Here is a 53,940-nt window from a genome sequence, read left to right as displayed (position 1 = left end):
CACCGTCTACGGCGGCGTCGCGGCGGTCGTGCCCGCCAACAAGATCGCTGATGTGCTGAAGATCCCGGGCGTGTCCGCGGTGCAGAAGGACGAGCTGCGCAAGCCGCTCACCGACGCCAGCGCCCCGTTCATCGGCGCGACCTCGCTCTACCCGGGCCTGGGCGGCACCGCCAACGCGGGCAAGGGCGTCATCATCGGTGTCATCGACACCGGTGCGTGGCCGGAGCACCCGTCCTTCGCCGACCAGGGCAACCTGGGCGCGCCGCCGGCCAAGGCCGACGGCACGCCGCGCGAGTGCGACTTCGGCGACAACCCGCTGACCCCCGCCACGGACGTCTTCGTCTGCAACCACAAGCTCATCGGCGGTGGCAAGTTCCTCGACACCTACGACGCGCAGACCGGTGACGACGTCTACCACTCGGCGCGTGACAGCGGCGGCCACGGCACCCACACCGCGTCCACCTCGGCCGGCAACAAGCTCGCCTCCGCGAAGGTGTTCGGCGTCGAGCGCGGTCCCTTGAACGGCGTCGCCCCGGGTGCGTGGGTGTCGGTGTACAAGGCGCTCGGCCCGCAGGGCGGCTACAGCTCCGACCTGGCCGCCGCCGCGCAGCAGGCGATCCTCGACGGCGTGTCGGTGATCAACTACTCGATCTCGGGTGGCAGCAACCCGTTCACCGACCCGGTGGAGCTCACGTTCCTCGACGCGTACGCCGCAGGCGTGTTCGTGTCGGCCTCGGCCGGCAACTCCGGGCCCGGCTCGGCGACCACCGACCACGTGTCCCCGTGGGTCACCACCGTCGCGGCGTCGACCCAGACCCGCGAGTTCGTGTCCACGCTGACCCTCAAGTCGGGTGCGGACACGCTGGTGCTGACCGGTGCGTCGATCACCGCCGGGGTCGGCGAGCTGCCCGTCGTGATGGCGTCGTCGTACGGCGACCCGCTCTGCCAGACGGCCGCCCCGGCCTCGGTGTCCGGCAAGATCGTGGCCTGCCAGCGCGGCGTCAACGCCCGCGTCGAGAAGGGTCACAACGTCAAGGCGGGCGGCGCGGCAGGCATGATCCTGTTCAACGCCAGCCTGGCGGACATCGAGACCGACAACCACTTCCTGCCGACGGTGCACCTGGCCGACGGCACGCAGTTCAACGCGTTCGTCGCGGCGCACCCCGCCGGCCTGACCGCGTCCTTCACCGCCGGCCAGAAGCAGAACGGCCAGGGCGACGTGATGGCGGCGTTCTCGTCGCGCGGCCCGGGCGGGCTGGGCATCAAGCCCGACATCACCGCCCCGGGTGTGCAGATCCTGGCCGGCAACACGCCCACCCCGGACGCCGTCGACGGCGGCCCGGCGGGCGAGTACTTCCAGGCGATCGCCGGCACGTCCATGTCCGCTCCGCACATCGCGGGCGCGGCCGTGCTGCTCAAGGCCGCGCACCCGACGTGGACGCCCGGTCAGATCAAGTCCGCCATGATGACCACGGCGAAGACGTCGGTCGTCAAGGAGGACACGGTCACCCCCGCCGACCCGTTCGACCAGGGTTCGGGCCGTCTCGACCTGACGAAGGCGTCCAACCCGGGCATCACCTTCGACGAGTCCGCCGAGCGGATGTACTCGCTGGGCAACGACCCGCTCGCGGCCGTGCACCTGAACCTGCCGTCGATCAACGTGCCGACCCTGCCGGGCCGGCTCACCACGTACCGCACCGCGGTCAACGTGAGCAACAAGGCGCAGACCTACAAGGTGACCACGACGGCTCCCGCCGGTAGCAAGATCACCGTCTCGCCGTCGACGTTCACCCTCAACCCGGGCAAGTCGGCCCAGCTGAAGATCACGATCGCGTCCAGCGCGCCGACGGCGCAGTACTTCGGGCAGATCAGCCTCGACCCGAGCCGGTCCGGCATGCCGACCCTGCACCTGCCGGTGGCGTTCATGCCGCAGCAGGGCAGTGTCAGCCTGACCAGCACCTGTGCCGAGGGTTCCATCGCCTGGCTGGGCACCACCAGCTGCACGGTGACCGCGACGAACAACTCGTTCGCCGAGGCCACTGCCGACTTCAAGACCAAGCTCGACCTCAACCTCGCGGCCACCGGTGCGACCGGTGCGACCGTGAACAACCCGTGGCTGGTCACCAAGAACGACGTCACGCTGGCCGGTGCGCAGCCGGGTGTGCCGTCGATCGCGCCCGGTGCGGGACCGGCGGGCTACATCCCCCTCGCGGCGTTCGGCATCACGCCGGACCCGCTGGGCGATGAGTCGATCATCAACTACACCGTGCCGCCGTACGTCTACAACGGACTCACGTACACCTCCATCGGCATCCTGTCCAACGGCTACGCGGTCGTCGGCGGCGCCACCAGCGAGGACAACAACTGCTGCAACCTGACCCAGATCCCGGACACGGCCCGCCCGAACAACGTGCTGGCCCCGTTCTGGAGCGACCTCGACGGCACCAACGACGAGGGCGCGCGGGTGGCGACGCTGACCGACGGCGTCAACACCTGGCTGGTCATCGAGTGGCAGGTGGACGTGTGGGGCACCAACTCCAACCGCCACTTCCAGATCTGGATCGGCGTCAACGGCACCCAGGACATCTCGTACGCGTACGACGCGGCCGCGCTGCCCGCCGACCCGGGTGGTCAGGCGTACATCGTGGGTGCGGAGAGCGCGGACGGCACCGGCGGCGAGCAGCTCCCCGTCGGCACCCTGCCGACCGAGGACCTGGTCGTCACCAGCACCGACCCGGCTCCGGGCGGTTCGGCGTCCTACACCGTCAACCTCCGCGGCATCCTGCCCGGTTCCGGCGTTCTCACCACTGAGATGACCGCCTCGACCGTGCCGGGTGTCACCGTGGTCAACTCCACGGTGGTCGTACGACGCATCGGCGCCTCCGGTCAGCAGCCCTGACCGGAGCTGAACTGAGGCCGGGGTGCGCAGCGATGCGCACCCCGGCCTTTCTCGTGGGTCAGGCCGGGGCCGCCGCCGTGACCCCGCGCTGCCAAGGGTGCGGCACCCGGACCCAGGCCATGCCCGCCGCGGTCGCCGCCTCGATGCCCAGGTCGGCGTCCTCGAACACCACGCAGTGCTCCGGCGCGACCCCGAGCCGCCGCGCGGCCAGCAGGAAAGCCTCAGGGTCCGGCTTGGCCCGGGTGTAGTCCTCCGCGCACACCATCAGGTCGAACCGGTCGAGCAGGCCGAGCGCCGTCAGCGAGCCGGCAACGGAGTCACGGGCCCCGCCGGAGACGATCGCGAACGGGATCCGCCCATGGGCGTGCTCGATGTGCGCCAGCACCTCGGGCACCGCCGTCAGCTGCGGCAGCAGCTCCCGATACAGGCTCTCCCGGCGGCGGTCGACCTCGGCGACCGGCATGGCCAGACCCTGCGCGGTGTTCAGGTCGGCGATGACGTCGGCCACCGTCCGGCCCGCCCACGCGTAGAACAGGTCCTCGGACAGGTCGCAGCCCCACTCGCCGACCGCCTGCGACCACGCGCGGTAGTGCAGCGGCATCGAGTCGGCGACGGTGCCGTCGCAGTCGAACAGGTAGGCCCGGAACTCCCCGGGCGGCAGCGGCAGCATCACCGCAGCAGGTTACCCGCGGGTGAAGACCCGCCACGGCCCCGCGCGACGGTCCTGGCGGCCGGGCCGAGGCGAGACCGTCGTCCGGGTCAAGAACGGCCGCCGGCTGCCCGGGTGGCCCGCCCGGCCGTCTCGCGCAGGTAGGCGACCAGTTCCGGCGGCGAGTGCACCTCGAACTCGCAGCCGAGCATCAACAGCCGCCAGGCCAGCCACTCCAGCGGCTCGGTGTGGCTGGTCAGCCGGCAGCTGTCCGCGTCGATCGGCACCAGGTCGGCGGGGGAGTCGCCGATCCGTCCCGCCACCTGCTCCAGCGGCGCGTGCAGGGTCGCCACCGCCTGGTACACCGGTGCGAGCTCGCTCAGCTTGGCGGTCACGTACGCGGCGGCGTCGGCGGCCGGCAGGGTCCGCGGTGCGGTGCGCTGCCCCGTCGGGCGCAACGCGCTCATCCGGTCCACCCGGAACATGCGCCAGTCGGCGCGGTCGGCGTCGTAGGCGACCAGATACCACCGGCGGCCCGCGGACACCAGCTTGTGCGGCTCGACCAGCCGCTCGCTGTCCGCGCCGCCGCGCCGCCGGTAGCCGAACCGCAGCCGTTCCCGGTTGCCGACGGCGGCGGCCAGCGTGGTCAGGTGCACCGGGTCGACCGTCGGGCCGTCCCAGCCCGTCATCGGCACGGTGGCCCGGCCGAGCACGCCGACCCGGTGGCGCAGCCGCGACGGCAGCACCTGTTCGAGTTTCGCCAGCGCGCGGACCGATGCCTCGCCGATCCCGGTCACCGCGTGCATGGCCGCGGTGCGCAGGCCGACGGCGATCGCCACCGCCTCGTCGTCGTCGAGCAGCAGCGGCGGCATGGCCTTGCCGGCGACCAGGCGGTAGCCGCCCACCGCGCCCATCGTCGCCTGCACCGGGTAGCCGAGGTCGCGCAGGCGGTCCACGTCGCGCCGGATGGTGCGCACGCTGACCTCCAGCCTGGTCGCGAGTTCGCTGCCGGGCCACTCCCGGGGAGTCTGCAGCAAGGACAGCAGGTTCAGCAGCCGAGCGGGGGTGTCGGTCATGTTCTCCATCATCGCGGCCATGTGTGACAGAACCTGACCTATATGGGTTCTAGCGTGGCCCGCATGACGCCCTTTCGGATCGACATCCCCCAAGCCGACCTCGACGACCTGCGCGACCGGCTGGGCCGGACCCGCTGGCCCCGGCAGACGCCCGGCGACGGCTGGAGCCGCGGCGTGCCGGTGGACTACCTGCGGGAGCTGGCCGAACACTGGGCCACCGGCTACGACTGGCGCGTGCACGAGGCGCGGCTGAACGAATTCCCCCAGTTCATCACCGAGATCGACGGTCTGGACGTGCACTTCCTGCATGTGCGCTCGCCGGAGCCGGACGCGCTCCCGCTGATCCTGACCCACGGCTGGCCCAACTCCGTCGTCGAGTTCACCGAGCTCATCGGGCCGCTCACCGACCCGCGCGCGCACGGCGCGGAAACCGGGCAGGCCTTCCACGTGGTGGTGCCGTCCGTGCCGGGGTACGGGTTCTCGCAGGCGCCGCCGCAGGCCGGGTTCACGGTCGGCCGGCTCGCCCGGATGTGGGCCGAACTCATGGCCCGCCTCGGCTACGACCGCTACGGCACGCAGGGCGGCGACCTGGGCGCGTACGTGGCCCCGGCGGTGGCCGAGGTCGCGCCGGAGCACGTGGTCGGCGTGCACATCGACGGCGGCTTCGGGTTCCCGACCGCGGCCGACGTGCCGGGCATGAGCGAGGCCGAACGCGCCGAGTGGGACCTCATGCAGCAGTGGATGAGCGGTGGCGTGGACCATCACGCGCTGCTGCGGGCCGCGCCGCAGACCTTCGCGCACGCCTGGAACGACTCCCCGGCCGGGCTGCTGGCCTGGCTGACCCAGAAGTTCAAGGAGTTCGCCTTCATGGCCGACACCCCGGACCAGGTCATCGACCGGGACCAGCTGCTCACCAACGCGAGCGTCTACTGGTTCACCGGCACGTCGGGATCGTCCTCGTGGCCGATGTACGACCTGCTGACCCTGGCCGCCGACGGCGGATTCGCCTGGCCGAAGGGTCAGCGCCGGGCGCCGTCGGGTGTGTACGGCGGCGGCTCCGCGCTGATGCGGCGGCTCGCGGAGCGCGACAACACCATCGTGCACTGGCCCGAGGGCAACCCCGGCAACCACTTCGTGGCGATGGAGCAGCCGGCGGCGCACGCGGCCGACATCCGCGCCTTCTTCACCAAGGTGCGCGCCCGATCGGACCGCTGACCGGGGCACGGTCGTGCAGACCTGAACGACGCCGAGGGGGCGGTGCCGCCCCCTCGGCGCCGTCAGTGGCGTGACCAGCGCACCGAGGTCCGGCTACTTCCACAGGTCCCGGGGCGGATTCTCGATCAGCCGGTCGTCGGCGTCGTAGGCGAGGAACTGGGCGTAGTGCAGGTTGGTGCCGGTGAAGCTGAACACCCGCTCCCCGTCGCCGAGGTCCCAGATCGGCACGGCGTGCAGCGGCGCGCCGGGCGCGGTGCGCATCGAGAGCCGGGCGACCCGCGGGCCGACCCACCCTTCGACGCTCGACCGCTGCCCGTCCGACCCGACGCTGTAGTTGAGCAGCAGCCGGCCGCCCTGTGAACCGTCCCGGCTGCACTCGCCGGCACCGTCGCCCCAGCAGACGTGCATCTGGGAGAAGACCTGACGGGTCTGGTCGAGGTCGTTGAGCCGCAGGCCGGGGTCGACACTCGGGGGCAGCGGGAGCAGCGCGAACACCGCGATGCCGGCCGCGGCGGAGGTCAGGCCACGAGCCCACACCGACCTCGCCCCGAGCACGACGTCGTTGTCCCTGGCGGCTTGGCGGGCGTTCAGGGCGCCGCCGAGGCCGACGCAGCAGATCACCGCGACGCTGATCCCGCGGACGTTGCTGAACACGAACTGCAGACCGGGTGTCGTGGCCGACTCGATGGTCAGGTTCGCCAGCGACAGCGTCATGACGACCAGGAGGAACGCGCCCGCGGCCCGGCGGGCCGAGCCGGCGGAGGCGACCAGCAGCATGCCGGCGAGCACCGTCCACACCTGGTGGTGGGTCCAGGACACGGGCGACGCGGCGATGGTGGCACAGCCGACCAGCACCGCGGCATGTGCCCGACGGCCCTCGCGGGCGAGGTTGCGAGCCCGCCACAGGGCCAGGGCGCAGATCCCGGCGACGAGTAACAGCCACACCACCGGGCGGTGCTCGGCGCCGATGCCGGCGCGGCCGAGTACGGCGTGCAGCGACTGGTTGCCCAGCGATGCCATGTCGCCGACCCGTGCGGTGCTGAACAGCGACGCGGTCCAGAATTGCAGGCTGTCGGCCGGTAGCAGGACAGCCGCCACGACGGCGCTGCCGGCGAACGCCGCAGCCGCCCGCAGTGCGTCCCGGCGGCGTCCGGCGAGCAGGAAGAACACCACGAACAGCAGCGGCGTGAGCTTGATCGCCGCAGCCAGCCCGACGAGCACGCCGCGCCAGCGCGCGGGGGTGATCTCCAGCGCGTCGAGCAGCGTCAGCACGACGACGAAGATGCTGATCTGACCGAACCGCAGATCGCTCTGCACCGGGGCGGAGGCGATCAGCACGCAGGCCAGGACCCCGGCGAACAGCTGCCGCCGCGGCGCGTGCTCCCAGCGGGCCGCCAGCGCCACGGCGATCACCGCGACGGCCGCGACGATCGCGACCAGCCACAGCACCCGTGTCACCGACTCGGACATCCACCCGAGCGGCCAGAGCACCAGCGCCGCGAACGGCGGGTAGGTGAACGGGTCGCCGTTGTCGGCGGCGTACTCGTACAGCGGGCGGCCCGACTGCGCCTGCCGCACCGCGCCGACGTACACGTGCAGATCGGCGAGCCGGTCGAACTCCGGGCGGCGCAGAGCCAGCGTTCCCGACACCACGGCCACCGTCGCGAACACGAGCCACAGCGCGTTCACCCGCCAGTCTTTGAGCATCGGCGCAGGATAGTCGTCGACGGGCGCGGCGGCTGTCCCCGCCATGGCGGCGCTGGCGCAAGGCCAGGGCGGTGGCCGAGGTTCGTCGACCGCGGGGACGGCAGCGGGGCGCCGCCGTCCCCGTCGCGGGGGCTCAGCGGTCCTGCAGCAGGCCCAGCACGTTGCCGTCGAGATCGGTGACGGTGGCGACCAGGCGGCCGCCGCCGACGTCGTGCGCGGCCTGCCGCACGGTGGCGCCCGCGGCGGTCACCTCGGCGAGCTTCGCCTCGATGTCCGGCACGTGCCAGTACGTCACCGGCGAGGTCAGGCCCTGCGGGCCGCCGGCGGGCACGAGGCCGATCTGCTGTCCGGCGGCGTCGAAGCCGACGTAGTACGACGAGTCGGTCTGCGGCGGCACGCCGAGCAGTGCGGCGTACAGGGCTTTCGCGGCCGCGAGGTCGGACACGGGGTGCAGCACGGTCTTGCCGCCGTGGGTGGAAGAGCCGGTCATGATCACTCCTGAGGTCGTGGGCCGTCGCGGCCCGGTCCGTGCATCCCGCCGTGACCAGCGGGAACTGGGTAGAGCTTGTCGTTTGCGGGGTCCGGCCCGCATCCGTGACGACCACGGAACCGACCACGGATCGGGAGTACGGGGCCACTTACGACAGTTGCTGCGAGGCCGTTGCCGCACCGGCGGCGACCAGCCGGCCTTCCTGCGTGGCGGCCCTGCCGGGGGTCGGTGCGGCTGCCGGGCCGGTGCCCGCCGCGCGCCGGCTGAGCCGCAGCACGGCAGCGACGGACAGGCCCAGCGCGATGGTGAGCAGCGCCGAGATCAGCAGGGTGGGCCTGCCGCCGATCGCGGTGACGACGGGACCGCCTACCAGCGTGCCCAACCCGGTGGCGGGGGCGGTCAGCGCGGCCCGGGCGGCGAGCACGCGGCTGAGCACGTGCGGGGGCGTGCCGCGCTGGAACAGCGCCGTGGAGATGGCGGTGAACGGGCCGTAGATCAGGCCGCCTGCCGCGAACCCGACCAGGCCGGGTGCGACGGCGTCGGTCAGCCCGAGCGGCAGCAGGGCGGCGCCCCAGCCGACGACGATGGCGACCACCACCCGCCAGGGCGTGTGGCGGCGCAGCAGCACCGCCCCCAGCGAGCCGACCGTCGCCCCGATCCCGAACGCGGTCCAGTACAGGCCCAGCAGGCCGGGTGAGCCGTGCAGGCCGTGGGCGACGTGCACCGGCAGGGCGACCTCGACCGGGCCGTACAGGAAGAAGAACGCGCAGGTGACGGCGAGCAGCCCGAGCAGGCGCGGCCGGTCGAGGATGACGCGCCAGCCGCCTGTCGCCGGTGTCTCCGGCACGCCTGCGGCAGTGGCGGCGGTGCTCGCGTGTCGCGCGGCGAGCACCCACGCGGCGACCGCCAGCACGGCGAAGCTCGCCGCGTCGACGCCGATCACCCAGCCCGGCCCGGCCAGCGCGGTCAGGCCGCCGGCCAGCGCCGGGCCGACCACGAACGCCGACTGGGCGAACGTCGACAGCAGGGCGTTCCCGGTGACCTGGTCGTCCTCCGGCAGCACCTCCGCCACCAGCGTGTACACCCCGGCGCTGCCCCACGCGTGCAGCAGCGACGAGACCGCCAGCAGCGCGACGTAGGCGACCGGGTGCAGCAGCCCGGTCACCGCCAGGACGGCGACCGTGCCCAGCGTGACGGCACGCACCGAGGCGTCCGCGGCGACCAGTTGCGCGGCGCGCAGCCGGCGCATCAGCCGGGCGAGCAGGGCCGCGCCGAGCGGGGCCGGCAGCGCGTACGCCGCGACCGCCAGCCCGGTCCAGACCCCGGCCTGCCCGTCCGGCGCGAGCTGCACCGCGAGCCACGCCACCGCGACCATGCTCATGCCGTCGCCGAGGGCGGAGACCAGCTGCGCGGGCAGGATCCAGCGAAGCGCCGGATGCCTGGCCAGCCGGCCGACGGAGCCGAGCCAGGTCCGTGCGCCGTCCCGCGATCGCTTCATGTCGTGCTCCGTTTCCGACGTCCGATGTGCCTGTTCCGAGCGTCGCCGGAGGCCGTCGCGAGGGCATCGGTGCCGAGCACGGAAAGCACCTCGGAAAGGCAGTACGGAGCCGTGCGCCAGAATGGTGCCCATGACGGCGACGACGGTGGAGATCTCAGCCCGGGAGTCCGAAGTGCTGGCGCTGCTGGGCGAGCACCTCAGCAACGCCGAGATCGGGGCGCGGCTGTTCATCTCGGTCCGGACCGTGGAGAGCCACGTCTCCTCGCTGCTGCGCAAGGTCGACGCCCCGGACCGGCGGGCCCTGGCCCAGCGCGCGGCCGAGCTGACCCGCGTCGACCGCACCCACCCGGCGCCGGTCCTGCCGAAGCCGCTGACGTCGTTCGTCGGCAGGTCGCAGGAACGTGCCGAACTCGCTGAGATGATCAAGACGCAGCGGCAGGTGACCGCGCTCGGCCCCGGCGGGGTCGGCAAGACCCGGCTCGCGCTGGCTGTGGCCGCCGACGCGACCGGCGAGTTCGCCGACGGCGTGTGGTTCGTCGACCTGGTCCCGGTCTCCGACCCGGGCGCCGGCGCGGTCGCGGGCGCGATCGCCGCCGCACTCGGCCTCGGCGAGCAGCCCGGCCGCGGCATGGACGAGTCGGTGTTCGCCGCGCTGGCCGACCGGCATGCCCTGCTGGTGCTCGACAACTGCGAACACGTCCGGGACGGTGTGGCCCCGTTCCTCGATCGGCTGCTGGCGACCTGCCCCCGGCTGACGGTCCTGGCGACCAGCCGCGCCCGGCTGATGGTGCCGTTCGAGCGGGTGTACCAGGTCCCGCCGATGTCACTGGCCGGCGACGGCGAGTCCGACGCCGTCGCGCTGTTCCTGGACCGGGTCGCGGAGCTGCGCTGGCCGCCCGACGCGGTGCTGCGCGAGCACATCGCCACCGTCTGCGAACGCCTGGACGGGGTGGCGCTGGCGATCGAGCTGGCCGCCGCCCGGTGGCCCACGCTCGGGCTGGACGGCCTCACCGCCGGGCTGTCCGACCAGCTGCGGATGCTGTCCGGCGGCCCCCGCGCCGACGACCGGCACCGCTCGGTGCGGGCCGCGCTGGACTGGAGCCACGCCCTGCTGGACCCCGCCGACCAGGCGCTGCTGCGCCGCATGTCGGTGTTCGTGGCGCCGTTCACCGTCGAGGCGGCCGCGGAGGTGGCCGGGACCGACCGGGGCGCCGTCCGCGACGGACTGGCCCGGCTGGCCGAGCAGAGCCTGCTGGCGGTGACCGCGTCGGGGACCACGACCGAGTACCGGGCGCTGGAGACCATCCGCCAGTACGGGGCCGAGCGGCTCGCCGAGGCCGGTGAGCTGGACGACGTCCGCCTCCGGCATCTGCGCTGGTGCCTGGCCAAGACGGCCGAGCTGGCCGTGGTGCGCCCGGACTGGCGGGCCCGGTTCGACGCGACGGCCGACGACGTGCGCGCCGCCCTGGCCTGGGCCGCCGACCGGCCCGAGCAGCGCACGGACGCGTACCGGCTCGCCCGGTCGTTCGCGGAGCTGACCTTCACCCGCACCTACGCCGGCGAGTCCCAGCTGCGATACGAGCAGGCCGCCGCGCTCGCCGACGACCCGGCCGACGCCGCCGCGACGCTCCGGCTCGCCGCGGCCGTGGCCGGCTGCCGCATGCGCGGCGACGACATGTACCGCCTGCACCGCGCGGCCGCCGACGCGGCCCGGCGCGCGGGCGACAACGCAGCAGCCGCGTGCGACCTGGCGACCGCCGCGACCAACGCGCACCGGTTCTGGAGCAAGTTCGAGCACCTGCCGACGTACGACGAGACGGTCGTGCTCGTCGACGAGGCACGGGAACTGGCCGGCGACGATCCGGCCGCCCAGGCCGCGGTGGCGCTGGCCGAAGCCGGGGTGCTCGCCGACGCGTTCGGCGCGGCCCAGGGCCCGGCCGACAACGCGGTGGAGGACACGACCGCGCGCACCCACCGCGCGGTCGAGCTCGCCGCCCGCACCGGCGACCCGCTCGCCGAGTCCGCCGCGCTCGACGCGCTCACCGGCGCGCAGAGCTGGGCCGGCGACGCGTTCGCCGCGGCGGCCACCGCCCGCCGCCGGGTCGCGCTGCTGTCGTCCCTGCCGGACACCCCGGCGGCGACCCACGAACTGCTCGACGCCCTGGGCATGGCGACCGAGGCCGCCCTCGGCGCGGGCGACCTGCCGGCGGCCCGGCGGTGGGCCCGGCGACTCGCCGAGCACCCGCTGCTGGCCGAGGTCGGACACCGCGCCACGAGCTGGCTGCTGGTCACCGACGCGCTGGCAGGCGACGTCGACGACGTGCTCACCGCCGGCGACCGCTTCCTCGAGGCGTGGCAGCGGGCCGGCAGCCCCGCCAGGTCCGTGCTGGGCCCCGCCGTGGCGGCCGTTGCGATGATCCACGGACTGCGCGACGACCACGAAGCCCGGCGCGACTGGAACGCCGTCCTGCGGCAGCTCGGCACCCCACCGGAGCACACCTACGGCTACGGCGCGGTCTTCGACGCGCTCGGCCTGCTCCACGAAGGCCAGCCGGACCTGGCGCTGCGGCGGACGGCGCCAGAGCCCGCCGACGTGTGGAAGTGGGTCACCTGGATCTGGCACCACTGGTACGTGGCCCTGCGCGCCGAAGCCGCCGTGCTCGCCGGCCACCCCGACGCCGCCGACCGGCTGGCCGCGGCCCGCACCGCCGTCGCCGGCAACCCGGTCGCCGCCGCCATCGTGGCGCGGGCCCAGGCCCTGCACGACGATGACCGCGAGCGGCTGCTCGCCACGGCGGCCGAGTTCGACGCCGCCGGCTGCCGCTACCAGTCGGCGCGGACCCTGGTGCTCGCCGGGGGCGACGACGCCACCCGGGGCGCCGCCGCCGTCGCCGAACTCGGCCTCGCCCCGATGGTTCCCGCCCCGCATCCGCCACGGCGGTGAGCAGTCGCGGTCAGCTCGACCCGCGGACCCGCGCCGTCGGCCGCTGCCACGACAGCCGCACTCGTCGCCGGGGTGCCGGCATCAGCTGCCGGCCTGGCGGAGCATCGATTCGAGCTCCGGGTCGGGCATGAGGTGCCGGACCTCCTGCGCACAGCGGCAAGCAGCGGCCAACTTGGCCGCCCATGCCAGCGCCTCCTCGCGGGAGGCCACGTCGACGACCACGAACCCGCCGATGACCTCCTTGGTCTCCGGGTAGGGGCCGTCGGTGACCACCCCGTCCGTGGCCACGATGCTCGCCCGCTGCCTCTGCAGTCCGGTGCCGAAAACCCACACGCCGGCATTCATGGCCTCCTGGCACACCGCGTGCGCTGCCTTGCCCACGTCGGGCAGCTCCTCGGCGGTGATGTGGTCCATCGCGCCGTCGTTAAACGAGATCAAGTACTGCGTCATCGCCATCATCCTCTCGCCCGGCGGCCCCTCCGGCCGCATTCCACCTGTACTACGAACGACCCGACCCGGATCCGACACCCTGCCGAAGAATTGTTTCCGCGCGGCCCGACACACCCGCCTGGCCGGCGCGGCAACGCGACGGCCCCGGTGCTCTCGCGCCGGGGCCGTGGTGTGTCGAGCGCGGGCAGCTCAGGAGCGGTTCCAGCGCAGCGACAGGCCCACCCCGGTGCCCGCCAGCAGCGCACCCGCCAGGACGAACCAGACCGTCATCTCGACGTCCTGCTTCTGCGTGACGATCGTGGCGGGCAGGTCCGTCAGCACGCCCACCAGCTGCTCGGCGTCCTGCGCCCGGAAGTACTCGCCACCGGTCAGCTCGGCGACCTCGCCGAGGGTTTCCTCGTCGATCAGCTGCGCGCGCCGGCCGCCGCCCCGCCCCTGCCACTCCGGCCGCGCGCCGGAGCCCGCGGTCATCTGGTCGGCGCTGCAGATCAGCGGCGCGGGCTCGGTGGTGCCGAACCCGATGGTGTACACCCGCAGGCCACGGGCCTTGGCCTCCTGGGCCGCGGTGACCGGGTCGACGCCCTGCGTGTTCGCGCCGTCGGTCAGCACCACGATCGTGTCGGCGACGTACTCCCCGGAGCCGGGGGAGCCCGGTTCGCCGAGTTCCACCCCGGTCGGCGGGACCGCCGGGTTGATCTCGGCGATGGCGTCGATGGAGGTCAGGATCGCCTGCCCGATGGCGGTGCCACGCGACGTGCGCAGACCGTCGATCGCGGTGAGCAGCGCCTGCTTGTCGTCGGTCGGCTCGACCAGCAGGCCGGAGATGCCGGAGAAGGCGACCAGCCCGATGCGGGTCCCGTCCGCCTGTGCCAGCACGAACTCCCGGGCCGCCTCCCGCGCCGCCGTCAGCCGGTTCGGCGGCACGTCGGTGGAGCACATCGACTGCGAGACGTCCATCGCCAGCAGGATCGCCGTGGAATCCTGCGGCACTGCCAGCGAGGCCTGCGGCCGGGCGACGGCCATCCCGAGCGCGAGCAGTCCCAGCACGAACAGGGCCGCCGGGATGCGCCGCTGCCAGCGGGAACGGCCCGGCAGCGCGGCCCGGATCAGCGCGATGCTGGACACCCGCACGGCCACCTTGCGCCGCCGCCGGTTCAGCCACCAGCGCACCACCAGCAGCAACGGGATCACGAGCAGGGCGGCCAGCGCCCACGGCCAGGCGAGCGACATCAGACGATCCTTCCGTACCAGCGGATCATCAGCAGTCCGCCGAGGGTCAGCAGCAGCAGCGCGGAGCCCGCGAACAGCGCGGTGAGCTCGATGTGCTCGGGCTCGGTGGTGATGCGCAGGTCGATGGACCGGTGGATGTCGTCGAGCGCGGCCGCGTCGCGGGCCGGGTGGTACGTCCCGCCGGTGACCGCCGACAGGTCGGTGAGCAGCTGCTCGTCGAGCGCCGTGGCGACCTGGAAGCCCTCGACCTCGACGGTCGTGCCCGTCGGGGTGCCGATGCCGACGGTCTCGAGGCGCACCCCTGCCGCACCGGCCATCGCGGCGGCCGCCAGCGCCTGCTCGGGACTCTCGGTCTCCTGCCCGTCGGAGAACACGATGATGGTCGCCGAGCCCCAGTAGCCGAGGTCCGGCAGGGCGGCGTCCTCCTGCGCCGGCAGCTCGACCGGCTTGCCGACGATGGCCGACAGGGCGGTCAGGATCGCCTGCCGCAGCGAGGTGCTGCCGCTGGTGCTCAGCCGGCTGATGGCGTTCTTCACCGCGGCCCGGTCGGGAGTCGGCGTCTGTGTGAGCAGGCCGCCCTGGCCGAAGATGACCACGCCGATGTCCACGGTGGACGGCTGCTGGTCGACGAAGGACGCGGCGGCGGCCTGCGCGGCGGCGAGCCGGGTCGGCTCGACGTCGGTGGCGGCCATGCTGTTGGACACGTCGAACACCAGCATCACCGTGCCCGACACCCGCGGCACGGGCAGCTCCGCATGCGGGCGGGCCAGGCCCGTCAGCAGCATCGGCAGGGCGGCCAGGAACAGGACGTACGGCAGGTGCCGGCGGACCGAGCCGCGACCGCCCGCCGCGGTCAGGCCGATCCCCGCGCCACGCAGCGCCTCGGCGCGGCGGCGCTGCACCCGCAGGTACGCCAGCACGGCCACGCCGGTGCCCACCACGGCCAGCGCGATCAGGAACGGATACTGCACGGTCATCGAGTTCTCCGCCTCGTCCGGCGCACCATGTCGACCAGGGCGTCGACGAGGTCGGTGTCGGTGGTGACGCGATGAGCCGCCACCCCGGCGCGGCTCATCGTCTCGGCCAGCCCGCTCTCCCGGGCCCGCACCTCGGCCTCCAGCCGGCCGCGCAGCAGCGGATCGCCGCTGTCGACCAGCAGCTGCTCGCCGGTCTCGGCGTCCTCGACGACGATCATGCCCAGGTCGGGCAGTTCGAGCTCGGCCGGGTCGACGATGCGCACGGCGACCACCTCGTGCCGGTGCGACAGCAGCGCCAGCGACCGCTCCCAGCCGGGGTCGCCGATGAAGTCCGACAGCACCAGCACCAGGCTGCGCCGCCGTGCCGTGGCCGCGGCCAGCCGCAGCATCGCCGACAGGTCCGTGGTGGTCCCGGCGTCGGTGCGCGGTGCGGGCGCGTCGAGCTCATGGGTCAGCCGCAGCACCTGGTCCCGGCCGGTGCGCGGCGGGATCACCCGCTGATGCCGGTTGTCGAACAGGATCGCGCCGACCCGGTTGCCGCGGTACGTCAGCAGCCGGGCCAGGCACACGGCCAGCTCGTTGAGGGTCGCGTCCTTGCCGTGGCGGCCGGACCCGCGCATCGACGCGGACCGGTCCAGCACCAGCCACGCCGTGAGGTCGCGGTCCTCGGTGTACTGGCGCACGAACGGCTCGTCCATCCGCGCGGTGACGTTCCAGTCGATGTGCCGGACGTCGTCCTCGGGCGTGTAGGCGCGCACGTCGCTGAAGTCGAGCCCGGCACCGCGCCACACCGTGCGGTGCCCGCCCAGCAGGCGCCCGTCGAGGCGGCGCAGCACCTGCCACTCCAGCCGCCGCAGCAACCGATCGGAGGCTGCGGTCATGCCTGCTCCTCGCTGCGCTCGCTCATGCCCGCTCCTCCCCGCGCCCGCTCATGCCGACTCCGCGCCCGCTCATGGCTCAGCGGCCCTGCATGGCGAGTTCCGGCACGGGCAGCGACGACATGATCCGGTCGAGCACCGCGTCCGCGCTCACCTCGTCCGCCAGCGCCTCGTACGACATCACCAGGCGGTGTCGCAGCACGTCCAGGGCGAGATCGGTGAGGTCCTGGGGCAGCGCGTAGTCCCGGCCGCGCAGGAACGCCAGGGCGCGCCCGGCCAGCACCAGGTTGATCGACGCGCGAGGGCTGGCGCCGTAGGTGATGTAGCGCGCCAGCTGCTGCTGGCCGACGATGGCCGGTTCGCGGGTCGCGGCGGTGAGCCGGACCGCGTACTCGATGAGCGACGGGTCGACGTAGACCCGGTCGGCCTGCTGCTGCAGCTCGATGAGCCGCGCCGGGTCGATGATGCGCTGGATCGCCGCGCCGGGGCTGACCGCCCGCTCGACGATCACGAACTCCTCGGTGCTGCTCGGGTAGCCCACCAGGACCTTCATCATGAACCGGTCGACCTGCGCCTCGGGCAGCGGATAGGTGCCGTCGGACTCGATCGGGTTCTGCGTGGCCAGCACCAGGAACGGCTCCGGGACGCGGTGCGTCTCGCGGCCGATGGTGACCTGGTGCTCCTGCATCACCTCCAGCAGCGCGCTCTGCACCTTCGCGGGCGCGCGGTTGATCTCGTCGGCGAGCAGCAGGTTCGTGAACACCGGTCCGAGCGACACCTGGAACTCGCCGCTGTGCTGGTGGTAGGTGCGGGTGCCGGTGATGTCGGCCGGGACCAGGTCGGGGGTGAACTGCACCCGGTGGAACTGCCCGCCGACGGCCTCGGCCAGGGACTTGACGGCCAGCGTCTTGGCCAGGCCCGGCACACCCTCGACGAGGATGTGCCCGCGCGCCAGCAGCGCGACCATCAGCCGCTCCAGCAGCAGGTCCTGCCCGACGATGACCTTCTTGACCTCGTAGAGCACCTGCTCCACGACGCTCTGGCCGCCCGCCGGACGGGGCGGCTGCCGGTGACCGTTGCCGGATACGGGTGTGTTCATGGGTCCGTCCTCATCGGATCGAGTGCCGTTGCACGTGCTGTCGGGGAGGTCACAGAGGTGGCGGCGGGCCGCCGCCGGCCGCGGCGGTAACGATCGGCACGGCGAACCCGATGCCGATGAACGTGCCGGCTTCCGTCGGGTTGGCCAGGGCCACCACGATGCCGACCGTCTCGCCGCGCATGTTCACCAGCGGGCCGCCGGAACTGCCGGGGTTGACCGCGGCGTCGAACTGGATGAGCCCGCCGAGCTTGCCGACGTCGGCCACGGTGACCGAACGTTCCAGGCCGGACACCACGCCGGTGGTGGCCGAGCCGGTCAGGCCGAGCTGGTCGCCGATCGCGACGACCTGCTCGCCGATGCCCGGCACGCCGCCGAGCACGGCCGGGACGAGCACCTCGGGCAGTTTCTCCGGGGTCAGCGCGGCGATGTCGGTCGCCGGGTCGGCGGCCGCGATCTTCGCCGGGGTGCTGCTCCCGTCGGCGTAGGTGATCTCGATCTTGGCGGCGCCCTTGACCACGTGCAGCGCGGTCAGGATGGTGCCGTCGGCGTTGGCCAGCACACCGGTGCCGGAGGCCGCCGACGGCTCGCGGCCCGCGCCGTTGGTCCGGATCGACACCACCGAGGGCAGCAGGACCTGGTAGACCTCGGCGACGGTGAGCGTGCCGTCGTCGGACGGCGACGGTGAGGGCGACACGACGGCGGGTGCGCCGGACTCGGCCGCGCCCCAGCGGAACGCGACCACCGCGGTGACCGCCAGCGCCACCGCGACACCCGCCGCGACCAGCGCACGGATGCCCACGCGCGACCGCGGACGGGATGTCGCGGCGGGCTCGGCGTCGGCCGGCCCGGCCGCGGGCGGCGGGTCCGGGAGGCGGTCGAGTTTTCCGGCGCGACTCAGCATCCTTTGAGCCTAGGGCCGAAAGCTGAATGTTCAATCAGAGTCGCCGCACCGATCGTGCGGAGCCTTCGTCATCGCGCCGGCCACCGCGTGGGCGCGGCGACCGCCGACACAGTGGCCGGGGGCGGCAGCCGGTGGCGGTCGTGGGTCGGCATCCGGACGCCGCCGTGCCTAGGATCGTCCGGACCGTCCCATCACGACGAACGGGGGACCCCTGTGTCCACACCTCTCTCCCGCCGCGCCGCCCTCGGCGGCCTCGGGCTCGGCGCCGCCGCGGCCACGTTCGCGGCTGCCGCGCCGGCGTCCGCGGCCGACGACGAGCGCGGCACCGGCCCGGGCCACCTGCGCCAGGTGTACGAGCGCCAGAAGACCAAGGCCGGCGGTGTCTGGCACTCCCACGTCGCCGCGGTGAACGCGGCCGGCGTGCTGGAGACCGTCATCGCCGACGACGTCGACGCGATCGTCGACGGCTACAGCGTCCAGAAGGTCGCCGTGGCCGTCGCCGTGATGGACAAGATCGACCGCGGCGAGCTGCAGCTCAACCAGAAGCTCGACCTGCAGGCCGACATCATCCTCGGCGGCAGCGGCATCTACCACCTGCACACGGTGTGGGGTGACGACATCACCGTCGCCAACTTCCTCACCGCGCTGCTGCTGGTCTCGGACAACACCGCGGTGCGCATGTGCGGCCGGGTGGTGCCCGCGCTGGAGATCAACCAGATCCTGGCCGCCAAGGGCTTCGTCAACACCCGGGTCATCCCGGTGGCCAACCCCAACCGGTTCTTCCTCGGCAAGACCACGCCCGCCGAGATGCACGACCTGCTGTGGCGGCTGGCCAACAAGACCCTGCTGTCCGCGAAGTCCTGCGACTTCCTGCTGAGCATCATGCGCTGGGTCAACGGCTACCACGACGGCATCCGGCGCAACATGTCGTCCAACGAGCGCAGCCGGGTGGCGATCAAGTACGGCGCCGACTTCAACACCCTGGGCGCGGGCCGGCACGAGGTCGGCATCATGTTCGACAGCTCGGGCGCGCCCGCGCTGACGTTCGCCTTCTTCGCCGACTCCCTCGACGGGCTGGACAACTACGGCGCCACCCACCCGGCCGTCGAGGCGCACGCGGTGCTGGGCCGCAAACTGTTCGACTCGATTCCGGCCCCGGTCGCCCAGGCGACCGCCCGCACGACCCGGCCGACCGTCGACCTGACACCGTTCCGCCAGGTCAACGGCGGCTGACGGTCCTACTTGTCCGTCAGATCCAGCACGCCGCCACCGGGCAGGTGGCGGCGTGCTTCGGCGCCGTCGTAGGTCGCCAGGTAGGCCCCGCTCCGGCGGGCCAGCATCACCGCGTGACCCATGACGCGACCCAGCTGCGCGGCCTCGATCGCGTCCGCCCCGAGCAGCGGCAGCAGCACCACCACCGAATCGGCGCGGGTGAGCAGGTCGATCAGACGGTCGCGCTCGTCGGAGTCGAGTTGCTGGTGCGCGGCCATGAAGTGCGCCGCCGGCACCCCGACCATGCTGGTGGCGGATTCCTCCTCGACCATGGCCAGCAGCTCGGGCACGGCCATGCCGGTCAGCCGCGCGTACGCGGTCAGCGCGGTGACATCGAGAACCACGCGGACCTGCGGCTCCGTCAGCGGCTGGGTCACTGCGCGGCCGCCCGCTGGGCGTCCAGCGCGGCGACGCGCTCACTCATGCGCTTCACGCCTTCCGGCGTCACCAGGTAGCCGGCTCGGCGGATCGTCTCATGCAGCTGCTTGCGGCGTTTGGCCATCCGCAGGGCCTCGGCGACCAGCGCGGAGGCGTTGTCGGCGGCCTCGACGTCGGCCAGCACGTCGGCGGGGAAGTAGATGCTGATCTTTCGGCCGGGCGTCGTCATGTCTCTATGCTACATCGTTGCGGAATTTGTCGCCTAAGATCAACAAGTGGGCTCACGGCGAGCCGCGTGTCGACGGTGAGCGCGCACGAGGTGCAGGTCAGCCTGCGGCGAGGTCGATGCGTACGGTCAGCGGTCGGGTGGCCATCAGCCGGCCGATGGCGGCGTCCCACTGGTACGGCAGCGACCGCGAGCGGGCCGGCACGTCGTCGCCGGGCAGCACGACGGCCCGGCCCGCGCGCCGGCGCCCGCCCACCTTCACCCGCACCACCGGGTCTGCCATCAGGTTGCGCACGTAGTCGGCCTGCCGCCCGTGCGCGGCGACGAGCCAGAAGACGTCGCCGACCAGCCCGTTGCCGACCGGGGTGTGCCGGGGCAGCCCGGACCGCCGACCGGTCGTCTCCAGCAGCGCGAACGCGTTCGGCGCCAGCCCCCAGCGCAGCGCCCACCGGGTGGGTTGTTGACCCGTTCCAGCCCGGTGATCACCCGGTACTTGCGCGAGCGCGACATGGGCACAGTGTGGCCCGTCCCGGCCGCCGTGCCCATCGTCGACCCGGGCTACTCCGCCCGCAGCCGGCGGCCGGACACCAGGTGGCGTCGGCGGCGCTCGCTGAGCGTGCCGTCGATGCAGGCCCAGTCGGGCTGGGACACGTGCAGCACCTGCTGGCCGCCGCCGGTGCAGACGCCGGTGTGGTAGACGTCGCCGGTCTCGTCGTTCTGGAAGACGGCGAGGTCGCCCGGGGCGAGGTCGGCCACCTCGACGTGCTCGCCGAGCAGGGCCAGGTCGCTGGCGTCGCGCGGGACGGTGTGCCCGAACCGGCGGTAGATGAGATGGGGCAGCCCGGAGCAGTCGAGCATCAGCCCGTGGGTGCCGCCGGCCAGGTACATCAGCCCGAGGAACTGCCGTCCCGCGGCGACCAGCTGCGCGGCGGTCGGCAGCGGGCCGCGGGCGCGGTGGACGTCCAGGTGCTTGTCGGCCAGCCAGCCGGTCCGCCCGCCGGGCAGCGTGACCTCGGTGAACGCGTCCTGGCGCCGGCGCGCGGGCAGCACCGTGGCGTAGCTGACGTCGTCGGCGATGATGCGGCCGTCGGGGCCGTCCCTGAGCTCGGTGACCTGCTCGGTGACGACCACCCGCGCGCCGGTGGGCTCCGCGGGTTCGGCCAGCTGCGCCAGCGGCAGCCAGCCGGGGTAGCCGCGGGGGTCCTTGCGGGAGGGCTGTGCCGGGGCGTTGACGCGGGCCCAGCCGTCGCGGACCTCCTGGATCAGCACGGTCTCGCCGAGCAGCAGCTGGCTGTCGACGCGGCCCCACAGGCCGCGGCGCTCGTCGGGGCCCTGCGCGGCGGCCCAGGCCCGCAGCCCGGCGGGCGTGCTCAGGGCCGGTGCGTCCAGCGGTCGTACGGCGTCGGGGGAGGTCCACAGCCCGGCGGCGGAGACCGCCACGGCCATGGTCTGCGCCGGCTCGTTCATACGCTCCCCCTGTAGGAAATAGATCGTTACATGGGGAGCGTACAAAAGTTTTCTTCATCGGGGGACGGCCGCCCATGCGGTGGGAGCGGCCGACGGGTGGCGCACAATATTGGACCAGTTGGTCCAAGAGACCTAAGATGGGCAGGTGACAGCGACCGCCACCGCCAGACTCACCGCGAAGGGCGCCGCCACCCGGGCCCGGATCGTCGCCGCCGCGGCCGACCTGGTGCTCGCCCGCGGGGTCGGCGGCACCAGCCTCGACGACGTCCGCGCCGGCACGCTGACCAGCAAGAGCCAGCTGTTCCACTACTTCCCCGGCGGCAAGAGCGAACTCGTCCTGGCGATCGCGGAACTGCAGATGCAGCGGGTGCTGCAGGCGCAGCAGCCGCATCTGGAGACCCTCGACACCTGGGCGGCCTGGGACGGCTGGCGCGACGCGCTGGTCGCGCACTACGGCTCGCAGCCGCACTGGGGCTGCCCGATCGGCACCCTGGTCAGCGAACTGGTCGGCACCGATCCGACGGCCGCGGCCGAGGTGGTCGGGCACCTGAACCGCTGGCGCGCGTACCTGCGCGACGGGCTGTCGCGCATGCGCGACACCGGCCTGCTGCGCCCGGACGCCGACCCCGACCGGCTGGCCCTGGCCACCTTCGCCTCGGTGCAGGGCGGCCTGCTGCTCAGCCAGGCACTGCAGTCGGTCGAACCCCTGTCGGCCGCCCTGGAGGCGGCGCTGGCCGCGCTGCATGCCGCCGCACCGGACGGCCAGGCGGGCACGGCCGACTGAGCGCACCGCGTGCCACCCGCCCGGCCCGTGCCGCCGAGCGGGCCCCGTGACAGCGCGGCGTCACACCCCGGTCGAACCGTCGATCCGCTCGCGGAGGAAGTCGGCGTGGCCCGTGTGCTGGGCGTACTCCTCCAGGAGGTGGATGTAGACCCACCGGAGATTGAGCTTGCCGGTCGGGGCCTTGGCGTCGTCGACGGGCTCGTCCAGGTCGCGCCCGGCCACGGCGGCCTCGCATACGGCGGTCTCGGCCAGGAAACGGGCGAGGTCGGCCTCGGCGTCGGCGTCGGCCACCAGGTCGAAGTCGCCGTCGGGGTGCTCGTCGGTGCTGTACAGGTCGGGCACGTCCTCGTGCAGGTACTTGGTCCGGAACCAGAACCGCTCGACCTCGGTCATGTGCCGCAGCAGGCCCAGCAGGGTCAGGTTCGACGGTTCGACGGACGCCGTCTTGAGCTGCTCGGCGGTGAGCCCGGAGCACTTGCGCAGCAGGTAGACCCGGCGCCGCTGCAGCCAGTCCGCCAGCATCTCGCGCTCAGGGCAGGCCATGTCCGTCCGGGGTCCCCGCGCGACGTCGGGTGCAATCCATGCCATGGCGCCATTCTCGCGAGCGGGGCAATCGATTTCCGGCCGCCGAACGATCCGGCTGTGATGCGCCGGGCGGGTCTGTCACCGCGTGCTCAGGGATCACCCGCAGGTGCGCGGCCGGACGGGTCGGGGTCCGGGCAGGGTGTTCACCGGAGGCCCGGCGGCGCGGCCGGGCATACCGTCGAATCATGATCGACAAACGACTTCTCGCCGGGGCGGGCCTGGCCGGCAGCGTGCTGACCGCGCTGCTCGCCGCGATCGGCCAGGTGGACCCGGACCCGCAGCTGAGCCATGTCTCGCTGACTGTCAGCGACTTCGCCGTGCACGACCGCGGCGGGGTCACCGACGCGGCAATGGTCGTCTTCGGACTGTCGGCCTGGTGCCTGCTGCCCGCGCTGCGCCCGGCCGCGCCCCGCTTGCTGCTGGCCGTGTTCGGGGCGGCCATGACGGTGGCGGCGCTGGCGCCCACCGATCTCGGCCCGCTGACCGCGACCGGTTACCTGCACCGCTACGCGTCGATGCTGGCGTTCGTGGCATTGCCGCTGGCCGCGGTGACGCTGCGGCCGGTGAGCCGGGCGGTGCGCCTGACCGCTGCCACCGCGGCCGGCTTCGCCGCACTGATGCTGGCCAGCGCGACGCTCGCGGACCGCTTCCTGATCGGGGCGGCCGAACGGTATCTGCTGCTCGCCGAGGTGCTGCTGCTCGGCCTGCTGGCCGTGCGAGCGCGCAGCGATTGCCCGGCACGGCGCGCGCGGTCTACCGTGAGTCACGCCTGACCACGGGGAGGGAAGTGGCGTGACCGTCCACATCGCAGGGCACGATCCGGATGCACCGCCGGTCTACTGCAGGCGGTGGAACTTCCGCCGCCACGAGCCGGTCGAGCCGCTGACCGCCGACGAGGCCCAGGCCCGCGACGCCGCCGGTGAGCCGTACACCGTCGTGCCGGCGGCCCCGCGCAGCGGCGTGCCTGACGTGGTCATCGAGATCGCCTGGGAGAACGGGCACGCCGGTGTCTGGTTCTTCGACGCCTACGGCCGCCAGTGCCTGCACTACTCCTTCCGGCGCAGCGGCGAGCAGCTCTTCCTCGGCGGCATGACGACATGGGAGTACCCGGACGCCGGGGCCGCGACCCTGTCCGGGGCGACGTGCGTCAGCTGGTTCGAGTTCCGCGAGGACGGCGGCGCCCGCCGCGTCATCAGCGACGACACCGCCCAGCAGCGCACGGTCGAGGACCGGACGGGCGTGGACGTCAGCACGCAGTGGGAGCCGGTGCCGGGTTTCGGCAAGTGGGACTCGCTGGCCCGGTGGAGCCGCAGCTAGGGCACCGGACCCGGTCGCCTAGAGTCTGGAGAGCGCGATCCCGGCAGGTGGGGCGCCGTCATACCGGGTTCCGTTGAGAGCGCTCTCGCGTCTATGGTGCCGACGGGGCGCGCGACGGGGCGCCGCCCGTGCCGAGATTGCGAGTGCCATGACGTACCGGAAGCTGACCATCGAGGACATCGCCCACCAGGCCGGGGTGTCGCGGGCCACCGCCTCGCGGGTGCTCAACAAGGCACCGGGCGTCTCCGCCGAACTGCGGACGCGGGTCGACCGGGTCGTCGCCGATCTCGGCTACCGGCCGAACGCGGCCGCCCGCGCGCTCGCGTCCGGCCGCCGCGACGCGCTCGACCTGGTCGTCATCGCGTGCCATGGCGACATCAGCCTGTTCGGGGCCCAGCCCTACTACAGCCGGGTCATCGCGGGCGTGCTGTCGGCGCTGGCCGGCACCGACACGCAACTGCGGGTCAACGTGGCCGGCGCCGAGGACGCGACCGAGCTGATCGACCGCGTCGCGTCGTCGGTGACGGCCGGGGCGGTGCTGGTCAACGTGTCGCCCGCGCTGGCGGCCCGCTTCCACGCCCGCTGCCGCAAGGCGGTGTCGCTGGGCGCGACCGCGCCACACGTCCCGGCGGTCGAACCCGAGAACAGCCGCGCGGCGTACGACGCGATCAGCTTCCTGCACCGCATCGGCTGCCGCCGGATCGCCGCGATCCACGGCCCCGACTGCAACACCTGCGCGGCCGGCCGCCGCGCGGGGCACCTCGAAGCGGTCCGTGAGCTGGGCCTGGCCGACATCGCCGTCGACGGCGGATTCCGGCGGGAAGGCGGCTACGCGGCCGCGACGCGGCTGCTGGCCGAGCACCCCGACCTCGACGGGATCTTCGCGGCCTGCGACATGATGGCCGCCGGCGCGGTCCAGGCCCTCACGGACGCGGGCCGGCGGGTCCCCGACGACATCGCCGTCGTCGGCTTCGACGACAGCGCCGTGGCCGCCTGCGTGAGCCCGCCGCTGACGACGATGCGCCTGCCGGTCGAGCAGATGGCCGCCACCGCGACCAGGGCGCTGCTGGAGGGCGCCGCGGCGCCGCACTGGCGCCGCTTCTTCCCCGTCGACATGGTCGTGCGCAGCAGCACGGGGCCCGATGCCGCGCTCCTGCTCTCGCCCGCACCCCCGGTGTCCGCGCTCGCCGGACGCCGGTAGCCGGTCCCGCCACCGGACGAACTCGCACCTTGCCACCAGGACGCCGCCCGGTGTCCGCGAAAGGAACCCCGTGTCCTCGCTGCCTTACCTCGACCCCACGCTGCCGACCGATCAGCGGGTCGCCGACCTCATCGGACGGATGACGCTGCCGGAGAAGGTCGGGCAGATGCTCCAGCTCACCGCCCGCGACGGCGTACGCCATCTGGTCGAGGAGTTCCACGTCGGCTCGATCCTGCACGCCTCACCCGAGCGGGTCCGCGAGGCGGCGCAGCTCGCCCGCAACTCCCGGCTGGGCATCCCGCTGCTGATCGCCGAGGACTGCATCCACGGCCACTCGTTCTGGGAGGGCGCGACGATCTTCCCGACGCAGCTCGGCATGGCCGCGGCCTGGGACCCCGAGCTCGTCGAGCGGGTCGCCCGGGTCACCGCCGTCGAGGTCGCCGCCACCGGCGTGCACTGGACCTTCTCCCCGGTGCTGTGCATCGCCCGGGACCTGCGCTGGGGGCGGGTGAGCGAGACGTTCGGCGAGGACCCGTTCCTCATCGGCGAGCTGGCCTCGGCCATGGTGCGCGGCTACCAGGGCGACGGTCTTGCCGACCCGACGGCGATCCTGGCCTGCGCGAAGCACTTCGCCGGCTACTCCGAGACGCAGGGCGGCCGCGACGCCAGCGAGGCCGACATCTCCCGGCGCAAGCTGCGTTCGTGGTTCCTGCCGCCGTTCGAGCGGGTCGCCCGGGAGGGCTGCCGCACCTTCATGCTCGGCTACCAGTCGATGGACGGGGTGCCCGTCACCGTGAACGACTGGCTGCTCAACGAGGTGCTGCGCGGGGAGTGGGGCTACCGCGGCACGCTGGTCACCGACTGGGACAACGTCGGGCGCATGGTCTGGGAGCAGCACATCTTCCCCGACTTCACCGCCGCGTCGGCGGCCGCGGTGAAGGCGGGCAACGACATGGTGATGACCACGCCCGACTTCTTCGAGGGCGCTCAGGACGCCGTCGCCAAGGGGCTGCTGGAGGAGTCGGAGCTGGACGCGGCGGTCACCCGCATCCTCACCCTGAAGTTCGAGCTGGGCCTGTTCGAGAACCCGCGGCACCCCGACCCGGCCCGCCAGGCCGAGGTGATCGGCGTCGCCGCGCACGCCGAGCTCAACCTCGAGGTCGCCCGGCGCTCGCTGGTGCTGCTGCGCAACGACGGCACGCTGCCGCTGGCGGGCGGCCTGACGGTCGGGCCCGACGGGCGCGCCACCGCGCCGGACGCCGCGGCCCGCACCATCGCGATCGTCGGGCCCAACGCCGACGACCCGCACACCCAGCTCGGCGACTGGGCGGGCGCGTCCGGCCAGGCCGAGTGGCTGCCCGACGGCCACCCGCGCGAGATGATCACGACCGTGCTGGACGGTTTCCGGGAGATCGCCCCGGCCGGGTGGACGGTCACCCACGCCCGCGGCGCGGACATCGTCGTCACCGGGCCCGACCCCGAGGGGGAGTTCTTCCCCGACGGGCAGCCGCGTCCCGACGTGGCGCTGCCCGCCGCGCCCGACGAGGCGCTGATCGCGGCGGCGGTCGCCGACGCGAGCTGGGCCGACTACGTGGTCGCGGTGGTCGGCGACCGCATCGAGCTGGTCGGGGAGTACCGCTCGACCGCCACGCTGGAGCTGGTGGGCGGGCAGGTGGCGCTGCTGGACGCGCTGGCCGCGACGGGCAAGCCGCTGATCGTGGTGCTGCTGAGCTCCAAGCCGCTGGTGCTGCCCCCGTCGGTGAGCGAGGCCGCCGCGATCGTGTACGCCGCCAACCCGGGTATGCGCGGCGGGCGGGCCGTCGCCGAGCTGCTGCTCGGGCTGATCGAGCCCAGCGGCCGGCTGCCGATCTCGTTCGCGCGGCACGCCGGGCAGCAGCCGACGTACTACAACCAGGTGCGCGGACAGCACGGCCACCGCTACGCCGACCTGACCCAGGCCCCGGCGTTCGCGTTCGGGCATGGCCTGAGCTACACCACGGTGGAGTACTCCGACCTGCGGGTGCTGACCCCGGCCGTGGGCCCGGCCGACACGGTGCGGGCGCGGGTGCAGCTGCGCAACACCGGGGCGCGCCCGGCGCTGGAGACCGTCCAGGTGTACGTCAGTGACACGGTGACCTCGGTGACCTGGGCTGAGCACGAGCTGAAGGCCTACCGGCAGGTGTCGGTGGCCCCAGGCGAGACCCGCGTGGTCGAGCTGGAGCTGCCGGTGTCGGCGTGCTCCATCGTGGACGCGCGCGGGGCGCGGGTGGTCGAGCCGGGTGAGTTCGAGCTGCGCGTGGGCCCGTCCTCGCGGGCCGAGGAACTGCAGCGCGCCGGGTTCACCGTGGTCGGCTGAGGTCCGGGTCTGATCTGTGCGGCGGCTCCCTCGGGGGCCGCCGTTCGCGTTCGGCCGCCGCACCGGGGAGGTCTCAGGGTGGTCCGGTCCCGGGAAAACCAGATCAAAGCAGTCCGTATCGCAGTAAAGTGATCGTGGCCGCTGGCAGTTCTCACCCCGAGCCGGGCTGTGCAGTCCGGAGGCGGCGGCGAAGCGCACGAGGGGAACGCTGCCATGCAAACTCTTCCGGCATCGATGTTCGTGCCGGTGGCGCTGGGCTTCTTCGGACTCGCCACCGGCTACCTGATCTACGGCCCGCAGGAGCTGTTCGGCTACCCGCCCCGCGACCGCAACGTCGACCGCAGCAACGGGGTGTGGGGCATCTGGATGCCCGGTTTCTGCCAGTTCCTGGTCGGCCTCTACCTCTTCGTCGGGCTGACCTGGTTCGAGGTCTTCACCACCAACAAGACGCTGTACATGGCGGCCCTGGCATTCAGCGCCTACGGCATCCACTGGTTCGCCATGGGCTGGATCAGGCTGCAGGGCTCCGACGCCAGGCCGAACGGATACATGAGCATCCCGTTCGTGCTGCTGGGCATCCTCGGCATGCTCGTCTTCTTCAGGGCGGGGGACTGGCCCCTCGGGCTGCTCTTCACCGGCCTGACCCTGGTGTACGTCGCGGAGTTCTTCGCCAGCTTCAACATCGGCGGCAGGCCCGCGCACGACGGGCACGGGCCGCTCAACCCCGGCCAGAAGGTGCTGGGGCTGCTGCACATCCTGGTCGGCCTGTGGCTGCTGTACCTGACGTTCGCGGCCACACTCAACCTGTCCTCCGGCACACACCTGCCCGCCTGACGCGCCGGAGGCGGCTCGGCGGGGCTTTACATAGGTAGATCATCGCCATATCTTGTCCTCATGAGTCTCACTCCGATGAGGATGCGGGAGCCGACCTACTTCATCCTGGCCTCGCTTCAGGACGAACCCCTGCACGGCTGGGCGATCATCAAGCGCGCCGAAGAGCTGTCCCGCGGCCAGGTCAAACTCGCCACCGGCACGCTGTACGCGGCCCTCGACCGGCTGGCCGGCGAGCAGTTGGTGCGGGTCTCCGACGAGCAGATCGTCAACGGCCGGGCCCGCCGCTACTACACGCTCACCGAAGTCGGGCTGGTCGCCCTGCGCGAGGAGGCGGCGCGGCTGGCCGACGCCGCCCGCGTCGTCACCGAACGCGGCACGAGCACCGCACGGCCCGTACGCCCCGGGGCGGTGCCTGCGTGAACCCGCAGACCGAACGCCGCTACGAGCGGCTGCTGCGGCTGTACCCGAAGGCCTACCGCGATCACCGCGGCGCGGAGATGCTGGGCACGCTCCTCGACGCGGCGGAGGCCGGGCAGGGGCGGCCGCCGCGGCGCGAGATCGCCGCGCTGATGCTCGGCGGACTCCGGGCGCGGGTCGGGGCCGCCACGGGTCTGCCCGTCGGGCAGGCCTGGCTGTCGGCGGTGCGGGTCGCCGCGCTGCTTCTGCTCGCCTACGGCGCGGCGCTGTCCGCGACCCGGGCCGGCCGCGTCGTCTTCTCCGACCTGCTCGGCGACGGGCTGCGGCTGGGATCGGAGCTCGGGTTCGTCGTCGCGACCGTGGCCGTGGTCTCGGCCCTTTTCCTGGCCGCCCGGGGCCGCTACGGATGGGCCACCGTGATCGCTGCCGTGGGGTTCGCCTGCGAACAGTGGGCGCAGATCGGTTCCATTCTCCGTTGGTTCATCACATCGGCCGGCGAGGAACCCCCGCTGTGGGCGCAGCTCAGCTGGTTTCTCCTGGAAAGCCGGATGGCGGACTACGAGTTCTGGCCGCTGCCGCTGGCGTTCCTGCTGATGCTGCCATTGCTGCGCCGGCGGCCTGCCGTGCCCGGCGCACCCCTGTGGTGGCTGCTGGCCGTGCCGCTGTCGGTGTTGCTCCTGCCGACAGCCTTCAATGCCACGCTCCGCTGGCAGCCGTACGCGCTGACGGCCGTCTGCCTGGGCGCGCTGGTGTGGTCGTTCCTGGACGCACGGGTGGGCCTGGCGGTGGCGGTGCTGCCGCTGCCGCTGTTCCTGCAGGGACTGAGTGTCCGCTACCTGCCGAGCCACCAGGGCGACGACTACAGCGTGTCCGCGATCATCGCTCCTGCCGTCGTCGCGGCGGTCTTGATCGCCGCCGGTGCGGTGCTGGTGCGCCGGCAGGCGCGGCTATGACACCGGGGGAGTCGGCCCGCCAATCGAGGTCGACTCCCCGCCACGGCATGCGAAGTCAACACGTTGAACACCGCTCTCAGCCGTCGAAGAGTGCGGCGAGTTTCGGCAGGCGTCGGCGGTCCTCGTCGGCGTCCTCGAAGTCCCATCCCGGGCCGAGCCCGGGTAACGACCCATGACTGCGGGCGGCTCCTGGCCACCGGTCACGACCTCGTAGGCGTCCCACACGACGCCGTACATGGACTCGCATTCGAGGTCGGCCTCGTCGCCGGCGGCGACACGCTGGACCGCGGGCAGGTCGGCGAGGGTGTCGGGATCGGCCACCGCGCCCTCGAACACCGCGCGCCCCTGGGCGAGCAGCCAGCCGCGGAAGTACTCGAAGCCGTCGTCGGAGCAACCGCCGTTGATCAGATACGCCGCATGCCAGAGGTTCCACCGGTAGGACCGTGCCCGCAGGTCCCACAGCGGTTGCGCCAGGAGCGCGACCTTCTCCGCGGGCAGGGCGGTCAGCAGGGCCAGCGTCCGTTCGGCGACGTCCTCGGCGTCCGACGGGTCGGCCGCGGACTCCCGGGCCTTCTCGACCACCTGCCAGAACTCCTCGATGCTCACGATGCAGGAGTATGGCAGCGGGCTGGGACATCGCGGTCGGAGCCGGCCTGCCCCGGCCGGGCGGTTGCGGGCAGCCAGGAGCAAGGCGATGTCGAGCCCGCCCGGGTTCGGCCGCGGACGGCGCCGTCAAGGCTGACGGCCGCGCGCGTCCGGCGGCCACGATAGGGTGCCCGATGCCGCGACCGACGGGTCTTGGTCGTGGTGACCGACCGGTCGCGGGGAGGAGAACAAGCGTGAGCATGGTGCTGATCGGACGCCGGTTGTCGGCTGGTGAGCTGCAGGCGGTTCTCGACGACGCCGCGGTCGTGGACGACCTGCTCTACGGCGACCTCGAAGACGACGACGGCGAGATGCCCGAGCCCGAACTGGACCTCGGCAAGTCGTGGCATGGCGTCCACTACCTGCTCACCGGCACCGCCTGGGACATCAGGCAGGGTGCCGGCGAGGCCGTGCTCGGTGGCGAGGAGATCGGCGAGGACGGCGGCTACGGCCCGGCCAGGCTGTTCACGCCGGAGGCGGTCCGTGCGGTCGCCGCCGCACTCGACGCGCTGGACGTCGACGCGCTGCGCGCCCGGTTCGATCCACAGGCGATGACGGCTCTCCGCATCTACCCGAACCACGTGGTGGAGATGGAGGCGTTCGACTATCTGGCGGATAACCTCGCCGACCTGCACCGGTTCTATCGAAGCGCGGCACACGATGGCCAGGCGGTACTGCTCGCCATCACCTGATGCGTGCGCGACGCTCAGGTGCCGGGTTTGCCACCGCCGCCGGTCGACGACCACCCGAGACGACTTACCACGGCTGCCGTGTGAGCGGGTAGAGCTTGCTCAGAGCCAGGTCGTGCCCAGCCACGCGGTTGCGGCTGCGGCTACGAGGAGTGCGATGTTGAGGCCGATCAGGCGGGCCTCGCCGCGGGACAGGTGGAGCGTGATGCCGCCGACCTGGATCAGCGCGAGGCCGATCGCCGCGGCGACGGCGAGCCAGGTCGCGATGCCGGTGAGCGGCGGCAGGATCAGCCCGACCGCGCCGAGGATCTCCAGCGCGCCGATGGTCCTGACCAGTGGCATCGGGACGCGGTCGACCCAGCCCATCATGGGCTGGAGCTGCTCCTGGCTCTGCGCGACCTTCTTGCCTCCGGCGTAGAGGTAGAACACCGCGAGCAGCGCCGCGACGATCCAGTAGGCGAGTTCCATGGGCGCTCCTCGGTGACGAGACAGGGCGGTGAACAGGATGGTTACCATCCGGAAGTCGCTTCATGATGCGTCACCGTCGAACTGCTTACAAAAGGCACATGTGTGTGCGTGAGGCACAGGGAGTTGTCATGTCCGACTACGAGCACACGTGCATGATCCGGGGAGACGGCGGCCAGACCCTCCGGGCGATCCTCGACCAGATCTGCAACAAGTGGACGCTGCTCATCGTGGCGACCCTCGACCAGGGCACGCTGCGCTTCACCGAGCTGCACCAGCAGATACCGGGGATCTCCCAGCGCATGCTGACGCTGACCCTGCGCAACCTGGAGCGGGACGGCCTGGTGGCCCGGTCGGTGTTCGGCGAGGTGCCACCCCGAGTGGAGTATGCGCTGACCGCCACCGGCAAGAGCCTCATCCCACCCGCGCTGGCGCTGGCCGGCTGGGCCATCGAACACGTCCCGCACATCGAGGCCAGCCGGGCCGCCTACCAGACGCGCACCGGGTGATCCGGGCCGGTCCCGCGTGGCACGATGGCCCGATGCCCGTCGTGGAGGCCGTCGCGATCGTCCCCGTCCCGCCCGCGGTCGCGTTCGCGGTGTCGCAGACCACCGGCGAGACCCGCTACCGCTGGGACCCGTTCGTGCGTGAGCAGCGGCTGCTCGACGGCGCGGCCCGGCCGGGCAAGGGGGTGCGCACGTTCACCCGGTCCCGGCACGGCCTGACCATGGTCAGCGAGTACGTCTCGTACGCCCCGCCCACCAACGTGGGCATGAAGATGGTCCGCGGGCCGTGGTTCTTCGAGATGATGGCCGGCGGCTGGCGCTTCGCCCCGGCCGGGGAGCCGGGGCACACGGTCGCGACCTGGCGTTACCACTTCCGCACCCGGCCCGCGCTGATCCGCCCGATCGCCGACCGGGTCGGCGTGTGGCTGCTGGGACGGGACATCCGCCGCCGTATCGCGGGCTTCGCTCGCGGCTGCCAGGACCCTGCGGTGCTGGCGAAGGTCGACGAGGGCTGAGACCGTCGGCGGGCCGCTGTACGATCCGCCGATGACCGGACAAAGCCTCCTGCTCCGCTTCTCGTACTTCGAGCACGACTGGGACGAGGACATCGAGGGCGTCGAGGCCATGGAGGCCGAGCTGCTGCGACGTGCCGCTGAAGGGGAGTGGCACGAGGTCGTCGACGACGAGCCGGACGAGTTCGACACCCTCGACGATCTGGTCCAGCGGGCCGAGGAGGTCGTCGTCGGCGAGTGGGAGATGCCCGTGGAGGCGGTCCGGCAGCCGCTGGACAAGCTTCGCGCGATCATCGCCGACGGCGGCTGGACGTTCGCGACGGGCGAGTTCTCCGACTTCGAAGGTCACCACAACGACACCGAGCTGCTGGTGAAACTGGTCCGTTAGCGGGGCGGCAGGGGCGACGCGGTCTTGCACGCCGCCCCCCGGCGGCGTCAGGTGAGCTGGCCGACGGCGTCCACCAGCAGCCATACGCCGAACAGGACGAACAGCGCGGCCGCGCCGTAGCGCACGGCCCGTTCGGGCAGGCTGCGGCCCAGCCAGCGGCCGACCAGGATGGCCAGCGCGTCGGCGGCGACCATGCCCACCGTCGAGCCGACCCAGGTGCCGAACCAGCCGTGCTGCGTGGCCAGGGTGATGGTCGCCAGCATCGTCTTGTCGCCGAGTTCGGCGAGGAAGAACGCGCCGCCCACGGCCCACAGCGCCGACTTCCCGCCGCGCTGGGCCTTGGTCTTCTCCTCCTCGGTGAGGCTGTCGCCGCGCAGCGTCCAGGCGGCGAACGCGAGGAACGCCAGGCCGGCCGCCAACGCGATCCAGCCGGTCGGCAGCGCGCTGCCCAGCCCGACGCCGACGCCGACCGACACGAGGTGCACGACGGCGGTGGCGATGGTGATGCCGGCCAGCACGATGCCGGTGCGGTAGCGGGTGGCGAACGTCATCGCCATCAGCTGCGACTTGTCACCCAGCTCGGCTACGAAGATCACGCCGAAACTGATCGCCAGAGCGGCGAGGAAACCTTCCACTGCGTCCTCCCGGGACATGTTCACCGGGTGGAAGACGCGCGCGACGACCTCGACCCGGCATGGACTGCCTGAGTCGAAGGTCTCGCTCACCTGGCCGAAGCCAGGTCGGGTGGCCGGGACCGCCGGAGCGGGCCAGTATGTCGACCACCACGTTGGGAGCTACTCCCCTTCGCGCTGCGAACGTTAGCGCAGCGAACCCCGTTCGCGACGGCCTGAGTGGCGGGGGACACAGGTTGCGGCAGCGGCGTTCCCGCCTTCGCCTGATTCGTACCCGCACGTCTCACGCTGAGTGATCATGGTTGGATGGGGCGATGCGCGGAGAACGTATCGGAGCGATGATCGGCTCCATCGGCGGCCTCATCTTCGTCCTCATCAACGCGGGGCAGCTGGCTGCGCCGGTGGACACGCTGGCGCGGGTCGTGGGAGTGCTGGCCTTCGTCGCCGTGGTGTGGTTCGCGGTGATCCGGCCGTCTGGTGCGCAGGGGCCGGCCGAACCGCCGTCGCGGCAGGCGATCCGCGTCTACGGCGCGTCCGTGACCGCGATGGCGGTGGGCATCCCGGTGGGCGCGGGAATCGTCAACAACGTCCTGCACCAGCCGCTGCTGACGGTGCCATGGGTGGTGTTCGCGGTGGGCGCGCACTTCCTGCCGTTCGCGGCGGCGTTCCGGGCGCCCGTCTTCGGCCGCCTGGGCTGGACCATGATCGCTCTGGCGGTCGTCGGCGGAGTGCTCGCGCTGACCGTCACGGAGGCCGCGTCGCCGTGGACCGGTGTGCTCGGCGGACTCGCCCTGCTCGGATTCAGCGCCGCCGGTTCCCAGCAGGCCCGGCCGGAGGCCGAGCCTGCTCGCTGACGGGATCACGCTGCGGCGGTGGCCGCCCGGGTGTCGGCGGTCGGCCGACGGGCGGGCGTGGACAGCGCGGCGGCGAGCGCGACGCCGATGTAGAGCACCTGTTCCGGGATGCGCTGCCACAGCGGTGACGCGGGCGCGCCGTGGAACGGCACATCGGCGACCGCGGCGTACACGTTGGCGGGCAGGAGCAGCAGGAACAGCACCACGAGGGACAGCCCGGCGGCCCGGCGGGTCCGGGTGACGACGAGGCCTGTCGCGCCGAGCAGTTCCAGCACGCCGGTGGCGTACACGATGGCGTCGGGGGCGGGCACGAACGGCGGCACCATGGCCACCAGGTCGGCATGGGTCGGCATGACCGTCACGCCGGCCGGGACGAAGTGCGCGCTCGCGGTCATCACCAGCATCGCGGCGAGCGCATGGGCGCCGCTGGCCGCCCAGGTGGCGAACCTGCGCACGCCGAGCGCGCCGAGCGCGCGCAGGACCAGCAGACCGATGATCAGTACAGCGAGTGTCATGGCGTTTCTCCTGATCTAGTCATTGACAAGTTCGAGCCCGACGGTAGTCTGGACGCGACGAACTTGTCAATGGAAAGATGGCGACCTCGGTCACTGCGGAAGGACGTGAGGACGATCGGATACCACCACGGAGACCTGCGGCGCACGGTGCTGGACGCGGCCGTCGACGCCATCGGGGAGTCCGGGCTCGACGGCTGGAGCCTGCGCGAGCTGGCCCGCCGCGCCGGAGTCTCGCACGCCGCCCCCGCGCACCACTTCGGGGACAAGGCCGGGCTGCTGACGGCGCTCGCGGCGGAGGGCTTCGACCTGCTCGCCGCGACGCTGAAGCAGGCGGGTCCGGACTTCCTGGAGGCCGGACTCGCCTACGTCCGCTTCGCCACCGAGCACCCGGTCCACTTCGGGGTGATGTTCCAGCCGAAGCTCTACCGGGCCGACGACGACGCCGTGCGGCAGGCGAGGGAACGGGCCGGGGCGCTGCTGGCGCAGGGTGCCCGCGCCGTCGCGGCCTCCCCTGCGGGCAGCGCGAACACGGCCCGGGCGGGCTGGTCGATCGCCCACGGGTTCGCCAGCCTGTGGCTGGCCGGGGCACTGACCGAACCGGCCGGCACGGATCCGGTCGACGCGGCCCGTCCCGTGCTGCGCAGGCTGCTCGAAGGCTGACGCCGAGACCCACCTCGACGAGTGCTCTGCCTTACGCGAATTCGCTGCCCAGCCATTCGCCCGTGCCGGGCCCGGCCAGGCAGTGGAAGATCCAGCGATCCCGGCCGAGCTGCACCGGCCACGGCTCCAGCTCCCAGCCGACTGTCCGGGCCGGGTCACGGCTGCACGCGGCCAGCACGCGCGCGGTGCACACCGCGGCCACCGCGGGGTGCCCGAGCAGCTCCTCCTGACGCAGGTACACCGCCTCCTCGGGCAGCTCGGCGGCGGCGAACGTCTCCCAGTAGTGCTCCTCATCGGGCACGATGCGGCGCGGTGTGCGGCCCAGCCCGCCGGGGATGACCAGCCCGCCCCAGCACATCGGCTCGACCGGCACGTAGTAGCCGTCGCGGGTCCGGAACCCCGGCGGGACCGTCACACCGCCGGGAGTCATCGGCTGGGCGGCGCCGGGTCGAGGCGTGAGGACGGTGGCCTCGGCGTGCACCTGCGGCGTGGCGAACGCTGTCGTCCCAGGGTGCGGCGTGGCGAGCAGGGTGGCGGCCGGCACGGACTCCACGAGGGTCGGGGACAGCGGGGCGCGTTGCTGGACCACGGTCTGCTCGGCGGTGCCCGGGTTCGTCGGGGGCGGTGGTCCGCCGCGCAGGGCTGCGGCGACCTGGGCGATCGCGCTGCCGAACGCGGCGGCCGACGCCCAGCGGTCACCGGGCTCGACGGCCAGGGCGCGTTCCACCAGTGCGGCCACGGGGGCGGGCACGTCGGGGCCGAGCGGCGGGGGAGCCTGGTTGAGGCGCATCATGGCAGCCGCGAACGGGTTCTCGGCGGTGAACGGCCGCCGCCCGGACAGGCATTCGTAGGCGACGACGCCGAGGGCGTACACGTCGCTGCGGGGTGTCGCCGGGTGGCCCAGCACCTGCTCGGGGGCCAGATAGGACAGCGTGCCGATGACCGCGCCGGTCGCGGTCAGCGCGGTCGCGCCGTCGCGGCGGGCGATGCCGAAGTCGGTGAGCAGCAGCGTGCCGTCGGGGCGTACCAGCATGTTGCCGGGCTTGACGTCGCGGTGCACGATGCCGCGGCCGTGCACCGCGTGCAGCGCGTCGGCGGCCTGGCCGACCAGGTGCAGCGCGGGCGGCGCGGCGAGCCGGCCGTAGCGGGTCAGCACCTGCGACAGGGGCTCGCCGTCGACGAACTCCATGACCAGGAATGCGCCCTCGGGGCCGTGGTACAGGTCGTGGATGGCGACCACGCCGCGGTGGTGCACCCCGGCCATCGCCCGCGCCTCGGCCAGGAAGCGGCGGGCGAAGTCGGCATCGTCGGCGAGCGCGGGCAGCACCGTCTTCACCGCGACGGTCCGGCCCAGCAGCTCGTCGGTGGCCCGCCAGACCTCGCCCATGCCGCCTGCGCCGATACGCGAGTCCAGGCGGTAGCGGCCGTTGAGCCTCACAGGCTGGGTCGTGGTCATCAGGTTCCTTCCGTGGATACTCCGGCCATCAGGTCGGGGAGGAATCGGAACTCCTGCGGAGCAGGATAAGCACAGCCGATCCGCCGCCACGGCGGACCGGCGTGATCACCAACCCGCGGCATGAGCGCGCCGACCGGCCGCGGCTGGCCCGCGCGCAACGCAACCTGGCCCGCAAGCAGCCGGGCTCGGCCAACCGGGCCAAAGCTCGGGTCAAGGTCGCCCGCATCCACGCCCGCATCGCCGACCGCAGGCGTGACCACCTGCACAAACTGACCACTCGACTCGTTCGTGAGAACCAAGCGATCGTGATCGAGGACCTGGCCGTGGCGAACATGGTTAAGAATCACCGTCTGGCCCGTGCGATCAGCGACGCGGCGTGGCGGCAGTTTCGCACGATGCTGGAGTACAAAGCCGCCTGGCACGGCCGGGACCTGGTCGTGGTGGACCGCTGGTTCCCCTCGACCCGGCTGTGCTCGGCCTGTGGTGCCCTGGCGGAGAAGATGCCGCTGCACGTGCGGGAGTGGGCGTGCCCGTGCGGGGCCGCTCACGACCGTGACGTGAATGCGACTCGCAACATTCTGGCCGCCGGACTGGCGGTGACAGCCTGCGGAGACGATGTAAGACCTCGACGAGGAACCTCTCGGACCGGGCAGTCGTCGGCGAAACAGGAAAGACCGAGGGCGACCAAGGGAATCCCCGTCCTTTAGGGGCGGGGAGCAGGTCAATAAACCGAAGTGCCCATCCGGCATTGCGGGCCAGGCAGGGGGCTGCAGCAAGCCGCCGACCACCTGCCACCTGAGCCGCGCGGCCGCTTATGATTGCTCGATGTCGTTCGCAGCGCGGTGGATTCGGCCGCTGATGGCGGTGTCGGCAGCCGGCTTTGCGGCCGGGGCCTTCGCCATCCGCGCCACGATGGACGGGCCTATCGAACAGTACGCAGGCGCCGCCTTGTCCGCGGCCATCGTCTACACGATAGTGATCTTCATCCGGCCGCTGATGTCCCCGCTGCTCGCGGGCAGCGCCGCGATCGTCTACTGCTGGTTCATCGAGTTCGCACAGCTCACCCCCGTCCCGGCGGCGATCTCCGAACGCAGCTCGTTCGCGCGCCTGCTGCTGGGCGCTCAGTTCGACACCATCGATGTCGCTTGGTATCCCGTCGGCGTCGTCCCGTTGGTCGCCGTGCATTGGTTCCTTCGCGCCCGTATACGTTCCCAGGCAGACGTGGCACCCGTGAAGCCTTGGTAGCTGCCGTCGCGCTACGGGATGGTGTCAAGAAGGCGCCCCTCCTCTTCGGAGGGACGGGTCGCGTTTGGGGAAGAGGGTGTAGTAGATCGGCCAGCCGACCAGCCAGATGCCGAGGACGAGGCTGAGCCGGCCGATCCAGCCCTGCAGCTCGGCGGTCCGGTCGGTGTCGCCGACCAGCAGGATCGCGGCGCCGAGCACGGCCACCGCGATCGCCCACGCGATCAGGGCCTTGCCCCACTCGCGCCACTCGTGGCGGGTGCGGGCCGTGCCGTAGCGGGGTGGCGGCACCGGCGCAGGGCCGCCCGCGAAGCGGTGTGCGAAGCGTACGTCGGCCCAGCGGACCATCGACGGGCCGAATGCCACGGAGAAGCCCAGGTATGCCGCGGCTAGCCCGTGCGCCCAGGTGGCGGTCGCCCCGCGGGACAGGTCCAGGGCGGTTGCGGCCAGCAGCACGAGATCGGTGACCGGCACCCCGACCAGCAGCACCGTCGACACCCGCTGCCAGCGCAGCAGGTAGCGGGCGGCGAGCCCGGCGCCGAGGATGACCCAGAAACCGACCTCGCAGGCGGCGATGACGACCAGCAACATGATCCGATCATGTCCGGCTGCCGGGCAGCCCGCCTCGGCGCGCGGCACGAACCCGGCGTACACCGAAGGATGTATGCGGTCTCGGTCACCGGCCGGTCGTGCCGGTCCGCGCCGTGTGCTGTGATCATCAGGTGACCGCACGCTGGCCCTCCTGGCGCACCGATCTGGCGATCAGCCTGGTCTCGTTCGCCGGCGGCCTGGTCCTGTACGCGGCCGGCGGCTGGCGCATGTTCTTCGGCGCGAGCCTGTGGTCCGACGCCCCGCACTGGGTGCTGCTGGTGCCGATGGCGGTGATGGCGGGCTGTTGCCTGCTGCGGCGGCTGGCCCCCGGCACGGCCGAGGCGATCGGCCTGCTCGCGCTGGCCGCGGACACGCTGCTGGGCGGCTCGCTCGGCACCGCGCTGATCTTCACGCAGGTCGTCTACGACGCCTGCGTCTACGGCCGGCCGTGGCTGTGGCGGGCCAACCTCTACGGCTGGGTCGCCGCCTCCGTGCTGGCCGCGGCGGCCGGTGTGGTCGCTTCGGGCAGCTGGCGCGGTGTCGTGCTCGGCCTGGTGGTGGCGCTGGTCGCGGTGCTGCCGACGGTTACCGGCATCAGCGTGCGGCAGTATCGCGACCAGGCCCGAGTCCAGCGGCTGCGGGCCGAGGAGACGGCCCGGCTGGCCGCCTGGGAACGCCGCCAGGCCGTCGCCGACGAGCGCGCCCGGATGGCCCGCGAGCTGCACGACGTGGTCGCCAACCAGCTCGGCGCCATCGCCATCCACGCCACGGCGGTGCTGTCCGCGCCCGACCCGAGCCCGCAGCTGGTGCGTCAGGCCGTTACGCAGATCCGGGAGAGCAGCGTCTCCGGGCTGGCCGAGATGCGCCGGATGATCGGCCTGCTGCGCGAGGACGGCGACAGCGGACCCGCCGAGCCGGCCACCCGCCCCGGGCTGGCGTCGCTGGCGCAGCTCGTCGCGCAGGCGCGCGCCGACGGGCTCGCCGTCGACCTGCACACCGGCGGTCTGGACCGGGCCCTGCCGGTCAGCGTCGACTTCGCCGCGCACCGGATCGTGCGGGAGAGCCTCGCCAACGCGTGGAAGCACGGCGTGGGCGCGGCCGTGCTGCGGGTCGACGTCGACGCCGACCGGGTGCTGATCGAGACGGCCAACGCGCTGCGCCGGGACGGGTCCACTCCGGGCAGTGGGCACGGCCTGATCGGCATGCGCGAGCGGGCGGCGCTGCTGGGCGGCACGCTGACCGCCGGGCCGGAGGACGGCCGGTGGCGGCTGCGCGCGTCGCTGCCGGTGCGCCACACGCAGGAGGCGGGGGTATGACGATCCGCGTGGTGGTCGCCGACGACGAGCCCGCCGTGCGGTCGGGCATCGTGCTGATCCTGGGTACGCATCCCGACATCGAGGTCGTCGGCGAGGCGGCCGACGGCGCGCGGGCGGTCGAGCTGTGCCGCCGCGAGCGCCCCGACGTCGCCCTGCTCGACGTGCGCATGCCGGTGCTCGACGGCATCGCCGCGACCCGCGAGATCGTCGCGCAGCGGCTGGCCCAGGTGCTCATCCTGACCACGTTCGACCTCGACGAGTACGTGTTCGGCGGGCTGCGGGCCGGGGCGGCCGGTTTCCTGCTCAAGGACATCGAGGCCGGGGCGCTGGCCGACGCGGTGCGCACGGTGGCCCGCGGGGACGCGATCATCGCGCCCGCGGCGACCCGGCGGCTACTGGACCGGTTCCTCGCCGCGCCGCGGTGGACCGACCCGGCCGCGGCGCCGGACCTGGACACCCTGACCGGCCGGGAGCAGGAGGTGCTCGGCTGCCTCGGCGCGGGCATGTCCAACGGCGAGGTCGCCCACGCGCTGGCGATGGCCGAGGCGACCGTGAAGACGCACGTCAGCCGGATCCTGGCCAAGCTCGGCCTGCGCAGCCGGGTGCAGGCGGCGATCCTGGCCCGCGAGCACGGCCTGCGCCCACCGGGTTGAGCGGAGACCGGCGCGGAGTGGCAACCGATTATGTCGGTATATGTCGGCTAGAGTCGCCGCCCGTGTCCTATGAAGTGATCGACAGGCTGCCGACGCTCGACGAGTTCATCGCGGTCACCAGCGCGGTGGGCTGGCAGCACGCGTACGACCTCGACGCGCTGCCGCTGTCGCTGGAACGCACCCGCCATGCCGTGGTCGCGGTGCATGAGGGCGAGGTCGTCGGCGTCGGGCGGGTCCTCGGCGACGGCGCGATCTACTTCTACCTGCACGACATCGCGGTGCTGCCGGCGCACCAGGGGCGCGGGGTGGGCCGGGCCATCGTGACCGCGCTGGAGCGGTGGATCGCCACGCAGGCGGGTCCGCGCTCGTTCGTCGGCCTGTTCGCGGCAGGTGACTCGATGCGCCTGTACGAGACGTTCGGCTACCGCGAGCACCCGGGCATGACCGGGGTGTTCCGGGTCGGGCCGTACCGGCAGTGACGAAAGGGCTCCGTCCCCGCCGCGATGCCGCGGGGACGGAGCCCTGGTTCGTGCGTCAGCGGCCCTGGAGCGCCTTGACGTTGTCGCCGAAGGTCCAGTTCTTCGACCCGTCCCAGTTGATGGACCAGGTCATCAGGCCCTTGAGCTGGCCGTTGAAGCTGTTCCACGACTGCGACACCAGCGACGGCGTCATGTAGCCGCCACCTGCGCCGACCTGCGCGGGCAGGCCGGGGACCTGCTTGTCGTACGGCACCCGGATGGTGGTGCCCTGGATGACCAGGCCGGTGTTGAGGCAGGTGGTCTGCGCGACGAAGCCCTGCACCGTGCCGGCCGAGTAGGAGTCGCCGGAGCAGCCGTACATGCTGCCGTTGTAGTACTGCATGTTCAGCCACCACAGGCGGCCGTTGTCGGCGTACTTCTTGATGATGGGCAGGTAGGAGCCCCAGATCGAGCCATAGGTGACGCTGCCGCCGGTGACGTACGCGGTCTCCGGGGCCATGGTGAGGCCGAAGTTGGACGGCATCTGGGCGAGCACGCCGTCGATGATGCGGATGAGGTTGGCCTGCGACGTGGACAGCGTGTTGATGTTGCCGCTGCCGGTGAGGCCGGTCTCGATGTCGATGTCGATGCCGTCGAAGTTGTACTTCTTGAGCAGTGGCACGACGGTGGCGACGAACCGGTCGGCGACCGTCGACGAGCTGAGGTCGATGCCGGCGGTGGCCCCGCCGATCGACATCAGGATGGTCAGCCCGGCGGCCTTGGCGGCGCACATCTCGGCCGGGGTCGCGACCTTCACGCCCGCGTCCATGCCGTCCTCCCACAGCACCGTGCCGTCGGAGCGGATGACCGGGAACGCCGCGTTGATGACGTTGTAGCCGTGCTGGCGGATGCGGGTGTCGGTGATCGGCGTCCAGCCGAACGGCGGGTGCACGCCGTTGGACGAGCCGTCCCAGTTCTCCCAGTAGCCGTGCAGGACCTTGCCGGTCGGGCGGGACTTGACGGCGCAGGTGGTGCCGCCGGGGGAGGTGGACGGCGACGGCGGCGGCGAGACCGACGGGGACGGCGACGGCGGCTTCGAGGGGGAGGCCGACGGGGACGGCGACGGGGGCCGGGACGGCGAGGCCGACGGGGTCGGCGACGGCGGGGTGCCGTCACAGGCGCCGAGGTCGGTCCAGAGTGACGGGGTCGCGGCCGGGTTCCAGCCCGCGCCGACGTAGGCGGTGTGCGTCACCAGGGCGCGGTAGAGCCGGCCGCTGTAGGTGACCTGCGTGCCGGCGGTGTAGGTGTTGCCCTCGGCCCAGGCCGGGGCGGTGCAGGCGACGAGGGCGGCGACCGGGGTCGGCGCGGCCTGGCCGCTTGGCATGGAGACGACCGCGACCGCGAGGGTGGCCGCCGCGCTGGTGGCGACGGCGATCGCCCAGCGCGCTGAGCGGCGCAGCGTTCGAGAGGAGTTCGGCATGGCGTCATTATTAGGAAGCTTTACTGTCAATGTCTATGGGTGGACGGATGCCAATATGCCGCTCTGTCGGATGTGGATCGCGACCCCAGCTCGCCGCCGAGGTCAGGGGCTGCCGCGCGGTCCAGGCACATTCCCACCGCGCCGCGCGCCGCGTGCCTTGATCGTCGGACTTGCCTGGCACATGTGCGAATGCGTGCTCAAGATACGCACAGGTGCCAGGCAGGTCCGACGACCTTGGTGAGTCCCGCGACCGCGCCGCGCCGCGCCGTGCGGGGCGGGCGGGGCGCGGTTGCGCCGTCCGATATGGGGGCCGTTATGCGGTGGACGGGGCCGGTAGGCGCGTGCGCTCGGCCCATCGCACGATGCCGGGGGCGAGCAGTCCTACCGCGACGAAGATCCCGCCCATCAGCAGCCAGCCGGGTGTGCCCCAGGTGATGCAGAGCAGGCCGAGCACGGAGGGCGCGACCACGTTCGCGAAGCCCGTGCCGAACCCGGACACGCCGGTGTACTGGCCCTGGGCGTGCGCCGGGGCGAGCCGGAACTGCAACTCCAGCGAGGCGGCCGCATGCCAGAGCTCGCCGACCGTGTGCGCGGCGATCCCGACGGTCAGCAGCACCACGGCGATCCATCCCGGAATCCCCGCCGTCGCGGCCATCAGCGCCATGCCGAGCAGGAAGGCCACGCCCGACCGGCGCAGCGCCCGCCCGGCGGCGGGACCGGTGTCGATCCCCCGGCTCGCCCTGACCTGCAGCGCCGCGACCAGGGCCGTGTTGACGGCCACCGCCACCCCGATGAACCAGCGCGGCGCGTCGGTGCGCAACGTGATCCACAGCGGCAGCGCGAAGACCAGCACCTGACCCTGGATCGACATGACCGCGTCGAGCCCGGTGACCACGAGATAGGGCGCGTCCTTGAGAACGATCCAGCGACCGGCCGCATCGGACGGCACCGGCACCGGCCGCAGCGACGGCAGCCTGGTGATGACGGCCGCGCACGCCACGAAACTCAGCGCGTTGCCCAGCACCAGGGCCAGGTATGCGGCCCGGGTGTCCAGCTGCACGGCGGTGCCCGCCGCCAGCGCCCCGCAGCACCCGGCCAGGTTGGCGACCGAGCGCAGATAGGAGCGGAACTCGGTCAGGTTCGTGCCGCCGAACCCCCGCACCAGCGGCCCGCGGGCCGCCCCGCCGGCGGAGTTGGCCAGTTGGGTCAGGCACACCACCACGACGAACAGCCAGAACGTGTGGACGAACACGAGCGACGCCATCGAGACGGCCCGGACGAGCAGGGTGACCAGGTAGATCTCGCGCGGCCCGCGCCGGTCGGCGAGGTGCCCGACCGGCATCCCGGCCAGCATGCCGACCAGGGCGGCGATACCCATGCCCAGTGCGACCTTGGCCAGCGGGAGGCCCACCGAGCGGGTGAAGAAGAGGGCGGCGCTGGTCATGAAGACCCCGGTGCCGACCATGTTGACGAAGGTCGCCAGCGCGATCACGCGCTGCGGGCCGCGCTCGGGGATCAGCCCCCGGGCGACCAGCCCGGAGCGGTCCGGTGGCGGGACGGTGGGTTGACTGGTGATGGTCGTCAAGAGGTGCGGTTCCTTCCCCCGTGGAATGAACTGGTCGGATGCGACCGGCCGACGGCCGGTCCGGTGCTACTCCAGGCTGGCCAGCTCCTCGGCCGACAGCCGCAGCGCCCCGGCGGCGATGTTCTCCACCAGGTGGTCCGGGTTTCCGGTGCCGGGGATGGCCAGCATGTGCGGCCCGCGGCTGAGCGTCCACGCGATCCGCACCTGCGCGGCCGTCACGCCGTGCGCCTGCGCCACCGCCAGCACCGTTTCGTTGCGGGCGACCCCGCCGGACTCCTTGCCCTCGCCGGCGACCGAGAAGAACGGCACGAACGCGACGCCCTGCTCGCCGCAGGCCCGCAGGAACTCGTCGTGCATCCGCCTGGTGTCCACGCCGTACGGGTTCTGCACGCTCACCACGGGGGCGATGGCCTGCGCCTGGGCCAGGTGCTGCGGCCGGATGTTGGACAGGCCCAGGTGCCGGATCAGGCCGGCGTCGCGCAGCTCGGCCAGCGCGCCGAAGTGCTCGGCGACCGAGTCCAGGCCGTGCTGGCGCAGGTAGACGACATCCAGGTGGTCCCGGCCCAGCTGGCGCAGGTTCTCCTCGACCTGCCCGCGCAACTGGTCGGGCCGGGCCAGCGGCAGCCACTCTCCGGCCGGGTCACGGCCGGGCCCGACCTTCGCGGCGATGACGACGTCGTCGGAGTACGGGGCAAGGGCCCGGTTGATCAGCTCGTTGGCCGAGCGCAGCGGCGAGAAGTAGAACGCCGCCGTGTCGATGTGGTTCACGCCGAGCTCGACGGCGCGCCGCAGCACACCGATGACCCGGTCGCGGTCGCTGGCGGCGCCGTAGCCGTAGTTGGCGCCGCCCGGCAGCCGCATCGCGCCGAATCCGATCCGGTTGACGGTCAGGTCGCCGAGCGTCCAGGTGCCCGCCGCGCTCGCGTTGATCAGGGGAGTAGGCATCGGCTGACCATAGCCACGGTCATTGAGCTGCGCAGTCCCTCAAGTGCCCGATGGCGCAAAGCCAAGATCCTTGTTAGGTTATTAATGTCGGGAGAGCGCTGCGACCGAGTGTTCGGGATCGCCGTTCCGGCAACTCCGCACCCCCATTCCGCCCTAGCATGAGGCGAACAGGGGGCCCGCAGGGCGAGGTCCTTCCCGAATCCCGACCAGCACAGCGAGGAACGCCGCCATGTCCGCTGGCACCGCGGCGTCGGCGATCCGGCCGTTCCGGGTCTCGATCCCCGACGCCGACCTCAAGGACCTGCGAGCCCGGATCATGCACACGCGCTGGCCCGACCGGGAGACCGTCGACGACCAGTCGCAGGGCACCCAGCTGGCCACCATCCAGGAACTCGCCCGCTACTGGGCCGAGGAGTACGACTGGCGCCGGTGCGAGGCCCGGCTGAACTCCCTGCCGAACTTCCGCACGGAGATCGACGGGCTCGACATCCACTTCCTCCACGTCCGATCCCGGCACGAGAACGCCCTGCCGATCATCATCTCGCACGGGTGGCCCTACTCGGTCGTCTCACTGCTGAAGATCATCGAGCCGCTGACCGACCCGACCGCGCACGGCGGCAGCGCCGACGACGCCTTCCACGTGGTCATCCCGTCGCTGCCCGGATACGGGTTCTCGGGCAAGCCGGCCGCCACCGGCTGGGGTCCCGACCGCGTCGGCCGGGCCTGGGCGGCGCTCATGCAGCGCCTCGGCTACGACCGGTACGTCGCGCAGGGCGGCGACTGGGGCGCGATCGTCGTCGACCTGATGGCCGCGCAGGAGGTGGCCGGGCTGGCCGGTATGCACACCAACATGGCCTGTGCCGTGCCGGCCGAGCTCGACCGGCTGTTCCAGCAGGACATCGTCGGCGCGGCCGACGCGCTCGCGAACCTGCCGCCCGGACTGTCCGATGAGGAACGGGCCGCATGCGAGCAGCTCGACTTCCTGTGGAAGCACGTCACGTACGCGCTGCAGATGGGGTCCCGGCCGCAGACACTGACCGGGCTGGCCGACTCGCCGACCTTCCTCGCGTCGTGGATGCTCGACCTCGACCCGCGGACCCTCGCGCTGATCTCACGGTCCTTCGCCGGCGTGCCCGAGGGCCTCACCCGCGACGACGTGCTCGACAACATCACGCTGTACTGGCTGACGAACACCGGGGTCTCCTCGGCGCGCCTGTACGCGGAGAACCGGTTCTCGTTCTTCGCCGTCAAGGGCGTGCGGATCCCGGTCGCCGTGAGCGTCTTCCCCGACGAGATCTACGCCCCGCCCCGGAGCTGGGCGGAGCAGGCATACCCGGGGCTCGTCCACTACCGCCGACTGCCCAAGGGCGGACACTTCCCGGCCTGGGAGCAGCCGGCAGCGTTCGTGGACGAGGTCCGCACCGGCCTGCGGTCGCTGCGTCGGGCCCGGTGACGCCGCCGCTCAGGGGCGGCGGCGCTCCTGCGGCACCACGACGGCAGCAGGCTGGCGGCGTACCACCGCGGGCTGCTTGTGTTCGGGCGCCGACACCTCGGCGAAGTGCTCGTCCTCATCGCCCTCGGGCGCGGGGTGCTCGTCCAGGTCGAGGGCGTCGAGCTGGCTGTTCATGAACTTGCGCAGCCGGGCCCGGTAGTCGCGGTCGAAGTTCTGCAGCGCCTCGATGCGCCGCTGCAGCACCGAGCGCTTGCCCTCCAGGCTGCCCACCACGTCCTCGTACTGCTGCAGGGCGTCGCGCTCCAGCTCGTCGGCCTTCGCCTGGGCGGCCTCCACGATCTTCGCCGCGGTGGCGCGCGCGTCGGCGACCAGCTGCTCGGTCTCCCGGCGGGCGCTGTCGGCGTGGGCCTGCGCCTCGCGGCTGATCTCCACGGACCTCGCCTGCGCGGCGGCCTGGATCTGCGCCGCCTCCTGCCGGGCGCTCTCCACGATGCCCCGCGCGTCGCGGGCCAGGTCGTCGGCCTTGGCCCGGGCGTCGCTCTTGATCCGGTCGGCCTCGGCCTGCGCGTTGCCGACGTGCTCGTCGGCGGTGCGCCGGGCCAGCACCAGCACCTGCAGCGCCTGCCGCTCCGCCTCCGGGTCGGCCAGCACGCTGCTGGTCTGCTCCTCCATGGGCTCGTTCTCCGCCGGGCCGCTGAACAGCCCCTTCACTCGACCCTTCAACCGGTTGTCGGTCATCGCAGGTTCTCCTCACCCCAGTGTTCGCAACGCCGCGACTCCCGCCGGCCCGGGTCGGCGTTCCCGATCAGCCTGCACCGTCGAGAACAGCGCCGATGGTAGTCGCCCCGCCGCTGGCGGGGAAGGTGCGTCACCCGCTCCGCCGACCCGCGGGACGCGCGGCCTGCACCTGCGTCGATGTGCGCACATCCCGACAGGCGCAGGCCGTCACGTTCCGCCGAGCACCATGCGGATGCCGTGCCGGGCCCGCAGCGTGCTGCGTGCCCGTTCGCGTACCGGCCGCCGGTCCGCCCGGCGCGGCCGGAACTCGCGGCTGAGCTGCGAAACCACCAGCTGCATCTCCAACAGCGCCAGCGGGCGTCCGATGCAGAGCCGCTGCCCGCCGCCGAACGGGAAGTAGGCGTGCCGGTGCGCGGGCGGCCCGGTCGCCCAGCGGTCGGGGTCGAACGCCGACGGGTCGGGCCAGAACTCCGGCAGCCGGTGCGTGAGCCACGGCACCAGCAGGATCGCCGCGCCGCCGGGAACGACGTGCCCGTCGAATTCATCGGGTTCGTGGCTGCTGCGCAGAACCTCCCAGAACGGTGGGTAGAGCCGCAGGACCTCGTCCAGGACCTGCCGGGTGTACGGCAGGGCGGCCGTGTCACCCGGGACGGCGGCCGCCGCCTCCGCGCGCACCCGGTCGCCGACCTGCGGATGGCGGTCCAGCAGGTGCCAGGTCCAGGCCAGCGTGTGCGCGGTCGCCTCATACCCGCCGAACAGCAGCGTCATCACCTCGTCGCGCAGCTGCCGGGGCGACATGGCGCCGACGTCCACGGCCTGCTGGAGCATGCCGAGCACGTCGGCGCGCGACGGGTCGTGCCGGTCGACGAGCCGGGCCACGATCTCCTCCAGCGCGGCCAGGGCCCGCAGCGCCCGTGCCCGGCCGGGCAGCGGCGTCGCCGGCGGCAGCGTGAACGTGGCGAACCGCAGCCCGACGTGTTCGAGCACGACGCCGAAGGCGCGGCCGGTCGTGGCCAGCTCGTCGGCGCCGAGCCGCACCCCGAACATCGCGGTGGCCATGAGGTCCAGCGTGAGCACGGTCATCTCCGACTCGAGCTCCAGCACCGTGCCGTCGCGCCGGGCGAGCCGCCACCGCCGCGCGTGGTCCTCGATCACCTCGAGCATCGCGCCGACCGCGGTGCGCAGCAGGTCGGCGTGGAAGCCCGGCTGCATCACGCGCCGCTGCGCGTGCCAGCTCTCGCCGTCGTTGAGCACGAGCCCGTTGCCGAACAGGAAGTCCGCCCGGCCGAAGAGCCTGCCCTTCCAGTGGTTGGCGTTGCGGGTGACCAGCACGCGCTCGACGTGGTCGGGATGCGCCAGCAGGTGGACGGCGCCGCTGAGCACGGGCAGGCGCACCACGTCGCCGTACCGGTCGCGGGCTCGGGCGAGGGTGCCCAGCGGATCGCGGGCCAGCTGCGGCAGCATCCCGAGCAGCGGCACGCCGCGCGGCCCCGGAGGGCCTGGGGTATGTGCGGCACGCGGACTCATCGGCCGGCCACGATGGACATGGCGTCAGTGTGCGTCCGCGTGCCGCGCCGCGACATCACCGGAACAGGTCGATGTGCTGGTCGGGTGCCGCTCACTGTTGGGAAGGGCACCTTCTACAACGCATGGCGATGTGAAGGTGCCCTTCCTTTAGACGTCGCGGCGGCGGACGGTGAGGAGGGCGGGGATGAGGAGGAGGACGGGCCAGGCGGCGAGGACGAGCCAGGACTCGGTGACGGTGGCGGGGAAGTGGTCGGGGCGGGGCGGCGGCATCCAGCCCGTGACCAGGCGGCCCCAGGCGATGCCGGGCATCAGGTGGCTCAGCTCGGCCGACCAGCGCTTGTCCGCGGAGAACATTGCCGGGAGCATCAGCAGCAGGAACGCGACCGTGACCATGGTGGTCGCGGCGTGCCGGATCAGCACGCCGAGGAACAGCCCGATCAGCGCGCACACCGGCGCGAGCAGCGCCGAGGCGGCGATGGCGCGCAGCGACACCGGATCGGTGACCGACACGGCGGCGTCGCGCCCGGCGAGGATCGCCTGCGACACCGCGAACGAGCCGCCGGCGACGAGCGCGCCGGTCACGGTCCACACCGCGGCCGTCACCACGGCCTTGGCCAGCACCACCGCACCGCGCGCGGGCACCGCCGCCGTCGTGGTCCGGATCAGGCCGCTGCCGTACTCCGACACCACGGACAGCGCGCCGAGGCTGGCGGCGACCAGCATCAGGGTCAGGTAGCCCTCCTGCGGGAACGCGTCGCCGAGGGAGAACATGTGCTCCCGCTGGGCCTCGGGGTCGTAGAAGGGGAAGTTGTCGTAGTCGGCCTTGGCGGCCAGCGCGGCCGCGCCGACGACGAACAGCGTGGCCAGGCCGAGCGTCCACGGGGTGGACCGCAGCGACCACAGCTTGATCCACTCGGCGGCGACCAGGTCGGTGAAGCGGGCCCGCGGCGCGGCGGCGCGGCTGCGGGCGGCCTGCCGGGCCGGGTGCAGGGACATGGTCATCGCGACCCGGCCAGGTGGTCGGCGTGACCAGCGGTGATCTCCATGAAGGCTTCCTCCAGAGTGGTGGTGCGGGTGGCCAGCTCGTGCAGTTCGACACCGTTGGCGAAGGCGAGCGCGCCGATGCGCTCGGCGGGCAGCCCGCGTACGGCGAGGTGGTCGGGTGCGGCGTCGACCGCCGCACCCGCCGCGGTCAGCGCGGCGGCGAGCACGGCCGCCTGCGGGGTGCGTACGGTGACCCGCTGGCGGGTGCCGCGGTCGGCGAACGCGCGCAGCGGCTCGGCGGCGATGAGCCGGCCCTGGCCGATGACGACCAGCTGGTCAGCGGTGTGCTCCATCTCGGTCATCAGGTGGCTGGACAGGAACACGGTGCGGCCCTCGGCGGCCAGCCGCCGGAACAGGTGGCGCACCCAGCGCACGCCCTCCGGGTCCATGCCGTTGATCGGCTCGTCGAACATCAGCACCGGCGGGTCGCCCAGCAGCGCCGCCGCGATGCCCAGCCGCTGCTTCATGCCCAGCGAGAAGGCGCCGACGCGGCGGTGTGCCGCGTCGGTCAGCCCCACCTCGGCCAGCACCTCGCCGACCCGCCGCCGGCCGATGCCGTTGCCGCGGGCCAGGGCATGCAGGTGGGCCGCGGCGCTGCGCCCGCCGTGCACCTGCTGCGCGTCGAGCAGCGCGCCGACGTGATGCAGGCCGCGCCGGTGCGAGCGGAACGGCACCCCGTCGACGGTCGCCACGCCGCTGGTGGGTGCGTCCAGGCCCAGGACGACCCGCAGCGTGGTGGTCTTGCCCGCGCCGTTCGGGCCGAGGAAGCCGGTGACATGCCCGGGCCGCACGGCGAAGGACAGGTCGTCGACGGCGGTCTTGCCGCCATAGCGCTTGGTCAGGCCGATGACTTCGATCATGAGAGCGATCCTGTCCGGCGCGGCGGCCGGGGGCATCGGGCCGTGGACGGCAAACGCGCGGCGGCGTGCATCCCTGGGGCGTACGCCCACGGGCCGATGCCGTGACACGCTGACCTGGCTATCGTCGCCTCGTGGACACGAACCCCTCCCGTCGTCGGCTGCCCTCGCCGGTGCGCACCGTGCCGGCCTGGACCGGCGCCCTGGCATCGCCGGTGCTGGTGTACTTCACGATCGCCGAAGGCGCGAAAGACGGTGCCCCGTACCTGGTGGCATGGCTGTCCACGCGCCACCTGCTGCCGGCCCTCGCGCTGGCCCTGCCGTTCGCGCTGCTGCGCCGCCGGCCGGCGGCCGCGCTGGCACTGCTGCTGCTGGGCTGCGCCGCGGCCACCGTCGCGATCCACGGCCACGACACCGCCTACCTCACCGACATGCGCTACCTGCAGATCATCGCGACCGACCTCGCCGTGGCGGTCGTCGCGGCGAACCGGTCGCGGCGGCTCTCCGCCACCGCGGCCGTCGTCGCGCTGTTCGTCCAGGTCCTCATCGGCTACGCCAACGGACTGCACACGCCCGTCTTCGAGTTCGAGATCCCCACCCTGGCCATGGCCTTCGCCTGGACCGTCGGCAACTCGGTGCGGGCCCGCCGCGAGCACGCCGAGGCGATCCGGATCCGGGCCGCGAGCCAGGGCGCCACCGAGGAACGCCTGCGCATCGCCCGGGAACTGCACGACATGGTCGCGCACAGCATCGGCGTCATCGCCATCCAGGCGGGCATGGGCCGCCGCGTCATCGACACCCAGCCGGGCGAGGCCCGCGACGCCCTGCGGGCCATCGAGGACACCAGCCGCGAGACCCTCGCCGGCCTGCGGCGGATGCTGGTCGGGCTGCGCCAGGACGGCCCCGGCGGCGTCGCCCCGCCCGCCCCGGCGCTGGCCGACCTGGAGCGGCTGGCCGCCACCACCGCCGGCGCGGGGGTGCACGTCGAGCTGGACTGGCGCGGTGACCGGAGGCCGCTGCCCGGCGACATCGAGCTGTCCGCCTACCGGGTCGTGCAGGAGGCCGTCACCAACGTGGTGCGCCACGCGGCGACGCCACGGTGCACGGTGACCGTGGACTACCGGGCGGCCGAACTGCGGCTCGAGGTCGCCGACGAGGGCCGGGGCTGCCCGCAGCCCGGATCCGGCTTCGGCATCATCGGTATGCGCGAGCGGGTCGCCCTGCTCGGGGGCGAGTTCACCGCCGGACCGCACGCCGGGGGCGGCTTCCGGGTCGTCGCACGCCTGCCGCTGCCCGAGCCGTCGTCGCCTGTCGGCGTGCCCGCACCGCCGGGCGCGGCGTCGGAGCACACCGCCTCCGTCCCGTCCCGCATCATGCGAGCGGAGGCGTGATGACGGTCCGGGTGCTGCTCGCCGACGACCAGCCGCTGGTGCGGTCCGGGCTGCGGGTGCTGATCAACGAGACGTCCGACCTGGCGGTGGTCGCCGAGGCCGGCACCGGCGGGGACGCGGTCCGGCTGACCGCCGAGGTGCGTCCCGACGTGGTGGTCATGGACATCCGCATGCCGGGCATGGACGGCATCGAGGCCACCCGGCAGATCACCGCCGCCGCGGGCCCCGCCCGGGTGCTCATGCTCACCACGTTCGACGAGGACGCCCACGTCTACGGCGCGCTGCGGGCGGGGGCCAGCGGGTTCCTGGTCAAGGACATGGCGCTCGACGACATCCTGGCCGCGATCCGGATCGTCGCCGCCGGGGACGCGCTGATCGCGCCGAGCGTCACCCGCCGCCTCATCGCCGACTTCGCGGCGGCCCCGGCCACCACCCCACGCACCCCTCGCCCCGATCCGGGCATCACCGAGCGGGAACGGGAGGTGCTGACCCTGATCGGCCGCGGACTGTCCAACGGCGAGATCGCCCAGGAGCTGTTCATCTCCCCGGCCACGGCGAAGTCGCACGTCGCCAGGCTGCTCGCCAAGCTGGCGGCCCGCGACCGCGTCCAGCTCGTCATCACCGCGTACGAGCTCGGTCTGGTCACCCCGCCCGGTTGACCAGACCGGCTGCTGTTCGGCAGCGTCATCGGGGCGGCTGTCTGGTACGCCACCGAGTACCGCAGGCGGGACCGGGCCGTCACCGGCCCGGGACGAGGCTGTGCAGCCAGCGCGTCAGCGGGCCGGGCACCGGGCCGGTCACCGCGGCGGGCGCGGGTCGGGGGCCGGCGTCGGCGGCCGCGCCGAAGAAGTCGCCGCCCTTGCGCCGCACGTCGTCGGTGCCCCACTCGCGCTTGCGCGGCGCCTTCGCCATCCGCGGGATGTGCTTGGCGCAGTGGATGTACGCCTCCTGCACCTCGACCAGCACCGGGCGTTCGGCCCGCCGCCCGGGGACCGGGTCGACCGGCAGCTCCGGGTACGCGGCCCGGGCGACCTCGTCCTCCACCACCGAGGCGCGGCCGTTGACGTGCAGCCCGATGACGTCGCTGACGAAGTCGACGAACAGCAGCCCCACGTGGCCGTTCTCGGAGATGTTGCCCAGGCTCGCCATCACCCCGTTGCCGCGATACTCCGGCCAGGTCAGGTGGGTGGCGTCGAGCACGTGCACGAAACCAGCGGGCCCGGCGCGGAACGTGTTGTCGCACTCCCCGGCGTCGTCCGACGTCGCGACGAACATCATCTCCTGGCGGCCGACGAACGCGGTCATGCGCTCGTTGAGGTGGTCGAGCATCTGCTGGTCGTAGAAGCGCTGGGCCCGTCCGGCGGTGCCGTGCGCCTGCTGGAGACGGCGCTCTCCGGCCGAACCCTGCATCTTCTCGACGATCCGGGTCATCTCGTCCCCCTTCGCCGCGCGCCCCCGCGGGTGCGCCTGCGAACGAGATTCACGGACGGCAGGCGGCCCGCGTCGCACAGCGGGTGCGACGCGGGCCTCAGGTC

General features: G+C 72.8%; 57 protein-coding genes (2 of these 57 only partly in view). 26 read left to right on the top strand and 31 right to left on the bottom strand.

Going from position 1 to position 53,940, the window contains the following annotated elements; translation table 11 throughout:
• On the top strand, positions 1-2,899 hold the 3' portion of the coding sequence (locus HAV39_RS27620) for a S8 family serine peptidase (protein ID WP_203736410.1). The gene continues 431 nt to the left of window position 1, outside the view; 2,899 of the gene's 3,330 nt are visible here — the last part of the coding sequence; its start codon lies off the left edge, out of view; it ends in the stop codon at positions 2,897-2,899.
• A gap of 58 nt (positions 2,900-2,957) precedes the next feature.
• Here HAV39_RS27620 and HAV39_RS27615 read toward each other — a convergent pair whose 3' ends face one another.
• Both HAV39_RS27615 and HAV39_RS27610 read right to left on the bottom strand, forming a co-directional pair.
• Positions 2,958-3,569: an HAD family hydrolase gene (locus HAV39_RS27615; RefSeq protein ID WP_308440896.1), complete on the bottom strand. Its 612-nt coding sequence runs from the start codon at positions 3,567-3,569 to the stop codon at positions 2,958-2,960.
• 89 nt (positions 3,570-3,658) lie between these two features.
• The gene (locus tag HAV39_RS27610; protein ID WP_191842102.1) at positions 3,659-4,624 is read right to left on the bottom strand and encodes a helix-turn-helix transcriptional regulator; all 966 of its coding nucleotides are present in this window, start codon (positions 4,622-4,624) and stop codon (positions 3,659-3,661) included.
• A 63-nt stretch (positions 4,625-4,687) separates the two neighbouring features.
• Here HAV39_RS27610 and HAV39_RS27605 point away from each other — a divergent pair, with 63 nt between their 5' ends.
• The gene (locus HAV39_RS27605) at positions 4,688-5,839 is read left to right on the top strand and encodes an epoxide hydrolase family protein (protein ID WP_191842101.1); all 1,152 of its coding nucleotides are present in this window, start codon (positions 4,688-4,690) and stop codon (positions 5,837-5,839) included.
• A gap of 93 nt (positions 5,840-5,932) precedes the next feature.
• On the opposite strand, the gene HAV39_RS27600 is transcribed toward HAV39_RS27605, so the two are convergent.
• The 3 genes from HAV39_RS27600 to HAV39_RS27590 form a co-directional block, all read right to left on the bottom strand.
• Positions 5,933-7,546 carry a glycosyltransferase 87 family protein gene (locus HAV39_RS27600; RefSeq protein WP_191842100.1) on the bottom strand — a complete coding sequence of 538 codons (1,614 nt, stop codon included), beginning with the start codon at positions 7,544-7,546 and terminating at the stop codon, positions 5,933-5,935.
• Positions 7,547-7,679: 133 nt separating this feature from the next.
• The gene (locus HAV39_RS27595; RefSeq protein ID WP_191842099.1) at positions 7,680-8,036 is read right to left on the bottom strand and encodes a VOC family protein; all 357 of its coding nucleotides are present in this window, start codon (positions 8,034-8,036) and stop codon (positions 7,680-7,682) included.
• A gap of 148 nt (positions 8,037-8,184) precedes the next feature.
• Positions 8,185-9,534: an MFS transporter gene (locus HAV39_RS27590; RefSeq protein WP_191842098.1), complete on the bottom strand. Its 1,350-nt coding sequence runs from the start codon at positions 9,532-9,534 to the stop codon at positions 8,185-8,187.
• 130 nt (positions 9,535-9,664) lie between these two features.
• Between HAV39_RS27590 and HAV39_RS43355 the strand changes: the two genes are divergently transcribed.
• Entirely contained in the window at positions 9,665-12,478 is a 2,814-nt protein-coding gene (locus HAV39_RS43355; RefSeq protein ID WP_191842097.1) for an ATP-binding protein, read from the top strand.
• Positions 12,479-12,559: 81 nt separating this feature from the next.
• Here HAV39_RS43355 and HAV39_RS27580 read toward each other — a convergent pair whose 3' ends face one another.
• The 6 genes from HAV39_RS27580 to HAV39_RS27555 form a co-directional block, all read right to left on the bottom strand.
• Entirely contained in the window at positions 12,560-12,928 is a 369-nt protein-coding gene (locus HAV39_RS27580) for a YciI family protein (protein WP_191842096.1), read from the bottom strand.
• Between the two features lie 189 nt (positions 12,929-13,117).
• Positions 13,118-14,158: a VWA domain-containing protein gene (locus tag HAV39_RS27575; RefSeq protein ID WP_191842095.1), complete on the bottom strand. Its 1,041-nt coding sequence runs from the start codon at positions 14,156-14,158 to the stop codon at positions 13,118-13,120.
• On the bottom strand, positions 14,158-15,135 hold the full coding sequence (locus HAV39_RS27570; RefSeq protein WP_191842094.1) for a VWA domain-containing protein: 978 nt from the start codon (positions 15,133-15,135) through the stop codon (positions 14,158-14,160). Before HAV39_RS27570 ends, HAV39_RS27575 begins: the two co-directional genes overlap by 1 nt.
• Positions 15,132-16,016, bottom strand: a complete 885-nt coding sequence (locus tag HAV39_RS27565) for a DUF58 domain-containing protein (protein ID WP_191842093.1) — start codon at positions 16,014-16,016, stop codon at positions 15,132-15,134. Before HAV39_RS27565 ends, HAV39_RS27570 begins: the two co-directional genes overlap by 4 nt.
• Positions 16,017-16,092: 76 nt before the next feature.
• Complete coding sequence (locus HAV39_RS27560) at positions 16,093-17,112, bottom strand: AAA family ATPase (protein ID WP_191842092.1); 1,020 nt, start codon at positions 17,110-17,112, stop codon at positions 16,093-16,095.
• Between the two features lie 49 nt (positions 17,113-17,161).
• Positions 17,162-18,013, bottom strand: a complete 852-nt coding sequence (locus tag HAV39_RS27555; RefSeq protein WP_191842091.1) for a S1C family serine protease — start codon at positions 18,011-18,013, stop codon at positions 17,162-17,164.
• 213 nt (positions 18,014-18,226) lie between these two features.
• Between HAV39_RS27555 and HAV39_RS27550 the strand changes: the two genes are divergently transcribed.
• On the top strand, positions 18,227-19,246 hold the full coding sequence (locus HAV39_RS27550; protein WP_191842090.1) for a serine hydrolase: 1,020 nt from the start codon (positions 18,227-18,229) through the stop codon (positions 19,244-19,246).
• Positions 19,247-19,251: 5 nt separating this feature from the next.
• Here HAV39_RS27550 and HAV39_RS27545 read toward each other — a convergent pair whose 3' ends face one another.
• From HAV39_RS27545 to HAV39_RS27530, 4 genes are all read right to left on the bottom strand, one after another.
• Entirely contained in the window at positions 19,252-19,629 is a 378-nt protein-coding gene (locus HAV39_RS27545) for a hypothetical protein (RefSeq protein ID WP_191842089.1), read from the bottom strand.
• Positions 19,630-19,658: 29 nt separating this feature from the next.
• On the bottom strand, positions 19,659-19,892 hold the full coding sequence (locus HAV39_RS27540; protein WP_191842088.1) for a hypothetical protein: 234 nt from the start codon (positions 19,890-19,892) through the stop codon (positions 19,659-19,661).
• Between the two features lie 97 nt (positions 19,893-19,989).
• The gene (locus HAV39_RS42340) at positions 19,990-20,268 is read right to left on the bottom strand and encodes a nitroreductase/quinone reductase family protein (protein ID WP_239120763.1); all 279 of its coding nucleotides are present in this window, start codon (positions 20,266-20,268) and stop codon (positions 19,990-19,992) included.
• A 179-nt stretch (positions 20,269-20,447) separates the two neighbouring features.
• Positions 20,448-21,356, bottom strand: a complete 909-nt coding sequence (locus HAV39_RS27530) for a C40 family peptidase (RefSeq protein WP_191842087.1) — start codon at positions 21,354-21,356, stop codon at positions 20,448-20,450.
• Positions 21,357-21,501: 145 nt separating this feature from the next.
• Here HAV39_RS27530 and HAV39_RS27525 point away from each other — a divergent pair, with 145 nt between their 5' ends.
• Entirely contained in the window at positions 21,502-22,140 is a 639-nt protein-coding gene (locus HAV39_RS27525) for a TetR/AcrR family transcriptional regulator (protein ID WP_191842086.1), read from the top strand.
• A 60-nt stretch (positions 22,141-22,200) separates the two neighbouring features.
• On the opposite strand, the gene HAV39_RS27520 is transcribed toward HAV39_RS27525, so the two are convergent.
• The gene (locus HAV39_RS27520) at positions 22,201-22,728 is read right to left on the bottom strand and encodes a DinB family protein (protein WP_191842085.1); all 528 of its coding nucleotides are present in this window, start codon (positions 22,726-22,728) and stop codon (positions 22,201-22,203) included.
• Positions 22,729-22,910: 182 nt separating this feature from the next.
• Between HAV39_RS27520 and HAV39_RS27515 the strand changes: the two genes are divergently transcribed.
• The 7 genes from HAV39_RS27515 to HAV39_RS27485 all read left to right on the top strand — a co-directional run bounded on the left by HAV39_RS27515 (position 22,911) and on the right by HAV39_RS27485 (position 29,803).
• Entirely contained in the window at positions 22,911-23,498 is a 588-nt protein-coding gene (locus HAV39_RS27515; protein ID WP_191842084.1) for a DUF998 domain-containing protein, read from the top strand.
• 19 nt (positions 23,499-23,517) lie between these two features.
• The gene (locus HAV39_RS27510; RefSeq protein WP_191842083.1) at positions 23,518-24,042 is read left to right on the top strand and encodes a hypothetical protein; all 525 of its coding nucleotides are present in this window, start codon (positions 23,518-23,520) and stop codon (positions 24,040-24,042) included.
• 148 nt (positions 24,043-24,190) lie between these two features.
• The gene (locus HAV39_RS27505; RefSeq protein WP_191842082.1) at positions 24,191-25,243 is read left to right on the top strand and encodes a LacI family DNA-binding transcriptional regulator; all 1,053 of its coding nucleotides are present in this window, start codon (positions 24,191-24,193) and stop codon (positions 25,241-25,243) included.
• A gap of 70 nt (positions 25,244-25,313) precedes the next feature.
• Positions 25,314-27,599, top strand: a complete 2,286-nt coding sequence (locus HAV39_RS27500; protein ID WP_239120762.1) for an exo-beta-d-1,3/1,6-glucosidase — start codon at positions 25,314-25,316, stop codon at positions 27,597-27,599.
• Positions 27,600-27,812: 213 nt separating this feature from the next.
• The gene (locus HAV39_RS27495; protein WP_191842080.1) at positions 27,813-28,433 is read left to right on the top strand and encodes a hypothetical protein; all 621 of its coding nucleotides are present in this window, start codon (positions 27,813-27,815) and stop codon (positions 28,431-28,433) included.
• 60 nt (positions 28,434-28,493) lie between these two features.
• Entirely contained in the window at positions 28,494-28,853 is a 360-nt protein-coding gene (locus HAV39_RS27490) for a PadR family transcriptional regulator (protein WP_239120761.1), read from the top strand.
• Positions 28,850-29,803: a hypothetical protein gene (locus HAV39_RS27485; protein WP_191842079.1), complete on the top strand. Its 954-nt coding sequence runs from the start codon at positions 28,850-28,852 to the stop codon at positions 29,801-29,803. Before HAV39_RS27490 ends, HAV39_RS27485 begins: the two co-directional genes overlap by 4 nt.
• Here the strand turns inward: HAV39_RS27485 and HAV39_RS27480 are convergent.
• A complete protein-coding gene (locus HAV39_RS27480; protein WP_239120760.1) occupies positions 29,798-30,409 on the bottom strand; it encodes a DUF4240 domain-containing protein in 612 nt (203 codons plus the stop codon). The two genes, HAV39_RS27485 and HAV39_RS27480, sit on opposite strands and share 6 nt — an antisense overlap.
• Before the next feature lie 239 nt (positions 30,410-30,648).
• Here HAV39_RS27480 and HAV39_RS27475 point away from each other — a divergent pair, with 239 nt between their 5' ends.
• Positions 30,649-31,140, top strand: coding sequence for a DUF1877 family protein (locus tag HAV39_RS27475; RefSeq protein WP_191842132.1), 492 nt, complete (start codon positions 30,649-30,651; stop codon positions 31,138-31,140).
• A gap of 99 nt (positions 31,141-31,239) precedes the next feature.
• Here the strand turns inward: HAV39_RS27475 and HAV39_RS27470 are convergent, their stop codons facing one another.
• Entirely contained in the window at positions 31,240-31,605 is a 366-nt protein-coding gene (locus tag HAV39_RS27470; protein ID WP_191842078.1) for a DoxX family protein, read from the bottom strand.
• Positions 31,606-31,733: 128 nt separating this feature from the next.
• Here HAV39_RS27470 and HAV39_RS27465 point away from each other — a divergent pair, with 128 nt between their 5' ends.
• From HAV39_RS27465 to HAV39_RS27455, 3 genes are read left to right on the top strand one after another with little or no spacing between them, the layout of a single operon-like run.
• On the top strand, positions 31,734-32,111 hold the full coding sequence (locus tag HAV39_RS27465) for a winged helix-turn-helix transcriptional regulator (RefSeq protein WP_191842077.1): 378 nt from the start codon (positions 31,734-31,736) through the stop codon (positions 32,109-32,111).
• Positions 32,112-32,143: 32 nt separating this feature from the next.
• A complete protein-coding gene (locus tag HAV39_RS27460; protein WP_191842076.1) occupies positions 32,144-32,623 on the top strand; it encodes an SRPBCC family protein in 480 nt (159 codons plus the stop codon).
• Between the two features lie 31 nt (positions 32,624-32,654).
• Positions 32,655-33,008: a hypothetical protein gene (locus tag HAV39_RS27455; RefSeq protein ID WP_191842075.1), complete on the top strand. Its 354-nt coding sequence runs from the start codon at positions 32,655-32,657 to the stop codon at positions 33,006-33,008.
• A gap of 47 nt (positions 33,009-33,055) precedes the next feature.
• Here the strand turns inward: HAV39_RS27455 and HAV39_RS27450 are convergent, their stop codons facing one another.
• Positions 33,056-33,643, bottom strand: a complete 588-nt coding sequence (locus tag HAV39_RS27450; RefSeq protein ID WP_155375119.1) for a TMEM165/GDT1 family protein — start codon at positions 33,641-33,643, stop codon at positions 33,056-33,058.
• 311 nt (positions 33,644-33,954) lie between these two features.
• Between HAV39_RS27450 and HAV39_RS27445 the strand changes: the two genes are divergently transcribed.
• Positions 33,955-34,494: a V-type ATP synthase subunit I domain-containing protein gene (locus HAV39_RS27445; RefSeq protein ID WP_191842074.1), complete on the top strand. Its 540-nt coding sequence runs from the start codon at positions 33,955-33,957 to the stop codon at positions 34,492-34,494.
• A 5-nt stretch (positions 34,495-34,499) separates the two neighbouring features.
• Here HAV39_RS27445 and HAV39_RS27440 read toward each other — a convergent pair whose 3' ends face one another.
• A complete protein-coding gene (locus HAV39_RS27440; protein WP_191842073.1) occupies positions 34,500-35,009 on the bottom strand; it encodes a DoxX family protein in 510 nt (169 codons plus the stop codon).
• Positions 35,010-35,114: 105 nt separating this feature from the next.
• Between HAV39_RS27440 and HAV39_RS27435 the strand changes: the two genes are divergently transcribed.
• On the top strand, positions 35,115-35,669 hold the full coding sequence (locus tag HAV39_RS27435) for a TetR/AcrR family transcriptional regulator (RefSeq protein ID WP_239120759.1): 555 nt from the start codon (positions 35,115-35,117) through the stop codon (positions 35,667-35,669).
• Between the two features lie 31 nt (positions 35,670-35,700).
• On the opposite strand, the gene HAV39_RS27430 is transcribed toward HAV39_RS27435, so the two are convergent.
• Positions 35,701-37,125, bottom strand: coding sequence for a serine/threonine-protein kinase (locus HAV39_RS27430; protein ID WP_191842071.1), 1,425 nt, complete (start codon positions 37,123-37,125; stop codon positions 35,701-35,703).
• A 101-nt stretch (positions 37,126-37,226) separates the two neighbouring features.
• On the opposite strand from HAV39_RS27430, the gene HAV39_RS27425 reads away from it, so the two are divergent.
• Both HAV39_RS27425 and HAV39_RS27420 read left to right on the top strand, forming a co-directional pair.
• Positions 37,227-37,832, top strand: coding sequence for an RNA-guided endonuclease TnpB family protein (locus tag HAV39_RS27425; protein ID WP_203736409.1), 606 nt, complete (start codon positions 37,227-37,229; stop codon positions 37,830-37,832).
• Between the two features lie 118 nt (positions 37,833-37,950).
• Positions 37,951-38,370, top strand: a complete 420-nt coding sequence (locus tag HAV39_RS27420; RefSeq protein WP_191842070.1) for a ribosomal maturation YjgA family protein — start codon at positions 37,951-37,953, stop codon at positions 38,368-38,370.
• Between the two features lie 24 nt (positions 38,371-38,394).
• On the opposite strand, the gene HAV39_RS27415 is transcribed toward HAV39_RS27420, so the two are convergent.
• Complete coding sequence (locus HAV39_RS27415; protein WP_191842069.1) at positions 38,395-38,958, bottom strand: hypothetical protein; 564 nt, start codon at positions 38,956-38,958, stop codon at positions 38,395-38,397.
• A 131-nt stretch (positions 38,959-39,089) separates the two neighbouring features.
• On the opposite strand from HAV39_RS27415, the gene HAV39_RS27410 reads away from it, so the two are divergent.
• The 3 genes from HAV39_RS27410 to HAV39_RS27400 all read left to right on the top strand — a co-directional run bounded on the left by HAV39_RS27410 (position 39,090) and on the right by HAV39_RS27400 (position 41,406).
• On the top strand, positions 39,090-40,274 hold the full coding sequence (locus HAV39_RS27410) for a sensor histidine kinase (RefSeq protein WP_203736408.1): 1,185 nt from the start codon (positions 39,090-39,092) through the stop codon (positions 40,272-40,274).
• Complete coding sequence (locus HAV39_RS27405) at positions 40,271-40,927, top strand: response regulator (protein WP_191842068.1); 657 nt, start codon at positions 40,271-40,273, stop codon at positions 40,925-40,927. Before HAV39_RS27410 ends, HAV39_RS27405 begins: the two co-directional genes overlap by 4 nt.
• Before the next feature lie 62 nt (positions 40,928-40,989).
• Positions 40,990-41,406 (top strand): GNAT family N-acetyltransferase, encoded by a 417-nt coding sequence (locus HAV39_RS27400; RefSeq protein ID WP_191842067.1) that lies wholly within the window; start codon positions 40,990-40,992, stop codon positions 41,404-41,406.
• A 55-nt stretch (positions 41,407-41,461) separates the two neighbouring features.
• On the opposite strand, the gene HAV39_RS27395 is transcribed toward HAV39_RS27400, so the two are convergent.
• The 3 genes from HAV39_RS27395 to HAV39_RS27385 all read right to left on the bottom strand — a co-directional run bounded on the left by HAV39_RS27395 (position 41,462) and on the right by HAV39_RS27385 (position 45,395).
• Positions 41,462-42,769, bottom strand: coding sequence for a carbohydrate-binding protein (locus HAV39_RS27395; RefSeq protein WP_191842130.1), 1,308 nt, complete (start codon positions 42,767-42,769; stop codon positions 41,462-41,464).
• Between the two features lie 409 nt (positions 42,770-43,178).
• Positions 43,179-44,450 carry an MFS transporter gene (locus tag HAV39_RS27390; RefSeq protein ID WP_239120758.1) on the bottom strand — a complete coding sequence of 424 codons (1,272 nt, stop codon included), beginning with the start codon at positions 44,448-44,450 and terminating at the stop codon, positions 43,179-43,181.
• Between the two features lie 66 nt (positions 44,451-44,516).
• On the bottom strand, positions 44,517-45,395 hold the full coding sequence (locus HAV39_RS27385; RefSeq protein WP_191842066.1) for an aldo/keto reductase: 879 nt from the start codon (positions 45,393-45,395) through the stop codon (positions 44,517-44,519).
• 229 nt (positions 45,396-45,624) lie between these two features.
• Between HAV39_RS27385 and HAV39_RS27380 the strand changes: the two genes are divergently transcribed.
• Positions 45,625-46,848: an epoxide hydrolase family protein gene (locus HAV39_RS27380; protein ID WP_191842065.1), complete on the top strand. Its 1,224-nt coding sequence runs from the start codon at positions 45,625-45,627 to the stop codon at positions 46,846-46,848.
• 9 nt (positions 46,849-46,857) lie between these two features.
• Here the strand turns inward: HAV39_RS27380 and HAV39_RS27375 are convergent, their stop codons facing one another.
• The 4 genes from HAV39_RS27375 to HAV39_RS27360 form a co-directional block, all read right to left on the bottom strand.
• Positions 46,858-47,586 carry a hypothetical protein gene (locus HAV39_RS27375; RefSeq protein WP_191842064.1) on the bottom strand — a complete coding sequence of 243 codons (729 nt, stop codon included), beginning with the start codon at positions 47,584-47,586 and terminating at the stop codon, positions 46,858-46,860.
• A 207-nt stretch (positions 47,587-47,793) separates the two neighbouring features.
• Complete coding sequence (locus HAV39_RS27370; RefSeq protein ID WP_275413949.1) at positions 47,794-49,113, bottom strand: cytochrome P450; 1,320 nt, start codon at positions 49,111-49,113, stop codon at positions 47,794-47,796.
• A 147-nt stretch (positions 49,114-49,260) separates the two neighbouring features.
• On the bottom strand, positions 49,261-50,115 hold the full coding sequence (locus HAV39_RS27365) for an ABC transporter permease subunit (RefSeq protein ID WP_203736406.1): 855 nt from the start codon (positions 50,113-50,115) through the stop codon (positions 49,261-49,263).
• Positions 50,112-51,017: an ATP-binding cassette domain-containing protein gene (locus HAV39_RS27360; RefSeq protein ID WP_191842062.1), complete on the bottom strand. Its 906-nt coding sequence runs from the start codon at positions 51,015-51,017 to the stop codon at positions 50,112-50,114. The genes HAV39_RS27365 and HAV39_RS27360 overlap by 4 nt, the downstream gene beginning before the upstream one ends.
• Positions 51,018-51,148: 131 nt before the next feature.
• Between HAV39_RS27360 and HAV39_RS27355 the strand changes: the two genes are divergently transcribed.
• Positions 51,149-52,405: a sensor histidine kinase gene (locus tag HAV39_RS27355; protein WP_203736405.1), complete on the top strand. Its 1,257-nt coding sequence runs from the start codon at positions 51,149-51,151 to the stop codon at positions 52,403-52,405.
• Entirely contained in the window at positions 52,405-53,064 is a 660-nt protein-coding gene (locus tag HAV39_RS27350) for a response regulator (RefSeq protein WP_191842061.1), read from the top strand. The genes HAV39_RS27355 and HAV39_RS27350 overlap by 1 nt, the downstream gene beginning before the upstream one ends.
• A gap of 79 nt (positions 53,065-53,143) precedes the next feature.
• Here HAV39_RS27350 and HAV39_RS27345 read toward each other — a convergent pair whose 3' ends face one another.
• Positions 53,144-53,836 carry a pyridoxamine 5'-phosphate oxidase family protein gene (locus tag HAV39_RS27345; RefSeq protein WP_239120757.1) on the bottom strand — a complete coding sequence of 231 codons (693 nt, stop codon included), beginning with the start codon at positions 53,834-53,836 and terminating at the stop codon, positions 53,144-53,146.
• 102 nt (positions 53,837-53,938) lie between these two features.
• A protein-coding gene (locus HAV39_RS27340; RefSeq protein ID WP_191842060.1) for a copper resistance CopC family protein crosses the window boundary here: on the bottom strand, positions 53,939-53,940 show a 2-nt sliver of it. The gene runs 667 nt beyond the window's last position; only 2 of the gene's 669 nt are visible here; its start codon lies off the right edge, out of view — the gene reads right to left on this strand; its stop codon straddles the right edge of the window (only 2 of its three bases are visible, at positions 53,939-53,940).

This window comes from Catellatospora chokoriensis (assembly GCF_011297315.1).
Taxonomy (GTDB): domain Bacteria; phylum Actinomycetota; class Actinomycetes; order Mycobacteriales; family Micromonosporaceae; genus Catellatospora; species Catellatospora citrea.
The sequence above is the reverse complement of the archived record's forward strand: the minus strand, read 5'-3'. Positions and strand labels throughout refer to the sequence as shown.

Excerpts from the sequence above, each read along its gene's own strand:
- HAV39_RS27615 (WP_308440896.1), bottom strand. The coding sequence starts at position 3,569 with ATGCTGCCGCTGCCGCCCGGGGAGTTCCGGGCCTACCTGTTCGACTGC.
- HAV39_RS27610 (WP_191842102.1), bottom strand. The coding sequence starts at position 4,624 with ATGACCGACACCCCCGCTCGGCTGCTGAACCTGCTGTCCTTGCTGCAG.
- HAV39_RS27605 (WP_191842101.1), top strand. The coding sequence starts at position 4,688 with ATGACGCCCTTTCGGATCGACATCCCCCAAGCCGACCTCGACGACCTG.
- HAV39_RS27600 (WP_191842100.1), bottom strand. The coding sequence starts at position 7,546 with ATGCTCAAAGACTGGCGGGTGAACGCGCTGTGGCTCGTGTTCGCGACG.
- HAV39_RS27595 (WP_191842099.1), bottom strand. The coding sequence starts at position 8,036 with ATGACCGGCTCTTCCACCCACGGCGGCAAGACCGTGCTGCACCCCGTG.
- HAV39_RS27590 (WP_191842098.1), bottom strand. The coding sequence starts at position 9,534 with ATGAAGCGATCGCGGGACGGCGCACGGACCTGGCTCGGCTCCGTCGGC.
- HAV39_RS43355 (WP_191842097.1), top strand. The coding sequence starts at position 9,665 with ATGACGGCGACGACGGTGGAGATCTCAGCCCGGGAGTCCGAAGTGCTG.
- HAV39_RS27580 (WP_191842096.1), bottom strand. The coding sequence starts at position 12,928 with ATGACGCAGTACTTGATCTCGTTTAACGACGGCGCGATGGACCACATC.
- HAV39_RS27575 (WP_191842095.1), bottom strand. The coding sequence starts at position 14,158 with ATGTCGCTCGCCTGGCCGTGGGCGCTGGCCGCCCTGCTCGTGATCCCG.
- HAV39_RS27570 (WP_191842094.1), bottom strand. The coding sequence starts at position 15,135 with ATGACCGTGCAGTATCCGTTCCTGATCGCGCTGGCCGTGGTGGGCACC.
- HAV39_RS27565 (WP_191842093.1), bottom strand. The coding sequence starts at position 16,016 with ATGACCGCAGCCTCCGATCGGTTGCTGCGGCGGCTGGAGTGGCAGGTG.
- HAV39_RS27560 (WP_191842092.1), bottom strand. The coding sequence starts at position 17,112 with ATGAACACACCCGTATCCGGCAACGGTCACCGGCAGCCGCCCCGTCCG.
- HAV39_RS27555 (WP_191842091.1), bottom strand. The coding sequence starts at position 18,013 with ATGCTGAGTCGCGCCGGAAAACTCGACCGCCTCCCGGACCCGCCGCCC.
- HAV39_RS27540 (WP_191842088.1), bottom strand. The coding sequence starts at position 19,892 with ATGACGACGCCCGGCCGAAAGATCAGCATCTACTTCCCCGCCGACGTG.
- HAV39_RS27530 (WP_191842087.1), bottom strand. The coding sequence starts at position 21,356 with ATGAACGAGCCGGCGCAGACCATGGCCGTGGCGGTCTCCGCCGCCGGG.
- HAV39_RS27520 (WP_191842085.1), bottom strand. The coding sequence starts at position 22,728 with ATGGCATGGATTGCACCCGACGTCGCGCGGGGACCCCGGACGGACATG.
- HAV39_RS27515 (WP_191842084.1), top strand. The coding sequence starts at position 22,911 with ATGATCGACAAACGACTTCTCGCCGGGGCGGGCCTGGCCGGCAGCGTG.
- HAV39_RS27505 (WP_191842082.1), top strand. The coding sequence starts at position 24,191 with ATGACGTACCGGAAGCTGACCATCGAGGACATCGCCCACCAGGCCGGG.
- HAV39_RS27495 (WP_191842080.1), top strand. The coding sequence starts at position 27,813 with ATGCAAACTCTTCCGGCATCGATGTTCGTGCCGGTGGCGCTGGGCTTC.
- HAV39_RS27490 (WP_239120761.1), top strand. The coding sequence starts at position 28,494 with ATGAGTCTCACTCCGATGAGGATGCGGGAGCCGACCTACTTCATCCTG.
- HAV39_RS27475 (WP_191842132.1), top strand. The coding sequence starts at position 30,649 with ATGGTGCTGATCGGACGCCGGTTGTCGGCTGGTGAGCTGCAGGCGGTT.
- HAV39_RS27470 (WP_191842078.1), bottom strand. The coding sequence starts at position 31,605 with ATGGAACTCGCCTACTGGATCGTCGCGGCGCTGCTCGCGGTGTTCTAC.
- HAV39_RS27465 (WP_191842077.1), top strand. The coding sequence starts at position 31,734 with ATGTCCGACTACGAGCACACGTGCATGATCCGGGGAGACGGCGGCCAG.
- HAV39_RS27460 (WP_191842076.1), top strand. The coding sequence starts at position 32,144 with ATGCCCGTCGTGGAGGCCGTCGCGATCGTCCCCGTCCCGCCCGCGGTC.
- HAV39_RS27455 (WP_191842075.1), top strand. The coding sequence starts at position 32,655 with ATGACCGGACAAAGCCTCCTGCTCCGCTTCTCGTACTTCGAGCACGAC.
- HAV39_RS27445 (WP_191842074.1), top strand. The coding sequence starts at position 33,955 with ATGCGCGGAGAACGTATCGGAGCGATGATCGGCTCCATCGGCGGCCTC.
- HAV39_RS27440 (WP_191842073.1), bottom strand. The coding sequence starts at position 35,009 with ATGACACTCGCTGTACTGATCATCGGTCTGCTGGTCCTGCGCGCGCTC.
- HAV39_RS27430 (WP_191842071.1), bottom strand. The coding sequence starts at position 37,125 with ATGACCACGACCCAGCCTGTGAGGCTCAACGGCCGCTACCGCCTGGAC.
- HAV39_RS27420 (WP_191842070.1), top strand. The coding sequence starts at position 37,951 with ATGTCGTTCGCAGCGCGGTGGATTCGGCCGCTGATGGCGGTGTCGGCA.
- HAV39_RS27415 (WP_191842069.1), bottom strand. The coding sequence starts at position 38,958 with ATGTTGCTGGTCGTCATCGCCGCCTGCGAGGTCGGTTTCTGGGTCATC.
- HAV39_RS27405 (WP_191842068.1), top strand. The coding sequence starts at position 40,271 with ATGACGATCCGCGTGGTGGTCGCCGACGACGAGCCCGCCGTGCGGTCG.
- HAV39_RS27395 (WP_191842130.1), bottom strand. The coding sequence starts at position 42,769 with ATGCCAAGCGGCCAGGCCGCGCCGACCCCGGTCGCCGCCCTCGTCGCC.
- HAV39_RS27385 (WP_191842066.1), bottom strand. The coding sequence starts at position 45,395 with ATGCCTACTCCCCTGATCAACGCGAGCGCGGCGGGCACCTGGACGCTC.
- HAV39_RS27380 (WP_191842065.1), top strand. The coding sequence starts at position 45,625 with ATGTCCGCTGGCACCGCGGCGTCGGCGATCCGGCCGTTCCGGGTCTCG.
- HAV39_RS27375 (WP_191842064.1), bottom strand. The coding sequence starts at position 47,586 with ATGACCGACAACCGGTTGAAGGGTCGAGTGAAGGGGCTGTTCAGCGGC.
- HAV39_RS27370 (WP_275413949.1), bottom strand. The coding sequence starts at position 49,113 with ATGAGTCCGCGTGCCGCACATACCCCAGGCCCTCCGGGGCCGCGCGGC.
- HAV39_RS27365 (WP_203736406.1), bottom strand. The coding sequence starts at position 50,115 with ATGACCATGTCCCTGCACCCGGCCCGGCAGGCCGCCCGCAGCCGCGCC.
- HAV39_RS27360 (WP_191842062.1), bottom strand. The coding sequence starts at position 51,017 with ATGATCGAAGTCATCGGCCTGACCAAGCGCTATGGCGGCAAGACCGCC.
- HAV39_RS27350 (WP_191842061.1), top strand. The coding sequence starts at position 52,405 with ATGACGGTCCGGGTGCTGCTCGCCGACGACCAGCCGCTGGTGCGGTCC.
- HAV39_RS27345 (WP_239120757.1), bottom strand. The coding sequence starts at position 53,836 with ATGACCCGGATCGTCGAGAAGATGCAGGGTTCGGCCGGAGAGCGCCGT.